Source organism: Kribbella sp. NPDC005582 (assembly GCF_040605415.1).
In the GTDB taxonomy this organism is placed as follows: Bacteria; Actinomycetota; Actinomycetes; order Propionibacteriales; family Kribbellaceae; genus Kribbella.
In genome coordinates, this window is the sequence record NZ_JBEXCU010000002.1 from 1,180,586 (window position 1) to 1,236,759 (window position 56,174).

The 56,174-nt window shown below is 67.8% G+C and carries 54 protein-coding genes and 1 tRNA gene (2 of these 55 running past the window's edge); 22 read left to right on the plus strand and 33 right to left on the minus strand.

The window, feature by feature from the left end; translation table 11 throughout:
* Window positions 1–4,226, plus strand: the 3' portion of a protein-coding gene (locus ABZS29_RS17200; RefSeq protein ID WP_355462884.1) for a glycoside hydrolase family 88 protein. The gene continues 220 nt to the left of window position 1, outside the view; the window shows 4,226 of its 4,446 coding nt (coding positions 221–4,446); its start codon lies off the left edge, out of view; its stop codon occupies window positions 4,224–4,226.
* 60 nt (window positions 4,227–4,286) lie between these two features.
* Window positions 4,287–5,282 carry a chitinase gene (locus ABZS29_RS17205; RefSeq protein ID WP_355462886.1) on the plus strand — a complete coding sequence of 332 codons (996 nt, stop codon included), beginning with the start codon at window positions 4,287–4,289 and terminating at the stop codon, window positions 5,280–5,282.
* 48 nt (window positions 5,283–5,330) lie between these two features.
* Here the strand turns inward: ABZS29_RS17205 and ABZS29_RS17210 are convergent, their stop codons facing one another.
* Genes ABZS29_RS17210 through ABZS29_RS17225 form a run of 4 tightly spaced genes read right to left on the minus strand, consistent with a single transcriptional unit; the run spans window position 5,331 to window position 7,061 of the window.
* Window positions 5,331–5,759, minus strand: coding sequence for an OsmC family protein (locus tag ABZS29_RS17210; RefSeq protein ID WP_355462888.1), 429 nt, complete (start codon window positions 5,757–5,759; stop codon window positions 5,331–5,333).
* Window positions 5,760–5,787: 28 nt separating this feature from the next.
* Entirely contained in the window at window positions 5,788–6,207 is a 420-nt protein-coding gene (locus ABZS29_RS17215; RefSeq protein WP_355462890.1) for a globin, read from the minus strand.
* A gap of 15 nt (window positions 6,208–6,222) precedes the next feature.
* Entirely contained in the window at window positions 6,223–6,639 is a 417-nt protein-coding gene (locus tag ABZS29_RS17220; protein ID WP_355462892.1) for an acyl-CoA thioesterase, read from the minus strand.
* Window positions 6,636–7,061: a thioesterase family protein gene (locus tag ABZS29_RS17225; protein WP_355462893.1), complete on the minus strand. Its 426-nt coding sequence runs from the start codon at window positions 7,059–7,061 to the stop codon at window positions 6,636–6,638. Before ABZS29_RS17225 ends, ABZS29_RS17220 begins: the two co-directional genes overlap by 4 nt.
* 91 nt (window positions 7,062–7,152) lie before the next feature.
* Here ABZS29_RS17225 and ABZS29_RS17230 point away from each other — a divergent pair, with 91 nt between their 5' ends.
* Window positions 7,153–7,908: an SDR family oxidoreductase gene (locus ABZS29_RS17230; RefSeq protein WP_355462895.1), complete on the plus strand. Its 756-nt coding sequence runs from the start codon at window positions 7,153–7,155 to the stop codon at window positions 7,906–7,908.
* 12 nt (window positions 7,909–7,920) lie between these two features.
* Window positions 7,921–8,376, plus strand: coding sequence for a MaoC family dehydratase (locus ABZS29_RS17235; protein WP_355462897.1), 456 nt, complete (start codon window positions 7,921–7,923; stop codon window positions 8,374–8,376).
* On the opposite strand, the gene ABZS29_RS17240 is transcribed toward ABZS29_RS17235, so the two are convergent.
* From ABZS29_RS17240 to ABZS29_RS17250, 3 genes are all read right to left on the minus strand, one after another.
* Window positions 8,373–9,257, minus strand: coding sequence for a GNAT family N-acetyltransferase (locus tag ABZS29_RS17240; RefSeq protein ID WP_355462899.1), 885 nt, complete (start codon window positions 9,255–9,257; stop codon window positions 8,373–8,375). The genes ABZS29_RS17235 and ABZS29_RS17240 overlap by 4 nt on opposite strands.
* Before the next feature lie 103 nt (window positions 9,258–9,360).
* The gene (locus ABZS29_RS17245; RefSeq protein ID WP_355462901.1) at window positions 9,361–10,263 is read right to left on the minus strand and encodes a GNAT family N-acetyltransferase; all 903 of its coding nucleotides are present in this window, start codon (window positions 10,261–10,263) and stop codon (window positions 9,361–9,363) included.
* 124 nt (window positions 10,264–10,387) lie between these two features.
* Window positions 10,388–11,446, minus strand: coding sequence for a WYL domain-containing protein (locus tag ABZS29_RS17250; RefSeq protein WP_355462903.1), 1,059 nt, complete (start codon window positions 11,444–11,446; stop codon window positions 10,388–10,390).
* 53 nt (window positions 11,447–11,499) lie between these two features.
* On the opposite strand from ABZS29_RS17250, the gene ABZS29_RS17255 reads away from it, so the two are divergent.
* Entirely contained in the window at window positions 11,500–12,066 is a 567-nt protein-coding gene (locus ABZS29_RS17255) for a TIGR03086 family metal-binding protein (protein ID WP_355462904.1), read from the plus strand.
* Here the strand turns inward: ABZS29_RS17255 and ABZS29_RS17260 are convergent.
* Genes ABZS29_RS17260 through ABZS29_RS17270 form a run of 3 tightly spaced genes read right to left on the minus strand, consistent with a single transcriptional unit; the run spans window position 12,063 to window position 15,199 of the window.
* Window positions 12,063–12,818, minus strand: a complete 756-nt coding sequence (locus ABZS29_RS17260; protein ID WP_355462906.1) for an SDR family oxidoreductase — start codon at window positions 12,816–12,818, stop codon at window positions 12,063–12,065. The genes ABZS29_RS17255 and ABZS29_RS17260 overlap by 4 nt on opposite strands.
* Window positions 12,818–14,038, minus strand: coding sequence for an acetyl-CoA C-acetyltransferase (locus ABZS29_RS17265; RefSeq protein WP_355462907.1), 1,221 nt, complete (start codon window positions 14,036–14,038; stop codon window positions 12,818–12,820). Before ABZS29_RS17265 ends, ABZS29_RS17260 begins: the two co-directional genes overlap by 1 nt.
* A gap of 15 nt (window positions 14,039–14,053) precedes the next feature.
* A complete protein-coding gene (locus ABZS29_RS17270) occupies window positions 14,054–15,199 on the minus strand; it encodes an acyl-CoA dehydrogenase family protein (RefSeq protein ID WP_355462909.1) in 1,146 nt (381 codons plus the stop codon).
* A 74-nt stretch (window positions 15,200–15,273) separates the two neighbouring features.
* Between ABZS29_RS17270 and ABZS29_RS17275 the strand changes: the two genes are divergently transcribed.
* Window positions 15,274–15,873, plus strand: a complete 600-nt coding sequence (locus ABZS29_RS17275) for a TetR/AcrR family transcriptional regulator (RefSeq protein WP_355462911.1) — start codon at window positions 15,274–15,276, stop codon at window positions 15,871–15,873.
* A 46-nt stretch (window positions 15,874–15,919) separates the two neighbouring features.
* On the opposite strand, the gene ABZS29_RS17280 is transcribed toward ABZS29_RS17275, so the two are convergent.
* Complete coding sequence (locus ABZS29_RS17280) at window positions 15,920–16,486, minus strand: YceI family protein (protein ID WP_355462913.1); 567 nt, start codon at window positions 16,484–16,486, stop codon at window positions 15,920–15,922.
* A gap of 133 nt (window positions 16,487–16,619) precedes the next feature.
* Between ABZS29_RS17280 and ABZS29_RS17285 the strand changes: the two genes are divergently transcribed.
* Complete coding sequence (locus ABZS29_RS17285; RefSeq protein WP_355462914.1) at window positions 16,620–17,084, plus strand: MarR family transcriptional regulator; 465 nt, start codon at window positions 16,620–16,622, stop codon at window positions 17,082–17,084.
* On the opposite strand, the gene ABZS29_RS17290 is transcribed toward ABZS29_RS17285, so the two are convergent.
* The gene (locus ABZS29_RS17290; protein WP_355462916.1) at window positions 17,085–18,431 is read right to left on the minus strand and encodes an NAD(P)/FAD-dependent oxidoreductase; all 1,347 of its coding nucleotides are present in this window, start codon (window positions 18,429–18,431) and stop codon (window positions 17,085–17,087) included. It abuts the gene before it with no gap.
* A gap of 87 nt (window positions 18,432–18,518) precedes the next feature.
* On the opposite strand from ABZS29_RS17290, the gene ABZS29_RS17295 reads away from it, so the two are divergent.
* Both ABZS29_RS17295 and ABZS29_RS17300 read left to right on the plus strand, forming a co-directional pair.
* Window positions 18,519–18,953, plus strand: coding sequence for a MarR family transcriptional regulator (locus tag ABZS29_RS17295; RefSeq protein ID WP_355462918.1), 435 nt, complete (start codon window positions 18,519–18,521; stop codon window positions 18,951–18,953).
* Between the two features lie 41 nt (window positions 18,954–18,994).
* Window positions 18,995–19,867 (plus strand): aminoglycoside phosphotransferase family protein, encoded by an 873-nt coding sequence (locus ABZS29_RS17300; RefSeq protein WP_355462920.1) that lies wholly within the window; start codon window positions 18,995–18,997, stop codon window positions 19,865–19,867.
* Here the strand turns inward: ABZS29_RS17300 and ABZS29_RS17305 are convergent.
* From ABZS29_RS17305 to ABZS29_RS17315, 3 genes are read right to left on the minus strand one after another with little or no spacing between them, the layout of a single operon-like run.
* On the minus strand, window positions 19,851–20,471 hold the full coding sequence (locus tag ABZS29_RS17305; protein WP_355462921.1) for a dihydrofolate reductase family protein: 621 nt from the start codon (window positions 20,469–20,471) through the stop codon (window positions 19,851–19,853). The genes ABZS29_RS17300 and ABZS29_RS17305 overlap by 17 nt on opposite strands.
* Window positions 20,468–20,938, minus strand: a complete 471-nt coding sequence (locus tag ABZS29_RS17310) for an SRPBCC domain-containing protein (protein ID WP_355462923.1) — start codon at window positions 20,936–20,938, stop codon at window positions 20,468–20,470. Before ABZS29_RS17310 ends, ABZS29_RS17305 begins: the two co-directional genes overlap by 4 nt.
* Entirely contained in the window at window positions 20,935–21,273 is a 339-nt protein-coding gene (locus tag ABZS29_RS17315; RefSeq protein WP_355462925.1) for a metalloregulator ArsR/SmtB family transcription factor, read from the minus strand. The genes ABZS29_RS17310 and ABZS29_RS17315 overlap by 4 nt, the downstream gene beginning before the upstream one ends.
* 218 nt (window positions 21,274–21,491) lie before the next feature.
* Between ABZS29_RS17315 and ABZS29_RS17320 the strand changes: the two genes are divergently transcribed.
* Window positions 21,492–22,271: a matrixin family metalloprotease gene (locus ABZS29_RS17320; RefSeq protein WP_355462927.1), complete on the plus strand. Its 780-nt coding sequence runs from the start codon at window positions 21,492–21,494 to the stop codon at window positions 22,269–22,271.
* 56 nt (window positions 22,272–22,327) lie between these two features.
* On the opposite strand, the gene ettA is transcribed toward ABZS29_RS17320, so the two are convergent.
* Window positions 22,328–24,010, minus strand: a complete 1,683-nt coding sequence (gene ettA / locus ABZS29_RS17325) for an energy-dependent translational throttle protein EttA (protein ID WP_355462929.1) — start codon at window positions 24,008–24,010, stop codon at window positions 22,328–22,330.
* Window positions 24,011–24,142: 132 nt separating this feature from the next.
* Between ettA and ABZS29_RS17330 the strand changes: the two genes are divergently transcribed.
* Complete coding sequence (locus ABZS29_RS17330) at window positions 24,143–24,880, plus strand: single-stranded DNA-binding protein (RefSeq protein ID WP_355462931.1); 738 nt, start codon at window positions 24,143–24,145, stop codon at window positions 24,878–24,880.
* 48 nt (window positions 24,881–24,928) lie between these two features.
* Window positions 24,929–25,543, plus strand: a complete 615-nt coding sequence (locus ABZS29_RS17335) for an SRPBCC family protein (RefSeq protein WP_355462933.1) — start codon at window positions 24,929–24,931, stop codon at window positions 25,541–25,543.
* A 32-nt stretch (window positions 25,544–25,575) separates the two neighbouring features.
* Here ABZS29_RS17335 and ABZS29_RS17340 read toward each other — a convergent pair whose 3' ends face one another.
* The gene (locus ABZS29_RS17340) at window positions 25,576–26,013 is read right to left on the minus strand and encodes a MarR family transcriptional regulator (protein ID WP_355462935.1); all 438 of its coding nucleotides are present in this window, start codon (window positions 26,011–26,013) and stop codon (window positions 25,576–25,578) included.
* Window positions 26,014–26,162: 149 nt separating this feature from the next.
* Between ABZS29_RS17340 and ABZS29_RS17345 the strand changes: the two genes are divergently transcribed.
* Window positions 26,163–27,284 carry an epoxide hydrolase family protein gene (locus ABZS29_RS17345; protein ID WP_355462936.1) on the plus strand — a complete coding sequence of 374 codons (1,122 nt, stop codon included), beginning with the start codon at window positions 26,163–26,165 and terminating at the stop codon, window positions 27,282–27,284.
* 10 nt (window positions 27,285–27,294) lie between these two features.
* Here the strand turns inward: ABZS29_RS17345 and ABZS29_RS17350 are convergent, their stop codons facing one another.
* The 3 genes from ABZS29_RS17350 to ABZS29_RS17360 all read right to left on the minus strand — a co-directional run bounded on the left by ABZS29_RS17350 (window position 27,295) and on the right by ABZS29_RS17360 (window position 34,781).
* Window positions 27,295–28,965 carry an ABC transporter gene (locus tag ABZS29_RS17350; protein ID WP_355462938.1) on the minus strand — a complete coding sequence of 557 codons (1,671 nt, stop codon included), beginning with the start codon at window positions 28,963–28,965 and terminating at the stop codon, window positions 27,295–27,297.
* On the minus strand, window positions 28,962–33,011 hold the full coding sequence (locus ABZS29_RS17355; protein ID WP_355462940.1) for an AAA family ATPase: 4,050 nt from the start codon (window positions 33,009–33,011) through the stop codon (window positions 28,962–28,964). The genes ABZS29_RS17350 and ABZS29_RS17355 overlap by 4 nt, the downstream gene beginning before the upstream one ends.
* A 90-nt stretch (window positions 33,012–33,101) precedes the next feature.
* A complete protein-coding gene (locus ABZS29_RS17360; RefSeq protein WP_355462942.1) occupies window positions 33,102–34,781 on the minus strand; it encodes a PrsW family glutamic-type intramembrane protease in 1,680 nt (559 codons plus the stop codon).
* Window positions 34,782–34,927: 146 nt separating this feature from the next.
* On the opposite strand from ABZS29_RS17360, the gene ABZS29_RS17365 reads away from it, so the two are divergent.
* A tRNA-Arg gene (locus tag ABZS29_RS17365) sits at window positions 34,928–35,001 on the plus strand.
* A gap of 221 nt (window positions 35,002–35,222) precedes the next feature.
* On the opposite strand, the gene solA is transcribed toward ABZS29_RS17365, so the two are convergent.
* The 4 genes from solA to ABZS29_RS17385 are packed head-to-tail and all read right to left on the minus strand — an operon-like array spanning window position 35,223 to window position 38,887.
* Window positions 35,223–36,353, minus strand: coding sequence for an N-methyl-L-tryptophan oxidase (gene solA, locus ABZS29_RS17370; RefSeq protein ID WP_355462944.1), 1,131 nt, complete (start codon window positions 36,351–36,353; stop codon window positions 35,223–35,225).
* Between the two features lie 52 nt (window positions 36,354–36,405).
* Window positions 36,406–37,071: a TetR/AcrR family transcriptional regulator gene (locus ABZS29_RS17375; protein ID WP_355462946.1), complete on the minus strand. Its 666-nt coding sequence runs from the start codon at window positions 37,069–37,071 to the stop codon at window positions 36,406–36,408.
* 17 nt (window positions 37,072–37,088) lie between these two features.
* Complete coding sequence (locus ABZS29_RS17380) at window positions 37,089–38,216, minus strand: NAD(P)/FAD-dependent oxidoreductase (protein WP_355462948.1); 1,128 nt, start codon at window positions 38,214–38,216, stop codon at window positions 37,089–37,091.
* A 41-nt stretch (window positions 38,217–38,257) separates the two neighbouring features.
* Window positions 38,258–38,887, minus strand: a complete 630-nt coding sequence (locus tag ABZS29_RS17385; RefSeq protein ID WP_355462949.1) for a class I SAM-dependent methyltransferase family protein — start codon at window positions 38,885–38,887, stop codon at window positions 38,258–38,260.
* Window positions 38,888–39,006: 119 nt separating this feature from the next.
* Between ABZS29_RS17385 and ABZS29_RS17390 the strand changes: the two genes are divergently transcribed.
* From ABZS29_RS17390 to ABZS29_RS17400, 3 genes are all read left to right on the plus strand, one after another.
* Window positions 39,007–39,582, plus strand: a complete 576-nt coding sequence (locus ABZS29_RS17390; RefSeq protein ID WP_355462951.1) for an AAA family ATPase — start codon at window positions 39,007–39,009, stop codon at window positions 39,580–39,582.
* Between the two features lie 63 nt (window positions 39,583–39,645).
* Window positions 39,646–40,779, plus strand: coding sequence for a DNA polymerase III subunit beta (gene dnaN / locus ABZS29_RS17395; protein ID WP_355462952.1), 1,134 nt, complete (start codon window positions 39,646–39,648; stop codon window positions 40,777–40,779).
* A gap of 64 nt (window positions 40,780–40,843) precedes the next feature.
* Window positions 40,844–41,632 carry a maleylpyruvate isomerase family mycothiol-dependent enzyme gene (locus ABZS29_RS17400; protein ID WP_355462954.1) on the plus strand — a complete coding sequence of 263 codons (789 nt, stop codon included), beginning with the start codon at window positions 40,844–40,846 and terminating at the stop codon, window positions 41,630–41,632.
* Here ABZS29_RS17400 and ABZS29_RS17405 read toward each other — a convergent pair.
* Together ABZS29_RS17405 and ABZS29_RS17410 are read right to left on the minus strand one after the other, a co-directional pair.
* Window positions 41,619–42,524: an alpha/beta hydrolase gene (locus ABZS29_RS17405; protein WP_355462955.1), complete on the minus strand. Its 906-nt coding sequence runs from the start codon at window positions 42,522–42,524 to the stop codon at window positions 41,619–41,621. The genes ABZS29_RS17400 and ABZS29_RS17405 overlap by 14 nt on opposite strands.
* A 32-nt stretch (window positions 42,525–42,556) precedes the next feature.
* Complete coding sequence (locus tag ABZS29_RS17410) at window positions 42,557–43,318, minus strand: alpha/beta hydrolase (protein WP_355462957.1); 762 nt, start codon at window positions 43,316–43,318, stop codon at window positions 42,557–42,559.
* 138 nt (window positions 43,319–43,456) lie between these two features.
* Here ABZS29_RS17410 and ABZS29_RS17415 point away from each other — a divergent pair, with 138 nt between their 5' ends.
* The 3 genes from ABZS29_RS17415 to ABZS29_RS17425 all read left to right on the plus strand — a co-directional run bounded on the left by ABZS29_RS17415 (window position 43,457) and on the right by ABZS29_RS17425 (window position 45,499).
* Window positions 43,457–44,401 carry a LysR family transcriptional regulator gene (locus ABZS29_RS17415; RefSeq protein WP_355462958.1) on the plus strand — a complete coding sequence of 315 codons (945 nt, stop codon included), beginning with the start codon at window positions 43,457–43,459 and terminating at the stop codon, window positions 44,399–44,401.
* Window positions 44,402–44,486: 85 nt separating this feature from the next.
* Window positions 44,487–44,648 carry a hypothetical protein gene (locus ABZS29_RS17420; RefSeq protein ID WP_355462960.1) on the plus strand — a complete coding sequence of 54 codons (162 nt, stop codon included), beginning with the start codon at window positions 44,487–44,489 and terminating at the stop codon, window positions 44,646–44,648.
* A gap of 104 nt (window positions 44,649–44,752) precedes the next feature.
* The gene (locus ABZS29_RS17425; RefSeq protein ID WP_355462962.1) at window positions 44,753–45,499 is read left to right on the plus strand and encodes a GntR family transcriptional regulator; all 747 of its coding nucleotides are present in this window, start codon (window positions 44,753–44,755) and stop codon (window positions 45,497–45,499) included.
* Window positions 45,500–45,543: 44 nt separating this feature from the next.
* On the opposite strand, the gene ABZS29_RS17430 is transcribed toward ABZS29_RS17425, so the two are convergent.
* The 5 genes from ABZS29_RS17430 to ABZS29_RS17450 form a co-directional block, all read right to left on the minus strand.
* Entirely contained in the window at window positions 45,544–46,083 is a 540-nt protein-coding gene (locus tag ABZS29_RS17430) for a hypothetical protein (protein ID WP_355462964.1), read from the minus strand.
* A gap of 1 nt (window position 46,084) precedes the next feature.
* Window positions 46,085–47,584: an Nramp family divalent metal transporter gene (locus ABZS29_RS17435; protein WP_355462966.1), complete on the minus strand. Its 1,500-nt coding sequence runs from the start codon at window positions 47,582–47,584 to the stop codon at window positions 46,085–46,087.
* 66 nt (window positions 47,585–47,650) lie between these two features.
* Entirely contained in the window at window positions 47,651–49,795 is a 2,145-nt protein-coding gene (locus ABZS29_RS17440; protein ID WP_355462968.1) for an acetate--CoA ligase family protein, read from the minus strand.
* Between the two features lie 21 nt (window positions 49,796–49,816).
* A complete protein-coding gene (gene frc / locus ABZS29_RS17445) occupies window positions 49,817–51,043 on the minus strand; it encodes a formyl-CoA transferase (protein ID WP_355462970.1) in 1,227 nt (408 codons plus the stop codon).
* Window positions 51,044–51,056: 13 nt separating this feature from the next.
* Window positions 51,057–52,766: a thiamine pyrophosphate-binding protein gene (locus ABZS29_RS17450; RefSeq protein ID WP_355462972.1), complete on the minus strand. Its 1,710-nt coding sequence runs from the start codon at window positions 52,764–52,766 to the stop codon at window positions 51,057–51,059.
* 93 nt (window positions 52,767–52,859) lie between these two features.
* Here ABZS29_RS17450 and ABZS29_RS17455 point away from each other — a divergent pair, with 93 nt between their 5' ends.
* Window positions 52,860–53,144, plus strand: a complete 285-nt coding sequence (locus ABZS29_RS17455) for a hypothetical protein (protein WP_355462974.1) — start codon at window positions 52,860–52,862, stop codon at window positions 53,142–53,144.
* Here ABZS29_RS17455 and ABZS29_RS17460 read toward each other — a convergent pair.
* Both ABZS29_RS17460 and ABZS29_RS17465 read right to left on the minus strand, forming a co-directional pair.
* Complete coding sequence (locus ABZS29_RS17460; RefSeq protein WP_355462976.1) at window positions 53,105–53,623, minus strand: hypothetical protein; 519 nt, start codon at window positions 53,621–53,623, stop codon at window positions 53,105–53,107. The two genes, ABZS29_RS17455 and ABZS29_RS17460, sit on opposite strands and share 40 nt — an antisense overlap.
* Window positions 53,620–54,981, minus strand: a complete 1,362-nt coding sequence (locus ABZS29_RS17465; RefSeq protein WP_355462978.1) for an OFA family MFS transporter — start codon at window positions 54,979–54,981, stop codon at window positions 53,620–53,622. The genes ABZS29_RS17460 and ABZS29_RS17465 overlap by 4 nt, the downstream gene beginning before the upstream one ends.
* A gap of 142 nt (window positions 54,982–55,123) precedes the next feature.
* Here ABZS29_RS17465 and sucC point away from each other — a divergent pair, with 142 nt between their 5' ends.
* A protein-coding gene (gene sucC / locus ABZS29_RS17470; RefSeq protein WP_355462980.1) for an ADP-forming succinate--CoA ligase subunit beta crosses the window boundary here: on the plus strand, window positions 55,124–56,174 show its 5' portion. 104 nt of this gene lie beyond the right edge of the window; only the first 1,051 of its 1,155 coding nucleotides appear in the window; the start codon lies at window positions 55,124–55,126; its stop codon lies off the right edge, out of view.

Consider the following 56,174-nt stretch of genomic DNA (forward strand, 5'->3'; position numbering starts at 1 on the left):
GCGGCTGGGACCCGGCGTACTGGGTCCGGGAGGCCCAGAAGCTGCACACGCAGTACCTCGTGCTGGCCACCTTCCACAGCCGGCTCGGCTACGCCCGGCCGTGGCCGAGCGCGATCCCCGGCAGTTGCCACACCGGCCGCGACCTGGTCCGCGAGACCATCGACGCCGCCTCCGCACAGGGCCTGAAGGTCATCCTCTACATGACCGACGACCCGCAGTGGCATGCCGACGGCCTGCCGGACGGCAAGGACTGGCTCGATTCCGCCGCCTACTCGAAGTACAAGGGACGCTCGGTCGACCTGACCACACGGGACGGATTCGGCGAGTTCAGCTACGACAACTTCGTCGAGGTGATGCAGCGCTACCCCGACCTCGGCGGGTTCTGGATCGACAACGACAACGCCTACTGGGAGCGCAACGGGCTCTACGAGCGGATCCGGCGCGAGCGCCCGTCGTACACGCTGAGCAACAACAACGAGGACACGCCGATCATGGACATGATCAGCAACGAGCAGAAGACCGGCATGTCCCCGGCCTACGACTACCCGCAGGCCGTCTACACCGCGGCGCCGCGGCTGATCGAGGCCGACTTCAAGCTGCCCTCGACCGGCGCCTGGTGGTACGGCGGCTCCGATCCGGCCGTCGATCCGGCCCTGACGATCGGCCGGCTGGTCAGCAACGCGGGCTCGTCGATCAAGGCACTGATGGCCGAGACGGCGATGGTCAACGGCCGCTTCCCGGCCCATCAGGAGAGTTTCAACAACCTTCTTGACAAATTTCTGCGGCCGATCTGGCCGTCGATCGCCGGTACCGAGGGCGGCGGCTACCTGTATGGCGGCCTGCAGCCCGGGTTCTGGAACGACGGCGCCCACGGGGTCACGACGATCAGCCGCAGCAACCCCGACGAGCACTACCTCCACGTGCTGACCCGGCCGTCCACCAGCACCCTGCGGATCCGCGACAACGGCTACCGCGTCGCCCGGGTGACCAACCTGCGCACCGGTGCCGTCATCCCGTACTCACAGGCACGCGGCGTCCTCACCCTGACCGGCATCTCCAGCTGGGACCAGTACGACACTGTCTTCAAGGTCGAGACGGCCGGACGCGAGGGCATCCTGCGAGCCCCCACCAGCGCACCCGCTGCGGCAGACGGCAGCTATCTGACCTTCTGGGACACCAACAAGACCACTCCGGTCTCGCTGCGCTACGACCTCGGCTCGGCCAGGCCGGTCCGCTACCTCGGGATCAACCAGCGCGAGGACTCCGTCGCCTACGCGCGTTCTGCGACCGAACAGTCCGCCCGCATCAAGGACTACCGCGTCTACGCCAGTGCGGACGGTACGAACTGGGGAGCACCGATCAAGACCGGTACGCTGCCCAGCCGCCGCGGTGTCGCCTTCATCGACCTCCCGGCGACCTCCACCCGGTATCTCCGGCTGGAGGTCCTCAACACTCACGCTGCCTCCAGCGACACCACCCGCTACAAGCGGCTGCGCATCGACGAGACCTGGGTCGGTACGTCGTACGCCCGGGCAGTCGGCGCGGCGTACGACGGCTCCCGCGGTACGGCGAGCCCGTACGACGCCGGCTTCCAGACCGTTGCCGGGTACTGCGCGACCGACTCCGCGCAGAACTGCCCTGAACCCTTGCTGGACAACGGTCTGGCGCGGACACCCCCGATGGGCTTCAACAACTGGAACTCGACCAAGTGCTCCAGCGCCTTCAACGAGGCGATGATCAAGAGCATCGCGGACCTGTTCGTGAGCCGCGGCCTCAAGGACGCCGGATACCAGTACGTCAACATCGACGACTGCTGGGCGCTCCCGCAACGCAACGCACAGGGCAACCTGGTTCCCGACCCGGCACGTTTCCCGAACGGCATCAAAAGCCTCGCGGACTACGTGCACGGCAAGGGGCTCAAGTTCGGTATCTACACCAGCGCCGGCACCAAGACCTGCAACACCGCCGGGTTCCCGGGCGGTCTCGGTCACGAGCAGCAGGACGCCAATCTGTTCGCCTCCTGGGGTGTCGACTACCTCAAGTACGACAACTGCAACAACCAGGGTGTGGATGCCCAGCAGCGCTACAAAGCCATGCGGGACGCCCTGCTGAACACCGGGCGCCCGATCACGTACTCGATCTGCGAGTGGGGCCGTACCGGTCCGCCGCCGGTGTGGGTGTGGGGCAAGGACGTCGGCAACCTGTGGCGCACCACCGGTGACATCAGCGACAACTGGACCAGCATGATCGGCAAGGCGCAGGCCAACCGTGTCCTCGCCCAGTACGCCGGGCCCGGGCACTGGAACGATCCGGACATGCTCGAGGTCGGCAATGGCGGGATGACTGCGACCGAGTACCGCACGCACCTGAGCCTGTGGGCGATGATGTCGGCGCCCCTGCTGATCGGCACCGACCTGCGCAAGGCATCGGCCGAGACCTTCGACCTGCTGACCAATCACGACGTGATCGCGGTCGACCAGGACAAGCTCGGCCGCCAGGGCACTGTGGTCAGCTCCTCGGGCGGACTGGTTGTCTACGGCAAGACTCTGGCCAACGGGGACCGCGCTGTCGCCCTGTCCAACGAGACGGGGTCGACAGCCACCATCTCGACGACGACCGCGGCTCTGGGGCTGGGCGGCTCCAGCTCCTACACGCTGAAAGACCTGTGGAGCAAGGCGATTCGGAACACCACAGGTTCGATCAGCGCCTCGGTCCCGGCGCACGCCACGGTCCTGTACCGCGTCTCCCGCGCCGGAAGCACCACGCGGTACGAGGCCGAGGCGGCGGCGTACTCAGGTGGCAGCACGGTCGACACCGACCACTCCGGCTTCTCAGGCAACGGCTTCGTCAACACGCCCAACACGATCGGCAGCTACGTGCAGTGGACGGTCAACAGCTCGCAGCCCGGCCCGGCCACGCTCACCTTCGACCACGCCAATGGCACCACCGCCAACCGGGCCGTGGACATCGCGGTCAACGGGATGGTGGTCGCCAGAAACGTCGCGGTTCCCACTACTGGCGCCTGGACGCTCTGGCGCACGCTCGTCGTCAACGCGAACCTCACTGCGGGTTCCAACACCGTCCGCGTGACAGCAACGACAGCCGACGGCGCTCCGAACCTGGACTATCTCGACGTCACCTCTCCCCCCAGCGCCTTCGCCCCGGACTGGTCGGTGGCGATGGTCGACTCGACGATGGCGCGCTACCAGCCGGCCACGATCGGCGGCTGGTCCTATCCGGTCGGCCTCTATCTCTACGGGCAGTACCTGGTCTACGAGCGGACGAAGAACCCCAAATACCTCACCTACCTCAAGTCGTGGGTGGACAGGTTCGTGGATTCGTCCGGGAACATCACCAACAGCTTCAACAACCTCGACAGCATGCTCTCCGGCCGGCTCCTCGTCCTGCTGCACCATGAGACCGGCGACAACCGCTACAAGATCGCTGCGACCAAGATCCGCACCAGACTCGACAGCTATCCGCGAACCGCCGACGGCGGCTTCTGGCACGCCACCAGCCGGCAACACCAGCTCTGGGGTGACGGGGTGTTCATGGTCGACCCGTTCCTCGCGGAGTACGGTCGCGAGTTCGGCGACTCGACCTATACCAGCAAGGAGACCGTCAGCCAGCTGCTGACGTACGCGAGTCACCTGCAGCAACCCAACGGCCTCCTACGCCACGCGTACGACGAGGCTCGCACCCAGAGCTGGGCGGATCCGAAGACGGGGCTGTCGCCGGAGGTGTGGTGCCGGGCCGAGGGCTGGTACGGGATGGCGGTGATCGACGTCCTGGAGGCGGCACCCGCCGACCAGCCGCGCCGGGCCGAGCTGATCGACGTACTGCGGCGACTGGTGGCGGCATACGCGCACTACCAGGACCCGAAGACCGGTCGGTGGTTCCAGGTCGTCGACAAGGGCGGCCGAAGCGACAACTGGACCGAGACGTCGTGCTCGTCGATGTACACGTTCGTCATCTCGCGCGCGGTGCAGCGTGGGTACGTCGCGGCGTCGTACCAGACCGTGGCCGACCGCGGGTACCAAGGAGTGCTCGCGAAGATCTCGCTCGGCAGCGACGGGCGGACCAACCTGAAGGACATCAGCGTCGGCACCAACGTCGGCGACTACGCGTACTACGCCGGGCGGACGCGCGCGACCAACGACTTCCACGGTCTCGGCGCCTTCCTGATCATGAACGAACAGTTCCACCGAACTGTTGACAATCATTAGGAAACCTTCCTAACTTTGGCCCCGGCTCACTCTTGCCCGCCCCCAGGATTGGAGTTCGAGATGCGCTTGCGCACGCTCACCATCGCCGCCTCCGCGGTCGCCACCGGTGCCCTGGTGCTCGGTGCCGCCACGACAGTCCAGGCCGCCCCGACCGCGATCCAGGCCGATCCCGCCTCGATCGGCGCCGCGCCGTACCTGTATCTCGGCTGGGGCAACCCGCAGAAGCCGACCGACGTGATGAAGGCGGCCGGGAACCAGTGGTTCACGATGGCCTTCGTGCTGTCCGACGGCGGCTGCAACCCGAAGTGGGACGGCGACCGCAGCCTGACCGGCGGCTCCGACCAGTCCGCGATCAACAGCATCCGCGCGGCCGGCGGCGACGTGATCCCCTCGTTCGGCGGCTGGGACGGCAACAAGCTCGGTATCAAGTGCACCTCGGCCTCCGCCCTGGCCGGCGCCTACCAGAAGGTGATCAACGCCTTCGGGCTGAAGGCGATCGACATCGACATCGAGAACACCGAGTTCCAGAACAACACCGTCCAGCAGCGGGTCGTGGACGCGCTGAAGACGATCCGGAACAACAACGCCGGGCTGAAGATCTACCTCACGATGGGCACCGAGCAGACCGGCCCGGACTCGTGGGGCAGCAGCCTGATCACCAAGGCGAAGAACTCCGGCTTCACCCCGGACGGCTGGGTGCTGATGCCGTTCGACTTCGGGGCCGGCTCGGGCAACATGGCCACGCTGACCCAGCAGGCCTCCGAGGGCCTCAAGGCCAAGCTGAAGAGCGCCTACGGCTGGAGCGACGACACGGCGTACCGGCACATGGGCATCTCGTCGATGAACGGCAAGACCGACGACAACGAGACCGTCCGGCTGACCGACTTCCAGCAGATGCTCGGCTACGCCCAGCAGCACCACCTGGCCCGGTTCACCTTCTGGGCCGTCAACCGGGACCGGCAGTGCGGCAGCGGCGGTGACGCCGGCTCGGACTGCAGCGGGATCTCACAGACGGCATACGCCTTCACGAAGGTCGTCGCGCAGTTCCACGGCTGACAAACACAGAGCGCCCCAGTCCACCTGGACTGGGGCGCTCTCGCATGTTCAGGCGGTGAAGGTGACGTCCAGCGTGATCGTCGTACCGGCCAGCGCCTGGGAGACCGGGCAGTTCTTCTTCGCGTCCTCGGCGAACTCGGCGAACTCGTCGGCGGTCAGGCCCGGCACCTTGCCGTTGACCGACAGCACGATCCCGGTGATGCCCTCACCCGGCTGGAAGGTGACGTCGGCGGAGGTGTCCAGGGACTCCGGTGCGTTGCCGCCCTGGGCCAGCGCGTGCGACAGCGCCATCGAGAAGCACGCCGAGTGCGCGGCCGCGATCAGCTCTTCCGGGCTGGTCTTGCCGTTCGCGTCGTTGGCGCGTGACGCCCACGAGACGTCGAAGGTGCCGACCCCGGAGGACTCCAGGGCGACCTGCCCGGCGCCCTCGATCAGCGAGCCTTCCCAGTGCGTCTTGGCCGTACGAGTGGTTGCCATGCTCGAGTTCTCTCCTCGGGGAGTAGGTCTACTTGCCGGACACGTCGATCGCGCCCGGGTACTGCGGTTCGTCGGTGTTCACCATGCTGTGCGCGGCCATCACCATGTACCGCCAGATCTCCTCGTCCCGATCGGGCGGCAGGGCGATCTCGTCCAGTGCGGCGCGCATGTGGCCCAGCCAGCGGTCCCGCGAGCTCGGCGTGACCGCGAACGGCGCGTGCCGCATCCGCAGCCGCGGATGTCCGCGCTCGTCGGAGTAGGTCTTCGGTCCGCCCCAGTACTGCTCCAGAAACATCCGGAACCGCACCTCGGCCGGACCGAGGTCCTCCTCGGGGTACATCGGGCGTAGCTCGGGGTCGGCGGCGACGCCACGGTAGAAGGCCGCCACCAGCCGGTGGAAGGTGTCCGCCCCACCGACGGCGTCGTAGAAGCTCTCTGCGTCACTCATGTCGGTTCCAGTGTCTCAAGTCGACCTAACGGCGCTGAGGAGGGCTGCCCGCTCGGGCTCGAACAGCTCGCGTTTGGCGTGCGTGACGCCGTCCACGGCGACGATCACCGAGACCGCCTTCGCGTACACGTCCTCCGCGCCGCCGCTGCGGTCGACGATCCGCGAGCCCATCGTGTACGACGTCGTACCGACGGACTCGATCCACACGTCCACGTCGTACGGCGGGTGCCGGAGCAGGATCGGGCGCAGGTAGTCGACGGTCTGACTGACCAGGACGCACGGATAGTCGGCGAAGTAGTCCTGGGTCTCGGCCAGCTGACTCAGGAACGCGATCCGGGCTTCCTGCAGATAGTCGAAGTACCGGACGTTGTTCACGTGGTCGTAGGAGTCGATGTCCGACCAGCGAACCAGCACGGGGTGCGTGAAGGTCATTTGCCCACCAGCTTCGACAGCACTTCGCGCTCTTCCGGGGTGATCCGGCGCAGGCGGTTGGCCTTGAAGTCGAACGGGACCAGTTTGGTCCGGGCCTCGACGTACGTCGTCCTGGTCGGCTCGACGTCGAGGATCTCGTAGTCGACGGTGAACTGGGCCGCCTTGATCTCGCTGATCCACAGCTCGATCCGGACCGGCTCGGGACGGAACCGCAACGGCGCGCGGTACTGGACTTCGTGCCGGGCGACCAGCAGCCCGGTATCCAGGGTGTCCGCGCCGAGGTCGGCGGCGGTCCGGAACAGGAAGTCCACGCGGGCGTCCTGGAGGTAGTCGACGTACTTGCCGTTGTTCACGTGACCCAGCGCGTCCATGTCGCCCCATCGCAGCGGACAGAAGTAAACGTGCCGGTTGTGATGATCCACACGGCGATCATCGCATCCTGAGCACTCCCGGGCTCACACAGCGTGGGTAATGTCATCCCCAGCAACGAGTACCTACCGGTAGGGAGCGGCGATGACGCAGCAGCGAGTGGCGATCGTGACCGGGGCAGCCCGGGGAATCGGCGCGGCCGTCGCGCTCCGGCTGGCCAAGGACGGGAACGCGGTCGCGGTCCTCGACCTGGACGAAGGCGCCTGTGAAGGCACCGTCAAGGCGATCACCGAGGCCGGCGGCAAGGCCGTCGCGATCGGTGCCGACGTGAGCAAGGCCGACCAGGTCGCCGCCGCGGTCGAGCGGGTGGTGGCCGAGCTCGGCGCCCCGACGATCCTGGTGAACAACGCCGGCGTGCTGCGCGACAACCTGCTCTTCAAGATGTCCGAGGACGACTGGGACACCGTGATGTCGGTGCACCTCAAGGGCAGCTTCCTGATGTCGAAGGCCGTCCAGGCGCACATGGTCGAGGCCGGTTACGGCCGGATGGTGTTCCTGTCGTCGACCTCCGCACTGGGCAACCGCGGCCAGGCGAACTACGCCTCCGCGAAGGCCGGCCTGCAGGGCCTGGCCAAGACGCTCGCCTTCGAGCTGGGCAAGTTCGGCGTCACCGCGAACGCGATCGCGCCGGGCTTCATCGAGACCGACATGACCGCGGCGACCGCGGCCCGGGTCGGCGTGGACTTCGAGGAGTTCAAGAAGGCCACCGCGGCCTCGATCCCGGTGCAGCGCACCGGTAAGCCCGAGGACATCGCCGCCGCCGCGTCGTTCTTCTGCAGCGAGGAGTCCGGCTTCGTCTCCGGCCAGGTTTTGTACGTCGCCGGTGGACCCCGGAACTGAGGGGTTTCGACCATGGCGAAGTCGTTCAACGGTGTCGACGAAGTAGCGAACGCGGTCGGCACCTCGCTCGGCGAGACCGAGTGGCTCGAGATCACCCAGGAGCAGGTGAACCAGTTCGCCGAGGCCACCGGGGACCACCAGTGGATCCACGTCGATGTCGAACGCGCAACCAAGGGCCCGTACGGCGGCACGATCGCCCACGGGTACCTGACGCTGAGCCTGATCGCGCGCTTCGGCGAGGAGCTGTTCTCCGTCTCCGGCGTCACCGCGAAGCTCAACTACGGCGTGAACAAGGTCCGGTTCCCGACGCCGGTCCCGGTCGGCTCGCGAGTCCGTGCCGGCGCCTCGATCGCCAACGCCGCCGAGACCCCGGCCGGCGTCCAGGTCTCGCTCAACTGGGTCATCGAGCTGGAGAACTCCGCCAAGCCGGCCTGCGTCGCGGAGACCGTCGTACTGCTCGTTCCTTAAAGGGGACAGACCATCACCGAGTGAGTGGCGACGCGGTAGTAGCCGAGCCACTCGTTCACGGCGAGCATCGGCGCATTGCCGTCGTAGTTGGCGGTGTAGCAGTTCTGCACCCCGGCTGCGGCGGCCCGATGCAGGGCGGCGGCCTTGACCAGCTTGGCCAGCCCGCGGCCCCGGAACTCCGGCATCGTCGCGGTCATCTGTGACCACACCTTCGTGTGATCGCCGTTGCCCAACGTGAACGCGGCGATCTCACCGGCGTACAGGGCCGCCACGCTGAGGTCGAGAACCATCACCGGCGACTCCCAGATCGCCCACAACCATTCGCCGTACGGCCGGGCAACGATCTTGGCATCGCCCGGTTTGGTGCGTTGGGCAATCACATCGGCCGCGTAGAGCTGGTGCGGATCGGCTTCGTTCAGCGGGATCAGGTCGACCCCGGACGGCAGCTCTGGAAGGTCCGGCGCCTTCCGCGGATCGATCCCGGCATAGTGCACCTGCCGCGTCTGGCGATAGCCCCAACGGCCGGCCCACTCCCCTGCCGACGGTTCCGCGAACACGCGTGCGGTGGTCGCTCCCGCGGCACGTAGTACGTCGTGAGCCGCGTCGACCAGCCGGGTTCCGATCCCCTGTCCGCGGTACTCCGGGCGAACGAGCACCCGCAACTGTCCGTCGAGCGGATCGGAGCCGGCGATCAACCCGGTCGTCGCCGTCCCCACGACGTGGTCACCGTCCACTGCGGTGAACGTCCCCTGCCCGGGCGCCGGCGGCGTCGTCAGCCGGTCCCGCAGTCCGACCTCGGTGACCACGAGGTAGGGCGCGAGCTGGTCGTGCAGAGCGAGTAAGCCGGCGAGATCGCCCTCTTCAGCAGCCCTGATCTCCATGAGAACTCCTTCACCGAAGTTCCCCGGAAGATAACCTGTGCCGTGGTGGATATTGCAGACATTGTCACGTTACAGGTCGATATCACCACGGCACGTAGCCGAATCAGAAGGCGCGCAGCAAGGCCAGCTCGGTCTGGACCCGGCGGTAGCCGAGCCAGTTGTTGACGGCAAGCATCGCGCCGTTCTCGTCGTCGTTGGACGTGTAGGCGGCGGTGATACCGGCCGCGGCGCAGCGCCGCAGGGCGACCGACTTGACCAGCTTGGCCAGCCCGCGCCCCCGGTACGCCGGGATCGTGCCGGTCATCCCCGACCAGGCCCGATCGCCGTCGGTCTCGACCGCGGTGTAGCAGACCACCTCGGACCCGACCATCGCGGCAACGCTGAGCGACTTGTCGAGACCAGGCGCCGTCCAGATCTCTTCCAGCCATTCGTCGTAGTCGGCCGTGTCCATCGGGTAGTCGCTCGGCTCGTCGAGCGAAGCGACCGTGTCGGCCAGGAACACCTGCCGCGGTTCGAGCTGGTCCACAGTCACCAGCGTGATGTCCTCCGGAGTCGGCGGCTGCGGCGGCAGCACGGCCGTCTGCACCCCGGAGTAGTGCACCTGGCGGGTGCCGTCGTAGCCCCGGTTGCGGGCGAACTCCAGACCGTCCGGTGGCGCGAACGTGCGCGCCCGCACCGCACCGATCTCGGTCAGGTGCTGGTGCAACCGGTCCGCGAGCGTGCTGCCGATTCCCTGCTTGCGCAGGTCAGGGTGCACGTAGATCGAGATGTTGCTCTGGCCCGCTTCGCTGGTCCAGACGTTCAGTCCCGCCGAACCCCAGCCGACCACCTGACCATCGGTCTCGGCGACCAGGGCGAGGAACCGCTCGGCCGGCGACGAGACGGTGATCATGTGCCGGGCCGCGTCCACCGACATGATCTTGTACTCGTAGACAGCCCGGCGCAGCGCCGCGACCGCCTCGGCGTCGGCACTGGTCACCGGCCGGATCTGTACCCCTGTCGTCATGGTCGGACGATAGACAGCGACACTCGCGCCACGCCACGGATTTACGGTCCGAACCGAACAGCAACGTGATCGCAACCGCCGCGCGCGGTCTGTGATTCGGTCGTGCGCCTCCGGGGGATTAGAGTTACCCGGTGCTGTTGGACTGAACGCCCCGACCGCCGGAAGCGCCATCGTGCTGGGACACGACGTGGTCACCGGCGGCGGGGAGTCCGCCGTAGAGCGCAACGGCTCCGCGAGCCAGCTCCAGCAACCGCTCCCGCAGGTCGGCCGGGCCGAGCACTTCGACCTCAGGCCCGAAGGCGATCAGAATCCCGCACGCGGCCTCGCGAACGCGAAAGTCCAGCTCCAGCCCGGTCCACTCGTCGTCACTGGGAACCTCACGCGGGATGGCGCCCTTCGACAGGAACGGCGTGACCACGCGCCGCAGAATGTCGACCCGATCGGGACGCACCCGCACAATCGCCTGAACACCGGTCGGTCCAGAGCCCTGCTCCAGGTTGGCCCGTAGCCGCTCCCACTCGGCTCTGACGTCCAGACCGGCTGGTCGGTCCGCCGCCTCTTCCAGGACGTCGACCTGCTCGATCCGCGACACCCGGTACATCCGTGCGGAGCCCCGGTGTGCGGCCACCAGATACCAGCGCCCGGCTTGCTCAACCAGCCCCCACGGATCGACGGTACGGCGTTGCAGCCCGCTGCTCGCTGATGCGTAACGCAGTCGCACGCGACGCTCGGCCACCACGGCCTGCCGCAGTACCGGCAAAGCGCCGTGGTCCTCGGCCTCGGCGAACCAGCGCCGGCGGTCCACCACGATCGCACTGGAGAGCGCAGCGGCGTCATCCTGCAGTTCTGCCGGCAGAGTCGCGGAGAGCTTGCCCATGGCCGACTTGAGGCTCGTCCGCAGCCCTAACTCGTCCGACAGCTCGGACCGGCCGGACCACGCGAACAGTGCCTGCGCCTCGCGCGGCGTCAGCCCACTGACGTCAGCGCGGTACCCCGGGAGCAGCACGCAACCGCCGTTGCGCCCGCGTTCGGCGTACACGGGAACGCCGGCGGCTGACAGCGCCTCCATGTCCCGCATCACCGTGCGCTTGGACACTTCCAGCCGCTCGGCCAGCTCCCGCGTGCTCAGCCGCGCATGGCGCTGCAGCAACAGGATGATCTGCAACAACCGGTCGGCTCGCACTTGGTCAGAATAGGCGACAGAAGATGTCACCTATCAAGCCCGAAGGTAGGGACATGACGAATGCTGACCCACGCCCCCTGTTCATCCGTGCACTCGACCAGACCCAGAACCTCATCGACCGTGTCAGTCCTGACCAGCTGACGCTGTCGACCCCGTGCCCGGAGTACGACGTCCGCACGCTGCTCGGTCACCTGCTCTCGGTCGTGCACCGCATCGACCTCGCACTGTCGGGCGGCGACCCACTGACGATTCCGTCGGTGACCGACAGCCCGGACATTCCCGGCACCTGGAAGCAACACCGGACTGCGCTCGACGAGACCCTGACCGACGACGGCATCCTCGAGCGGATCTGCAAGCTGCCGTTCGGCACGTTCCCGGGCGCAGCAGCACTCGCCGCCTACACCGGCGAGCTCACCACGCACTCGTGGGACCTGGGGAAAGCGACCGGCCGACTCGACCAGCTCGACGACGCACTAGCCAACCAGGTACTGCCGATGCTCGTCCGGTTCCTTCCGGCTGAGCCGCGTGGCGGACACATCCCGTTCGGTCCGGTCGTACCGGTCGCCGACGACGCATCACCGTACGACCGGTTGGCGGCCTGGCAGGGCCGGCAGCCCTAGCCGGCGATACCGCCGTTGAGGGTGAGGCCACCGTCGATCGTGATGGTCTGACCGGTGATCCAGGACGCCTCGTCGGAGAGCAGGAACCACACCAGCGAGGCGACATCCTCGGGGCGGCCGAGCCGGGCCAGCGGGTACGTCCCGGCCACCTCGTCCTCACGCCCTTCGTAGAGAGCTCCGGCGAACTTGGTCTTCACGACCGCCGGAGCCACTGCGTTGATCCGGATCTCGGGTGCGAGCTCGAGGGCCAACTCCGCCGTGACGCGGGACAGCATCGCCTTGGTCGCGCCGTACCAGCCGATTCCGGGCGACGGCGAGAGTCCCGCCAGCGACGACACGTTGACCACCGCGCCGCCGTGGTTGCCCATCCAAGCGTCCCGGCAGGCCTTCACCCAGGAGATCGTGGCCAGCACGTTGGTGTCGACCATCTTCGCGGCGACACCGGCCTCGATGTCGAGCAGGTCGCCGTAGATCGGGTTGATCCCGGTGTTGTTGACCAGCAGATCCAACGACCCGTACGTCGCGACCGCGGCCGCGACCGTGGCGCCGCGATGAGCGCCGTCCGCGGTGTTGCCCGCGATCCCGAGGGCATGCGGGCGGCCGCCCAACGACTCGACGGCCGCGTCGAGAGCCTCTTGGTTGCGACCGGTGATGACGACGCGAGCGCCGTCCGCGACCAGCCGGTGGGCGATCGCCAGCCCGATTCCGCGAGAGGCTCCGGTGACGATCGCCGTACGGTTCTCGAGGCTCATCAGCTGAGGCGCTCCAGGACGATGGCCATGCCCTGACCGCCGCCGACGCACATCGTCTCGAGGCCGAACTGCTTGTCCTCGAACTGCAGACCGTTCACCAGGGTCGTCATGATCCGGGCACCGGTCGAGCCGAACGGGTGACCGAGCGCGATCGCGCCGCCGTGCACGTTCAGCCGATCCTCTTCGATGCCGAGTTCGCGCGCCGAGCCGATCACCTGGACCGCGAAGGCCTCGTTGATCTCGACCAGGTCGATGTCGCCGATGCTCATCCCGGCGCGGGCCAGCGCCTGCTTCGACGCCTCGACCGGACCGAGGCCCATGATCTCGGGCGACAGACCACTCACGCCGGTGGACACGATCCGGGCCAGCGGGGTCAGGCCGAGCTCACGCGCCTTGGTGTCGCTCATGATCACGACCGCGGCCGCGCCGTCGTTCAGCGGGCAGCAGTTGCCGGCGGTCACGGTGCCGTCGGGACGGAACACCGGCTTCAGGCCGCTGACGCCCTCGAGCGTCGTACCGGCCCGGGGGCCGTCGTCCTTGCTGACGACCGTGCCGTCGGGCAGCGTCACGGGTGAGATCTCGCGCTCGAAGAAGCCGTTGTTGATCGCCTTCTCAGCCAGGTTCTGCGAGCGGACGCCGAACGCGTCCTGGTCCGCGCGGCTGATCCCCTTGAGGGTCGCGACGTTCTCCGCGGTCTGCCCCATCGAGATGTAGATGTCCGGCAGGTAGCCGTCCTCGCGCGGGTCGTGCCAGGTCTCGTTGGTCTCCGCGTACTTCGCCGTCCGCGCGACCGCGTCGGTGAACTGCTCGTTGAACGAGCTCGGGTCGCCGACGCCGGCGGAGCCGAAGTTCTTGTACCGCGAGACGCACTCGACGCCGGCGCTGACGAAGATGTCACCCTCACCGGCCTTGATCGCGTGGAAGGCCATCCGCGCGGTCTGGGTCGAGGACGCGCAGAACCGGTTGACCGTGGTGGCGGGCACGGTGTCCCAGCCCAGCTGCACCGCGACCCGGCGGGCCATGTTGCCGCCGTGCTCGTCGTGCGGCTCCGCGCACCCGAGCATCAGGTCCTCGATCTGGTCGCCGGTCAGACCGATCTTGTCGGTCGCCGCCTTGATCATCTGGACCGCGAGATCGTCGGGCCGGATGGTGGTCAGCGACCCCTTGTTCGCACGGCCGATCGGCGAGCGGGCGGTCGAGACGATGACTGCTTCAGGCATTTCGCGAGTCTCCTTCTACAGGCCGAGGTCGCGGCCGATGAGTTCCTTCATGATCTCGTTCGAACCGGCCCAGATCTTGGTGACGCGCGCGTCCCGCCAAGCGCGGGCGACGCGGTACTCGTTCATGTAGCCGTAGCCGCCGTGCAGCTGGACACAGGCGTCGAGCACCTCGTTCTGCACGTGGGCGCTCCACCACTTGGTCTTGGCCGCGTCCACGGCGGTCAGCCGGTTCTCGTCGTGCGCGACCACGCCGTTGTCGACGTACGCCTGGGTGACCTCGACCTTGGTGACGAGCTCGGCGATCAGGAACTTGTTGTACTGGAACGAGCCGACCGGCTGGCCGAAGGCCTTGCGCTGCTTCACGTACTCGATGGTCTCGTCGAGGATCTGGGCGGCGTGCGCGATGTTCGACACCGCGGCGCCGATCCGCTCCTGGGCGAGGCGCTCCATCATGTGGATGAAGCCGCGGTCGAGCTCGCCGAGAACGTTGTCATCGGCAACGAAGAGGTCCTCGAAGAACAGTTCCGAGGTGCCCGACTCGGTCTGCCCGACCTTGTCCAGCTTGCGCCCGCGGGCGAAGCCCTCCATCCCTTCCTCGACGACGAACAGCGTGATGCCCTTCGCGCCCTTCTCCGGGGTGGTCCGGGCGGCCACGATCACCAGGTCGGCCATGTCGCCGTTGGTGATGAAGGTCTTGGACCCGTTCAGCACCCAGCCGCCGTCGGCCTTCTTCGCGGTCGTCTTCAGCGCGGCCAGGTCGGAGCCGCCGGACGGCTCGGTCATGCCGATCGCGGCGACGTACTCACCGGAGCAGAACTTCGGCAGCCAGCGCTGCTTCTGCTCCTCGGTGCCGAGGTCGACGAAGTACGGCGCGGCGCAGTCGTAGTGGATGCCGAAGCAGCTCGACAGCGAGGCGGAGACCTTCGAGACCTCCTCGGCGAACACCTGGTTGAACCGGTAGTCGCCGACGCTGGAGCCGCCGTACTCCTCGGGGACGTCGAGACCGAGGAAGCCCTGCTTGCCGGCTTCGAGCCAGGCGGCCCGGTCGATCGTCTTCTCCTCGAGGAACTGCTCCATCCGCGGTACCAGCGACCGGTCGCAGTACTCCTTGGCACTGGCCCGGAAGGCGTGGTGATCCTCGTTGAAGATGACGCGGTCCATCGGGTGCCTCCGAGCTCGTGTGATCTGTGGCTAAGCGCTTGCTTAGCTTCACCCGTTTGGTGCAGGGTGTCAACGTGTCCGCAGTCACCGATCCCCTCGATTGGGCCCACGTCGAGCCCGCCGCCGCGCGCCGGCTGCTGACGGGCGCCATCGACGCGTTCGCCGAGCGCGGCTTCCAGGCGACGACGACCCGCGACATCGCGTCCCGCGCCGGCATGAGCCCGGCCGCGCTCTACGTGCACTACCCGTCCAAGGAGCGTCTGCTCTTCGACATCAGCCTCTACGGCCACAACGCGGCACTCGCGATCCTGCGATCGGCCAACGTCGGCGAGACTCCCGCGGATCGCCTCCGCTCGCTGGTCGCCGCCTTCACCGCGTGGCATGCGCGGCACCACACCATCGCGCACGTGGTGCAGTACGAGCTGAACGCCCTGTCGCCCGAACACCTGGCCGAGGTCGCGACGATCCGCCGGGCCATCTCCACGGAGATCGAGCAGGTGCTGGCGGACGGCGTACGGGACGGATCGTTCGCCGTACCGGACCTGCCTGGTACGACGCTCGCCGTACTGTCACTGTCGATCGACGTGGCGCGGTGGTACACGCCGCATCGGGGCGACCCGGACGCCTTGGGCAAGCTCTACGGAGACCTCGCCCACCGCATGGTCCAGGCATGACGAAGCCCCGCACCCACCCGGGATGCGGGGCTTTCGGGTCTTACCTTCAGGCCTGCAGTGCGGCCTGGATGTCGAGGTGGATGTCCACCTTGTCGCCGATCAGGAGCTTGCCACCCTCGAGCGGGACGTTGAAGTCGATGCCGAACTCCTTGCGGCTGATCGAGGTGGAGGCCTCGAAGCCGAGGATGGTCTGGCCGTAGGCGTTCTGCTCGACGCCGAGGAACTCGAAGGCGAGCTCGACCGGCTTGGTGACGTTCTTGATGGTCAGGTCGCCGGCCAGGATGTAGTCGTCACCCTCGGCCTTGAGCGCGGTGCTCACGAACGTCATCTTCGGGGAGTTCTCGGCGTCGAAGAAGTCGCCGGAGCGCAGGTGGCCGTCGCGCTGCTCGTTGCGGGTGTGCACCGAGGCCAGCTCGATGCTCACGTTGGCGGTCGAGTCCTCGAGCGAGTCCTTGACGACGATCTCGCCGCTGAACTCCTGGAAGGTGCCGCGCACCTTGGTCATCAGGTGCCGAACGGTGAAGCCGATCTCGGTGTGCGCCGCGTCGAGGGCGTACGTGCCCGAAACCAGGCCGGGGATGGTGGTGGTGGGGGTGCTGACGGTCTCGGTCATGAGGTCCTCTCAGGAAGTACAGGCTATGTCGGGGGCGACGTGGTCAGTGTCGGGTTGTTGTGTCAACCTGTTGATCACGACACTACGGATCAACGGTTTAAAAGTCAACTACATTCCCGGTACACTGGTCCACGTGACGACGACGACTGAGACCCGGTGGCTGAACGCCGAGCAGCAGGTGGCCTGGCGCGCCTACCTGCTGGGCACCGCACGCCTGATGGCCAAGCTGGACGACGACCTGCGCCGCTTCGGCATCGGTATCAACGACTACGAGATCCTGGTCCGCCTCTCGGAGTCGCCCGATCGGCGGCTGCGGATGGCCGACCTGGCCGACCGCCTGCACCAGAGCCGGTCGCGACTGACCCACACGATCGGACGGCTGGAAGCGGCCGAGCTGGTCCGCCGCACGTCGTGCACGAGCGACAAGCGCGGCGTCTGGGCGGAGCTGACCGACGCGGGCCACAACCTGCTGGTCGAGGCCGCACCGACCCATGTCGAGGGCGTCCGGGAGAACCTGGTCGACCTGGCGAGCCCCGAGGACTTCGCCGCGGTCGGTCGTGTCTTCGACGCCGTCTCCGAGCACATCGGCCAGCACTGATCAGAGCTTGAGTTCCAGTTCGTCGCGGTCGGCGCCGCGGTAGGCCAGCATCGAGTCACGCATGCGACGCTTCAACGACGGCACGTTGTTGACGGTGCGCATCGCGGTGCGCAGGCCGGCCAGCGCCACCCGGCCGATCACGGGCTTGTGGACGGGATCGGCCGAGGTCATCTGCGCGCGGGACTTGAGGACCGCGTCGAAGCCGTAGTCGATCATCTTCGCCTCGTACTCGCGGACCGCCGGAATCAGCTCGCTGCGGCCGTCCCGGACCTCGATCAACTGGCGACAGAGGTTCACGGCGTCGCGCAGCGCGGTGTTCGCCCCGACGCCGCGACCTGGCGTCATGGTGTGGATCGCATCCCCGAGCAGGGTCACATTCGTCGTCTCCCAGGGCTTGAGCGGCACCGAGGTCCGGATGTTCACCGGGAAGCAGGTGCCCGGATCGGTCAGCTCGAACAGTCGGCGCAGATTCGGGTGCCAGCCGGGCGTGAGCTCGAGCGCGGCATCGACCAGATCTTTTCCGGCGAGCTCCATGATGTTCGCCGGGAGCTTGTCCTTCGTCGCTGACAGCCCCCAGTTGATGTAGTCGCGGGTGTTGTCGAACTGCAGGCCCGGCCAACGCCGGATCAGCTCCTCGGTGTTGCCGCCGATACCGTCCTTGACGTTGCCGTCGCGGTCCCACTGGAACTCCATCACATGCAGGATGCAGGCCAGTCCGCGCGGGGCGTTGACCAGGGTGATCCCTTCGAAGACCTTCGCCGGAACCAGCGCTGCGCTCTCCGGCGTGATCGGCAACTTGCCGGCGATCGCGACGATCCCGGTCTCTTCCGTTTTCGCGTGCGGGAGATATTGCCGCCGTACGCGGGAGCCGGCTCCGTCCGCGGCGACCAGCAGGTCGCCGGTGGCCGCCGTACCGTCGGTGAAGTGGGCCGTCACCTGGTCACCGTGCTGCTCGAAGCGGGTGAACTCCTTGCCGTACTCGACCACGTCATCCAGGCCGGTCAGCAGAACCTGCCGCATCGTCATCCGGCTGATCGACTTCTCACTCTCGACCGGATCGGTGACCGGCGGCAGCTCCAGCGAGAGCACCTCCTTGAGGTCCTCGGTGAGCATGTTGAAGTACTTCGGATCGCGGGCTCTGGTCGCCACGAACGTGTCGTACAGCTCGGGCGGTAGCAGCGCGTGCAGCGCTCGGCTGCCGTCCGGGTCGATGCCGACCCGATAGCCGTGCAGGCCGTCGGTGCGCAGCGCGTCGCGCTCGAACACCGCCACCTCGATGCCGGCCCGCAGTAGCCCGTGAGCCAACGCCAGCCCGCCGGTTCCGGCACCGATCACCAACACCTTCATGGTCTTCTCCTCGGATCTTCAAGTATCTTGGAGTTTCGAGTATCTTGGAAATCCGAGAGAATTACAAGCTCTATGCTGAGGCAGACCATGACGAAAGCCAGACAAGAGCTCACCGCCGAGATCCAGCAGCAGGTGATTCGGTTCATCGCGGACGTGATCCTGTTCAACCACTCGGTCTCGGCCAAGCTCGGGCTGGGCGCCAGCGACTCGCAGTTCATGACGCTGCTGCAGACCCACGGCCCGCTCACGCCGCGCCAGCTCGCGGAGTTCAGCGGCCTCACCTCCGGCACGGTCACCGGAGTCATCGACCGGCTGGAGTCGCACGGCTTCGTCAGTCGCAAGGCGGATCCTTCCGACCGCCGCAAGGTCCTGGTGACGCCGTCACTGGAGGCGATCCAGCAGACCTTCCTGCCGCTGTACGCCGAGCAGGGCGCCCGCATGCAGTCGGTCCTCGCGAACCGGACCGACGACGAACTGCGGACCATCCTCGCGTTCTTCGCCGACTCTGTAGCCGCCGACTAAAGCGTTGGCCCGGCACTCGCATCTCCCGACAGACTCGAGCTGTGACAGACCACCATCAGGACGGCCGCGCCGGCATCTCCGCAGAGCTGGTACGGCGCTTGCTCGTCGACCAGTTCCCGAAGTGGGCCGAACTACCGATCGCTCCGGTCAAGGTCGACGGCTGGGACAACCGCACGTACCGGCTCGGCGCCGAACTGACCGCGCGCCTGCCCACCGCCGCGGCGTACGCGGCCGCCGTCGACAAGGAACACCAGTGGCTGCCGATCCTGGCGCCGGCGCTTCCCGTCCCCATTCCTGAGGCCGTCGCCAAAGGCGAGCCAGGGCAAGGCTATCCGCACCGCTGGGCGATCCGCCGGTGGATAGACGGCTCCACGGCGTCTCTCGAAACCGTTGCCGATCTGGACGAGTTCGCCCGGGCTGTGGCGTCGTTCATCCTGGCTCTGCAGCAGTGTGATGCGTCCGGCGGACCATTGGCCGGCGCGCACAGCTTCTACCGAGGCGGCCCGCCGGCGCACTACCACTCGGAGACCGTCGAAGCGCTCGCGTCACTGAAGGAACGGATCAACGCCGACCTCGCCCGCGAGGTGTGGGAGGCCGCACTGGCGACTTCCTGGGACCGGCCGCCGGTCTGGTTCCACGGAGACATTGCCCATGGCAACTTGTTGGTCCAGGACGGCCGGCTCTCGGCCGTCATCGACTTCGGCACCTCGGGCGTCGGCGATCCGGCCTGCGATCTCGTGATCGCCTATACCTTCTTCTCCGGCTCGTCGCGTTCCGTCTTTCGCGATGCCGTTCAGCAGGACGCGGGCACCTGGGCGCGCGCCCGCGGCTGGGCGCTTTGGAAGGCACTCATCACCGAGGACCTGCCGGTCGTCGAGCGCGTCCTCGACGACCACCTCACACAAACGCAGTAACGCCTTCGTACGACGCGGTCGGCGCGGCGCCTTGGTTCTCATACTCGAGGAGCATCAGACCGCTCGGCGTTGCCTCGTGCTTGGTCAGCTTCAGTCCGGCCGTGCCGTCCGAATGCTCGAACAACCGTCGACCTGCCCCGATGACCGTCGGCGCCACGACCAGCCGCACCAGGTCGACCAGGCCGGCCTTCACCAGGGCATCGCCGAGACGCGCGCTGCCGTGGATCTGGAGTTCGTTACCTGTTGCTTTCTTCAACTCTGCAACGTCTTCCAGGCTGCTGACGACGGTCGTGGGGTTCCACGAGCCTTCGGTGAGGGTCCGAGTCACGACGTACTTCGGCAGGGCGTTCATCCGCTCGGTGAACGGGTCGTCGGGGTCTGTGATCTGCGGCCAGTCGCGCGCGAACGCGTCGTACGTGCGGCGTCCGAGCAGTAGGCCGTCGGCCAACGCCAGCCACTCGGCAGTACGCCGTACGAAGGTTTCGTCGATGAACGGGACGAGCCAGCCGCCACGCGTGAAGCCGTCGGTCGTGTCCTCGGTCGGGGAACCCGGGCCCTGGCTGACGCCGTCCAGGGTGACGAACTCGGTCAGGACGAGCTTCACCGGACCGCCTCGACCAGCTCGGCGAGCTGTCTGGTGACAGTCCCCCACCCATCGGCGAATCCCAGCTCCGCATGGCGTTTCCGCGACGCCGGATCGCCATGCCGTACGACGATCCGGTAGTCGGTGCCGTCGGCGTGATCGGCCAGGACGATCTCGGCCACCATCGTGACCGGCTCCGGATTGGCCGGCCGCCAGGCGCTGTCGATCGCGTTCGTGAACACGATCCGCTCCAGCTCCTCGACCACCAGGAAGGTTGCATCCATCTGCGGAACGAAGTCCACGCCGTCGTCGCTCATCTGAGTCACCAGAGCACCACCAGCCCGCGCCTCGAGACGCTCGACCCGGCAAACCGTCGGCGCCGGAACCCACCACTTCGCGAAACTCACCGGGTCGGTCCAGGCCTTCCACACCACTGCTCGCGGTGCGCGAATGACTCGCTCCACGGTCAGATCCAGGTCGGGGTTCATGACTGCTCCTCCATCGATTCGGTGACGAACTGCTCCAGGCGATCAGTGCGGTCCGTCCAGATCCGCCGCTGCTCGGCGAGCCAGTCGTCCACCAGCTCCAGCCGTTCGCGATCGAGCACACAGGTCCGCACCCGGCCGGTCTTGACCGTCCGGATCAACCCGTTCGACTCCAGCGTCCGGACATGCTTCATGAACGACGGCAACGTCATCGGGAACTCGGCGGCCAGCTCCCCCACGCTCGTCGGTCCGCGCCCGAGCCGCCGGATCACCTCCCGCCGGGTCGGATCCGCCAGCGCAACGAACACTCCGTCGACCTCGCGCGAATACTGTGCCATGAAGCTAAGTATTAACCTCCTCTAACACTTAGCGCAAGGGCTAACTATCAAGCGACTGACGGTGAACGATCGAACACCGGCAGTTCCGGAGCTGCCGGTTCCGAAGCCTGGCCGGTTCGAGATTTTCTGCGTTCTCATGGGGATTCCTCGCCGGTCCCCGGACCGGCGTCCGCCCCGAGAGAGGACCATCCGTGAGGCATGTCAGACGAAGGATTGTGGTGACGGCAGCGGCTTCGCTGTTCGCCGTCGCCGTCGCGATCTCGCCGTGGGGAGTCGCCGCCGGCGCCGCCCCCGTGGCCGGCAAGGCACCCGCAGCCGCGCCGACCGTTGCCGACGACGAGGTCGTCGTGGTCGAGCGGAACGCGTTGGGCGCAGTCACCAGCGTGACCCGGTACGAGCCCGCCGGGCCGGCCGAGAAGCTCCGCGCCGAACTCCGCGCCAAGGGCGTCCAGGGCGTCGTACCGGCTGGGCAGACGATGGGCCCAGCGCAGATCCTGGCCTGTTCGCCCTTCGTCGGTACGGCGGCCGCATGGTGCAGCCACGCCTGGGCGTACAACCAGTTCAACGACCCGCAGATCTACTTCCTGGACCACACCCCGGCCGGCTACCCGGTCACTGCCGCGGTGAACGACTGGTACCAGTCACCGGGGATCGACTCGTACTACCGGTGGTACACCCAAGGTTGCCCCGGTAACGGCACGCACTGCGTGCACGTCTACGCGGTCAGCAGCGCGGACTCCTGGTACGGCCTGACGACGTGGGCGCCGAACGCTCCGTCCGGCCCGGCCAAGGTCGAACTCAACACGCGGCTGCTCACCAACACCACGCAGCGCGCCAAGAGCACCTGCCATGAGCTGGGGCACGCCCTCGGCCTCGACCACAACTCGTCCACCAACAGTTGCTTGAAGAGCGGGACGGTCGCCGCGGGCTGGAGCACCCACCCGTCGAACGACGACTTCCAGGTACTCAACCAGCTCTACCCGAAGCCCGGCACGTAAAAAATGACGAACCCCGGGTGGCCGATGGGCCGCCCGGGGTTCTGCCGTTCCATGGCTCAGTCGCGCGTGAGCTTGCGGTGCGTCACGCGGTGCGGGCGGGCCGCCTCCGGGCCGAGGCGCTCGATCTTGTTCGCCTCGTACGACGCGAAGTTGCCCTCGAACCAGAACCACTTGGCCGGGTCCTCGTCGGTGCCTTCCCAGGCCAGGATGTGGGTCGCGACGCGGTCCAGGAACCACCGGTCGTGGGAGACGACCACAGCACAACCGGGGAACTCCAGCAAGGCGTCCTCGAGCGACTGCAGTGTCTCGACGTCCAGGTCGTTGGTCGGCTCGTCGAGGAGCAGCAGGTTGCCGCCCATCTTCAGCGTCAGCGCCAGGTTCAGCCGGTTCCGCTCACCGCCGGACAGGACGCCGGTCGGCTTCTGCTGGTCCGGGCCCTTGAAGCCGAACGAGGCGACGTACGCCCGGCTCGGCATCTCGAAGTTCGCGACCTTGATGTAGTCGAGCTCGTCGGAGACCTGCTGCCAGACCGTCTTCTTCGGGTCCAGGCCGCCGCGCGACTGGTCGACGTACGAGATCTTGACGGTCTCGCCGAGCTTCAGGGTGCCCGCGTCCGGCGTCTCCTCGCCGACGATCATCCGGAACAGGGTCGACTTGCCGACGCCGTTCGGACCGACGATGCCGACGATGCCGGCCCGCGGGAGCGAGAAGCTCAGGTTGTCGATCAGCTTGCGGTCGCCGAAGCCCTTGTCCAGCTTGCTGACCTCGAGCACCGTGCTGCCCAGCCGCGGACCGGCCGGGATGTTGATCTCGTCGATGTCCAGCTTCTTGGACCGCTCGGCCTCGGCCGCGAGCTCCTCGTAGCGGGCCAGCCGGGACTTGCTCTTGGTCTGCCGGGCCTTCGCGTTCGACCGGACCCACTCGAGCTCGCGCTCCAGGATCTTCTGCCGCTTCGCGTCCTTCTGGCCCTCGACCACGAGGCGCTGCTGCTTGGTCTCCAGGTACTTCGAGTAGTTGCCCTCATACCCATACGTCTTGCCGCGGTCCATTTCCAGGATCCACTCGGCGACGTTGTCCAGGAAGTACCGGTCGTGGGTGATCGCCAGGACGGCGCCCGGGTACTTCTGCAGGTGCTGCTCCAGCCACAGCACGGACTCCGCGTCCAGGTGGTTGGTGGGCTCGTCGAGCAGCAGCAGATCGGGCTGCTGCAGCAGCAGCTTGCAGAGCGCGACCCGGCGCCGCTCACCACCGGACAGGTTGTCCACCAGTACGTCGGCCGGCGGGCACCGCAGTGCGTCCATCGCCTGCTCGAGCTGCGCGTCGACGTCCCACGCGTTGCGGTGGTCGAGCTCGGTCTGCAGGTCACCCATCTCGGCCAGCAGCGTGTCGTAGTCCGCGTCCGGATCGGCCAGCTCGGCGGAGATCTCGTTGAAGCGGTCGAGCTTCTGCTTGGTGTCGCCGACCCCCTCCTCGACGTTCTCCAGCACGGTCTTGCCCTCGGTCAGCGGCGGCTCCTGCAGCAGGATCCCCACCGTGGCGTCCTCCGCCAGCCGCCCCTCCCCGTTGGAGGGCTGGTCGAGCCCGGCCATGATCTTGAACAGGGAGGACTTGCCGGTGCCGTTCGGCCCGACCACGCCGATCTTCGCCCCGGTCAGGAAGTTCAGCGTGACATTGTCGAGGACGACCTTGTCGCCGAACGCCTTCCGGACGTTGCGAAGGGTATAGATGAATTCCGCCATACCCCAGAGCCTATGCGCTCGGCACCACCCGAGCCCAACCGGTTGTCCACAGGCCTGAACTCGGGCCTGAATTCCGGGCCGATCGCGTGCATCTTCTCCGATGACACCGCGATCGAAAGGACAGTGGCCACGATGAGCGAGACCTACGTGACAGTGCAGGGCTGGGTCGGCAGCGAGCCCCAGTTCAAGGAGGTCGGCGGCCGGACACCGACGGCGACCTTCCGGGTCGGTTCCACCCCACGATGGCAACAGCCCGACGGCGCCTGGACCGATCGTCCCACCACCTGGTTCAACGTCGAATGCTGGCGCACCCTCGCCCAGAACACCTTCGAGTCCATCCACGTCGGCCAGCCGGTCATCGTCACCGGCCGCCTCCGCACCCGCGAGTGGACCACCGACGCCGGCGAACTGCGTTCCCGAGTAGTCCTGGACGCCGTCTCCGTAGGCCACGACCTCTCCCGAGGCACCACCGTCTTCACCAAGTCAGCCCCCCGCGCCGAAGCACCCTGGCCCGACCAACTCCGCCACGACACCTCCGACTCCGCCCCCAGCGACGCCAACAAGGTCGCAGCGTCCACCGGCGCACGGTTCACCGGCGAAGCATCCACTGACGCGACGTCCACTGGCGGACCCGACACACTCGCAGCGTCCGCCGGCGGAGCCAACACAGTCGCTGCATTCCCTGGCGCGCCGTCCACCGGCGCAGCCGACACAGTCGCAGCGCTGCCCGGCGCAGCGTCCGCCGGCGCAGCCGCCGCCGGCGCCGCGTCCACCTCGGAGCCCGGCCTCGGCGCGCCTTACCCGCCCGACGAGTTCACCACGACCACCCTCCCCCTCACCCCGACCACCCGGGAGGCCGAGGCCGCATGACTATGTCAGGCTTGACTTATATAAGCGCCGACCGGCATTCTGGGCGCCATGATCGACATCCTCGAGCACATCAACGCCGTCCAGCGGGAAGTCAGCCGGACGGGCGAGACCGTCAGCCTGCGCATGCGTCGCGAGTACCGCGCCACACCCGACGAGCTGTGGGACGCACTGACCGACCCAGCCCGGCTGGCCCGCTGGTTCTGGCCGACAACCGGCGACTTCCAGGTGGGCGGCAGCTTCCAGCTGCAGGACATGGCCGGTGGCGACATCCTCGAGTGCGAGCCACCCAAACGATTCAAGGTGACCTACGGCGGCCCGAACAGCTTCCTGGAGATCAGGCTGCACCCGGCAGCCGGCAACTCGACCAACCTCGCACTGGAGCACGTCGTGACGGAGATCCCGGCCCCTGGCGCCGGCGGCGCGCTCTACGTCGGCCCGGGCTGGGACGGCGGCCTGCTCGGCCTCGCCCTCTACGTCACCGGCCTGCCGGACGACTTCAACCCCGTCACCTTCGCCAACTCGCCGGAGATGCTCAAGTTCAACGAGCAGTCCGTCCGAACCTGGCTGCAGGTCGTCCGCGACTCCGGCACGACCACCGAGGAGGACGCACTGGAGGCCGCCAAGGTCTCCATGGCCCAGTTCGCTCCGGGCGTCGAGCTCTAAGCCAGCTCAACCACCACCGAGCGGGCTCCCGGTCAGCGCCAGCGCTCCTCCGGGATGCCGGCTCGCTGGTTGTGGTGGTCGAGCAGTGTCGCCAGGAGGTTCGTCAAACTCGCTCGCTCCTCGGCCGACAGCGGTGCGAGCAGTTCGTCCTGGCTGGCCGCGAGTCGACTCTCCAGACGCCGCAGGTGCCGCTTGCCCGCGGTGGTCAGCGAGATGACATTGCGGCGACGATCCGAGGGATCGGGCGCCCGCTCGACAAACCCGAGCTCGGCCAACTCGTTCACCGTCGCGACCATGTCACTCAGATGAATGCCGCTCCGGCGCCCCAGCGACGCCTGGCTGGCCGGGCCGAAGTCGTCCAGCGTCGCCAGCACGCGGTAGTGGTAGCCGCGCGCACCGACGGACGAGAAGCCGTCGACCACCAAGCGACCGGCGTGCTGAGCGGTTTGGCCGAGCAGCCAGGTAGGCATTCCCGCCCATCTGGGCGCCGCGTTCCCGGAGTCCTCCATCCAAGGAGCATAGCGAATCGTTCGGACGCCGAACGATCATGCTATCGTTCGGAGCACTAACGTTAGTCACCCGAACGTTAGTCCCGCACCCTGCAGATGGAGTGACACCCATGATCGAGCCGTTCCGCATCGACATCCCTCAACCCGACCTCGACGACCTGGCCGACCGGCTGGCGCGCACCCGCTGGCCGAACGAAGTAGCCGTCGCCGGGTCCGACTACGGCTTCCCTTTGGCGCGCCTCAAGGAGCTGGCCGACCACTGGCGTGACGACTACGACTGGCGCAAGCACGAGGCCGCCCTGAACGAGCTGCCGCACTTCCGGACCGAGATCGACGGTCAGAACATCCACTTCCTCCATGTCAGATCTCCGCGACCCGATGCGCTCGCGGTGATCCTGACCCACGGCTGGCCCGGTTCGTTCCTGGAGTTTCTCGACGTGATCGAGCCACTGTCCCGCGACTTCCACCTGGTGATTCCGTCGATCCCGGGTTACGGCTTCTCCGGGCCGACCCACGAGCGCGGCTGGGACATCAACCGGATCGCGCGGGCCTGGGCCGAGCTGATGCAGCGCCTCGGATACGAGCGCTACGGCGCACAAGGCGGTGACTTCGGTTCCGGGATCTCGATGGCGCTCGGAGCGGTCGACCCCGAGCACGTGGTCGGCGTCCACGTGAACTACCTCCCGACGCGTCCGAACCCAAACGCCGGGCTCGACCTGTCCGACGTCGACGAGGCTCGCCTGGACAAGATTCGGCACCTGATGACGAATCGGCCGCCGTACCAGGCGTTGCAGGCGCTCACACCGCAGACCATCGGGTACGCGTTGACAGATTCGCCGGTCGGTCAGCTGGTCTGGATCGCCGAGCGCTTCGCTCAGTGGACGGATCCGCGCTCGACCATCACCGACGAGCAACTGCTCACCAACGTCGCGCTGTACTGGTTGACCGCCACCGCGGCTTCGTCGGCACGACTGCACCACGACACACCACGAGGGGCGCAGCCGTGTCCGGTCCCGGTGGGAGTCGCAGTGCTCCCGCACGACATCACCCAGTCGGTGCGACCGCTGGCCGAGCGGCTGTACGACATCCGGCACTGGTCCGAGTTCGAGCGCGGCGGCCACTTCGCCGCGATGGAGGTGCCGGAGCTGCTCGCTGAGGACATCCGCAGCTTCTTCGTCGGCCTTGGCCCCGTTGAGCTAGGAGACCAACGGTATGAGCCGCTGGTCTCCTAGTGCAGGACAACTAGCCGCGGGCGACCGCGAGGGTGTCGCGGCAGGTGGTGTAGGCCTCGAGCTCGGCCCGGGCCGGCGCCACAACGTGGCTGTCGGCAACCTTCTCGAGCTCGCCGCGCAGCGCCTGCTCGGCTGCACGGGCCCGCCGCGCGGCGCCGCTGACGGCAGCCAGCCGGCAGAGCACCGCGAGGCCGAAGCCAAGAGCTGCACCACCGACCAGCATGATCCATGCGTAGGCGATTCCACCCGCACCTGGCAGCGGCACGTCGCCGCCGGCGATCCGTGCCACCAGCGCGGCGAGCAACCAGGCCGCACCACCCAACGCCACCAGGAACAGCAGCCACTGAACGAACTTCGCGGCATTCCACCATCCCGGGTTGGTGGTGTTGCCGAGGTCCGTCCGGGCTACCGCTTGGTCGAGCTCGTCGCCGAGCGACTCCTCACGACGTCGGATCGCGGTCCGGACCGAGTCGGCCCAAGGCCGCGACAGACCGGCGGAGGCGCGATCGGTGATCGTGCGCACCGCGCTGTCCATCCGGGCCCGCTGCACCGGAGTTGCCGCAGGCAACGAGATGCGCGCGCTGGCGACCTCGCTGGTTGCCGACTTGCGCAACGCCTTGCCCTGCTGGCGGGAGACCTCGTCCAGCTGCAGCCCACGGAGCGGGTCCGGCCTCATCCGCCCGATCCACTTGGTCAGCGGCCAACCGGTCGCGGCCTGCGCGCGCTGCAGGTAGGACCGGCGTACGGCGTCGACCACCACCGGCAGGCCGCTCGCATCCGAGAGCGCCTCGACCAGTTCCGTGACGTCGGCGTCGGCGATCTCCGGAGTCTTGGCCGTGCCGCACTGCTTCGCCATCCGCTCCGCGACGCGATCCACGTCGGCAGCGATCCGCTCCTTGGCGGAGCGCTTGTTGCTGACCCGCTTGACCAGCAGGCCGCGCACCTCGTCCAGTCCGTCACCGCTGACCGCCGAGGTCGCCACGACGGTCGGCGACTTGAGACCGTCCTTCTTCAGCAGGCGCTCGAGGTCCTCCAGGCAGCTCTTCCGCTGATCCGGCGTGAGCTTGTCGACGTGGTTCAGCGCGAAGACCATCACCCCGGAGTGCGAGGCGTAGGGCTTGATGTAGCGATCGTGCAGCGCCGCGTCGGCGTACTTCTGCGGGTCGACCACCCAGACCAGCATGTCGACCAGTTCGACCAGCCGGTCGACGATCAGCCGGTGCTCCACCTCGATCGAGTCGTGGTCGGGCAGGTCGAGCAGGATCAGGCCGTCGAGGTCCTCCGACTGCGCTTCCTCCAGCGAGCTACGGTGCTGCACCTGGTGCCGGCGCGGGATACCCAGCCAGTTCAGCACCTCGCCGGCCGGCTCCTCGCCCCAGACACAGGCCAGCGGCATCGAGCTGGTCGGGCGCCGGGTACCGATCGCAGCCAGGTCCAGGCCGGTCATCGCGTTGAACAGCGACGACTTCCCGGACCCGGTGGCGCCGGCCAGCGCGACCACGGTCAGCTCGCCCGACATCCGGAACCGCTGTCCGGCCCGGTCGACGATCTGGGTGGCCTCGCTCAGCACCACTGGGTCGAGCCGGCCCTGGCCCGCGGCCTTCGCGAGAGCGTCGATCTTGGTCAGGACGTCGGTCGCACCCCGAACCGGGCCACTGACCGTCTCCGTCGTTTCCGTCACGTGCAGTCCTCCACCGCGCGCGCGGCCTCGGTCAGTTGCCTGGCAGCCTCGGGATCGACCGGATGCTGGTCGAGGACAGCCAGATACCGGGCGAATTCGGCATCCATCAAGGCATGAACCTTACCGTCAAGATCCTCGCGCGACTTCGATACCAGGGTCTGTACGGCCGCGTCGCCGAAGACCGCGGTCAGCAGCTTCTGCCCGACGACCGCGCTGCCGACCCCGATGCTCATCTCGGCGCCGGTCGGAATCCCGGCGTTCTCGGCGAAGAGGACCACCATGACCGACAACGACAGACCGTTCACGCCGGCATCCAGGATGCGCGCCGCGAGGCGCTTCTCGGTTCCGACCGTGCGCACCAGGTCGAGCACCCCGGCCTGCCATTCCCGGACCGCCCGCTCCGCATTCGCCTTGAACTGGGGAGACATCGAACCCAGGTCGATCTCGGCATCCGCATCGGCTTCAGCTGTCGGGTCGGCCGGGGTCCCGGCCGCAGCGAGCAACTGGCGTCCGGCGGGCGTCGCCTGCCAGATCTTCTCCGCGCGCTCCGCAGCCGCCTCGGCCTGCTCGACCAGCAACGACGACAGTCCGGACTCGATCGCGTCGTTCAGATCGCGCGTCGGCATCGCGGGCGTGCCGATCGACTTCTTCACCTTGTCGCGCATCTTGCCCGAGTTGCCCTGCAGGCCCTTCAGCAGCTCGCCCGTCCCGACGAACTCCTGCCAGCGCGCCAGCACCTCACCGCGCAACAGCGTCGCGTCCTGCGTCGCCGTCTTGAGGTCCTTGACCGCCTGCTCGTACGCCGCTTCGACACTCGTCCGGAGCTCGATCGCCGTATCACCCTGCGCACGCACCGCCGCAGCGAACGGCGGCGTCGTCTTCACCATCGACGTGACCGCGCCATGCAGCGTCCGGCGGACAACCGCCGCCCGCCCCTCGGCATCCGCGGCCAGGTCCACCAGCCAGTCCTTGATCGAGGCAACCGTCTCGGCCGGCAGCATCCCGTTGCCATCGACAACGGTCTCCTTGATCGAGAACAACGGCGAATCGCCGAGTCCCCGCTCCAGCAGCATCTGCGCCAGGTGCCCGGTGATGTCGTCGATCGTCTCCGCCGGCGCCCGGTCCAGTACGACGGCAACCGCCGTACTGCGATCCGACGCGCTCTGCAGGAACTCCCACGGCACCGCATCCGAGTACCGCGCGGCCGTCGTCACGAACAACCACAGGTCAGCAGCCGCGAGCAGCTGCGTCGCGAGATCACGGTTCGCCTCGACGACCGAGTCGATGTCCGGCGCGTCCAGAACAGCAAGCCCACGCGGCACGGTGTCGGAAGCAACCAACCGCAACTGCCCCGGATCCTCCATACCGCCAGGGCTCTCCGCGGTAGTCCGCGCCATCCCCGGCAGTACCCGATCACCGATGAACCAGTCCGCATCAGCCGGGTGATGAATCAGCACCGGCGACCGCGTCGTAGGCCGCAGCACCCCCGGCTCACTGACAACCTTCCCGATCACCGAGTTCACCAACGTCGACTTCCCAGCCCCGGTGGACCCACCCACCACCGCCAGAATCGGCGCCTCGAGCTGCACCAACCGCGGCAAGATGTAGTCATCCAGCTGGTCCAGCATCGCCTTCTGCTGCTGCCGAGCCTCATCAGCCCCCACAACATCCAAAGGCAGCCGGCTCCCCGCCAACGCGCCCCGCAACTTCATCAACGAGGTAATAAGCGCCATAGCAGCCTGCTCAGCCGCCAACCGCTCCGCCAGCTCCTCCGCACTAACCTCAACCTCAGCCGACTCCTCGGAGTCACCCTCAGCATCCTGCGCTACATCCGACGCCTGCGGCTCTTCATCGGACGCCGCATCAGCACCGCCGTCGGCCACCACAGCCTGAGCCTCAGCAGCATCCGCCGCAGCGTCGTCGGAGTCACCCTCAGCTTCCTGCCCAGCAGCCCCCGACTCCTCGCCCGACGCTGCCTCAGCATCAACCGACTCTTGAGCGCCGCCCGCAACCGCCTCTACCTCGACAGACTCCGCGGCCTCACCCGTGTCCTCGGCGGACTCCGTACCAGCGTCCTCCGGTACCTGCTCGCCATCGGCCACCGCGTCTACCTCGGGTGCGTCCGCGGTCGCCGAGCCGTCGGAGCTGCCCTCGGCATCCTCGTTCACAACCACCGGTTCCCCGGCAGACGCGACGGCACCCGGCACCTGCTCACCGTCGCCGGCAGCATCCTCCGCAGACTCTCCGACCTCGCGCTTGGGCTTCTGCTTGGCACGCTTGTTCGCGGCCTTGGGCGCCGGCTCCCCAGCGACGGGCGACTGCTCGCCCGCAGCTACCTCGGCCTCCACCGTCGTCTCGTCGGCAACCGGCTCCGCAGCGTCAGCAGGCTCGACCGTCTCGGCAGCTGCACCGGACGTCTCCGCGTCCTCCGTCGACTGCTCGGCCTCCGCAGCGACGTCCTCGGCAGCAGGCTCTACAACCTCCGCCGCAGACTCATCACCCGCAGAAGCCTCCCCGACAACCGCCGTACCGACCCCCGCCTCATCGGCAGCAGACTCCTCAGCAGTGCCTGCAGGACCCTGCTCATCGACCTCGCCGGACACCGCGTCCTCCGAGGCCTCTACCTGCTTGTCAGCCTCAGCCGGCACAGCCTCGTCCAAGACCTCAGCCTGTACGTCGCCCTCAGCGGGCGCCGCCTCGTCCAAGACCTCCGCCTGTACGTCGGCCTCAGCGGGCGCCGCCTCGTCCGAGACCTCCGCAGGCTGTTCAGCATCCGCGGCTGCCGTGTCCTCTGTACCGTCGGCTCCGGCCTGCCCTGCCTCACCCGAAGCCTCCGCAGGCTCGTCGGCCACGGCAGGCGCCGCCTCGCCCGAGTCCTCCGTCGGCTCGTCGGCCTCGGCGGGTGCTTCCTCGTCCGGAGCCTCCGCCGACTTGTCGGCCACGGCAGGTGCTTCCTCGTCCGGAGCCTCCGCCGACTTGTCGGCCACGGCAGGTACTTCCTCGTCCGGAGCCTCCGCCGACTTGTCGGCCACGGCAGGTACTTCCTCGTCCGGGACCTCCGCCTGAGGCTCGACCTCGTCCTCGATCGGCTCAAGTCCTGCGGACTGGACGGCAGCCAGCTCCTCGGCGTACGCACGAGCCTCGTCGAGCTCTATCGCCGAGCCATCAGCCACCTTGGGCAGCCCGACGATGATGTTCCCGTATTCGAGCGGGAACCCGTCCGGCGACTCATCCGGCTCGTACACCACACCAACAGTCGGCCGCGGCCGCTCGTCCTCGACCTCCGCGACCGTGCCCTGGTCCTGAGCGGTCGCGTCTTCGCCCCCAGCTGCCGTGTCTTCGCCCTTGGCGGCTCCGCTTTCGCCCTTGGCGGCCGTGTCTACGTCCTTCGCGGCCGTGTCTACGTCGTTGGCGGCTTCCTCAGGCTTGGCTCCCGCGTCCTTGGCATCAGTCGCGTCCTCGGCCCCAGCAGCCGCATCCTCGGCAGCCGCATCGCCCGCGTCAGCGGTTACGTCAGCGCTCGCCGCGTCGGCCGAACCGTCAGCCGCGTCAGCGTCCTCGACGGAGCTCTCCCCTGCATCCTTCGAGCCGCCACCAGCGGGCTCGTCGCCATCAGCAGAGCTCGCCTCGGCGTCATCCGCCGTCACACCGCCATCGGCCTCAGACTCGTCGGCACCGCCACCCGCGTCCTCGGCCGACGCATCAGCCGCCTTCACGGCACCGCTAGCACCGGTCTCGTCAGCCTTCGCGTCCACGCCACTCTTATCGCGAGCACTCGGCACCGTCTCAACAGCCGCAGACTCACCCGACTCCGTCGACGCAGCAACGTTCGACGGCTCACTCGGCTCAGGCTCAGCGGGCTCCGCTACCGGCGCAGGCGTGGCCGGCTCGGGGGCCGTCTTGCGCCGGCGACGGCGCCAGAAGCCCTTGCCCTTGGCACCGGCCTCGGACTGCGCGATCAAGTTGGCCAGCTCCTGGGCAGGCTGGTCCTGGCCCGGAACCTGTGGCTCCGGACCTTCACCAGCTGCTGACTTGATGTCAGCCACGGCGTCCGTCCACGAGCACAGAGTGCCCGGTCGGACAGCACAGAAGCAAAGTCATCGTCATCCCCGTTTGGCGGCGTGGACGGGTGGCAGTCACTGCGATGGTGGATACGGACCGTATCCTCCCGGCGATCCTTGCGGACCAGCGGGTCCCGATGGGTAACCGGGCTGGCCCGCTGGGTAACCGGGTTGCCCCGAGGGATACCCCGACGGAGGCGCTCCGTAACCACCTGCTCCAGGCGCTCCCGCGCCAGGCCCACCAGCTCCCGGTACGCCGGCCCCCGGCCACTCGCCCTGGCCACCCGGCCCCGGCTGCGGCGCTCCCTGACCACCGGCACCATAACCACCAGCACCGGGCTGCGGCGCGTAGTCACCAGCTCCCGGCTGAGGCGCTCCGTAACCGCCAGCTCCGGGCTGCGGTGCACCGTAGCCCGGAGCACCGGGCTGTGGCCCGTAGCCGCCGGGCCCCGGTTGAGGCGCTCCGTAACCACTAGGCCCCGGCGCGCCCGGCCCGCCCGGAGGCATCGCCTGCGGGAACGCCGGCATCGGCGGGAACGGAACACTGGCCCGGCGGGACCGCAGTTCGTCGAGCAACCGCTTCTCCTCCTGCAGCGCCTCCGGCCCGATCACCTGGCGGACGATCTTGTCCCGCAGGTAGGCCAGGTCGGTCGCGTTCGCCTGGAACGCCTTCGCGGCTGCTTCCGCCTGCCCGCCGTACCGGCGAGCGTTCTGACGGAGCGCCTTGCGCCCGCGCATCGTCGCGATCAGCGGTACTTCCGGAGCGACCAGCCAGCCGAACCGCACGTAGTCGTAGAGCCGCGAGGCGATCATCTTGCCTTCGCGCGACCGCAGTACCAGCGCGAACGCCACCATGCCGAGGAAGATCGGCACCATCAGCAGGAAGTAGGCGACCAGGAAGCCGGTGCCCTCGGCCCAGCTCGCGGACGCATTCCAGGCGGCGTGCGCCAGGACAGCGGCCAGGTAGCCGACCACCGGCGCCAGGTACCGCACCGCCGTACTGCGATGGCGGACGGCGATCCCGATGCCGATCGCAGTGAAGGAGGTGAAGAGTGGATGCGCGAACGGCGACATCACGCCGCGCAGGACGAACAGCACCAGGACACCGCGCAGACCCGCGTCGCTACCGGCCTCGTGCGACAGCTCACTGAAGATGCGGCCGTAGTACAGGATGTTCTCGGTGAAGGCGAAGCCGACACCGACCATGCCCGCGTACACCAGGCCGTCGATGATCCCGTCGAACTCCTTGCGGCGCACCAGCGCCAGCAGCAGGATGACGGACCCCTTGGCGAACTCCTCCACCGGCGGCGCCACGAAGATCGCCGACCGGTCGCCGCCGGCGCCGGTCTCGGCCAACTGCTTCGCAACCTCGGTGTTGATGAAGATCGCGACCAGCGTCGCGATGAACGCACCCCAGCAGAGCGCGAACAGAATGTACTTCGTCGGCTCCGGTTCGTAACGGTCCAGCCAGAGATAGAGCCCGATGACCGGGATCACCGGCACCATCGCGAACGCCATCCCCCACGTGAACCCGCCCGCACCGGTCGAGTCGGCCACGATCGCGAAGATCGCCAGCCCCGCGATCGCCATCAGCACCGCGATCACGATGCCGATCAGAACCCGGCGGTTCCGCCGCTGCCCGGGCACCGGATGATTCCCGAGCACGTTCGGCTGTGGATACTGTCCGCCGGGCGGGTACGCCGACGCCGCCGCGGGCTGCGGCGACCCGGCCGGGCCTGGTGAGGGGTAACTCATGCCCGCAGCCTAGTTGGATCCCCGACCCGACGGCAGAACCGCCCACGCGGCGTTACCGTGATGGAACGACAACCCTGTACTTCGACGCCACGCCCAGTAACCCGGCAGCGCGATCACCCGCCCATCTGACAGACTCTTCCTGGCATGCGCCAGTAGCTCAGCTGGATAGAGCGTCGGACTTCTAATCCGTTGGTCGCAGGTTCGAGTCCTGCCTGGCGCGCAAACTACCCTCTGACCTGCTGGAACGCCCGCAAGTCACCCTCGCGAGCTCCTGCGTCGCACTGGACGAAGCCACGAGCCGGAAGTACTGACAGCTCCCGAGCGGGTCCGTCCCGGCTCGGGCCCCTCGTCGTTCTGAACGCATCGCTCAACGGAGCGTAGTCCCAGCCGGCACCAGGTAGTTCCTCGTACGACGATACGAAACGGAGTGGCGACTCGACTTCAGAAGCGACGAGGGTCGATGAAGGCTGCGTCCGCGTACGGCGTTTCGCCGGTGGCCTGTTGGGCGAGGAGTTCGCCGAGGCCGGCGGAGTGCTTGAAGCCGTGGCCGCTGTCGCCGCCGGCTACCACGACGCGGTCGCCGTAGCGGCCGACCAGGAACTGGCCGTCGGGTGAGTCGGTCACCATGCACGGGAGCACCTGGACGGGCGCCGGGTCGAGGCCGGGGAAGGCTTGGCTGACGGCGGACGCCAGTACGGCGATGTCCTCGATGGGGCGGATGGAGCGGTCGAGGTCGTCGGCGGCGAAGCCGGTGATGTGCGAGTGGGCGCCTTCCAGGCCGACCTTCACGGCGAAGCCGTTGTCGGAGCCGTGGCCCCACAGGCCGCGGCCGTCGGCCAGCTCCCAGATGAACGACGGGAAGTTCGCGAGCCGGAACGCCTCTGAGTCCGGGTCCTTCGGCGCGAACCAGAACATCGGCGTACGGCGGGGTGTCAGCGGCAGTTCGGGGAAGAGCGTTCCCAGCCAGGCGCCGGCGCAGACGACCACCTGGTCGGCGTGGAACTCGGTGGTCGGCGTGCGCACGATCACCTCGTCGGCCCGCGGCTCGATCGCGGTCACCATCGTGTGCGGATAGACCTCGGCACCGAGTCGGCGCGCCTCGGCGACATGGGCGCGGACAGTCGGCTCGGCGAAGCAGATGCCCGCACCGGGGTCCCATACGGCGACGTCGCCGGGCAACAGGCCGCCGTACTGCGGGAAGCGCGATTGCAGCTCGTGGTGCGACAAGGACGTGGTGGCCGCTCCCGCTTCAGTTGCGGCCCGCAGTGCTCCGCTGACCGGTCTGCTGCCTGCAGCGCCGACGTTGAGCGAACCGGTCTGCCGGACGTACGTCTCACCGGTGCGCTCCCCCAGCTCGGTCCACAGCTCCAGAGACTTCTGTGCGATCGCAGTCAGCCCCGGGTGCTCCATGCAGGCAACCCGGAACAGCCGAGTCGTCCCGTGCGACGAACCGAGCGGGTGACCGATCGCCTGCCGCTCGATCCCCACCACCTTCACCCCGCGAGCAGCAAGCCGCCACAGAGCCGCCGACCCGAACGCACCGAGACCGATCACGATCACATCTGTCCGCATGCGGACCAATATCGTCGCTCCCGCGGCACCAGACAATCGCTGTGGGCTGAAGCTACTCGGGGCGAGGCGTGGCGATGATTCCGTTGATCAGCATGTCGACGGCCCAGCGACGGCGCTGGGCCGGTGTGCCGGAGAGCAGGTCGGTGCCGTGTTGGTGGAGGTGCGGGAACTCGTCGGCAGAAGCGCTGGTGAGTGTTTCGGTGAGGCGTTGCCAGTCGGCCTCGGCGTTGGTGTCGACGGCGTGCTCCGCGGCGGTCGCGGTGGCTGTCTGCAGGAGGTAGTCCAGACCCCAGGCCGCCTGGCCGGCAGCCACACCACCAGCGGCGAGCAGTCCGAGCAGGGTCTCGATCAATGCGAGGTAGTTAGGCCCGTCCGGGCGAGTGTTGAGCGCGGATTGCGCGAGGCTGGGATGTGCGAGCAGCAGATCGGTATAGCTCGCCAGGACCTGCTGCAGCGCCTCACGCCAGTCATCCACGTCCTGCGCCGGAGTCAGATCAACCTGCGCCAGCAGGCGATCGAGAATCGCCGCGTGCAGCTCATAGGTGTTGGCGACGTAGACATACAGCGAAGCCGGTCCCGTATCGAGCTCCTGCGCGAGGCGACGCATCGTGACTCGCCGCAGACCTTCACTCTCCATCAGGCGCACTGCTGCGTCGACAATGCCCTCGCGGGTGAGTGCAGGTTTGGCGGGACGCTCCCGGCGGCTCAGCGCTGGCATGTCGCCAAATTACTGCACTACTCGCTGAAGAACTTGGTCAGCCGCTCCAAACCATCCGGAGCGAACATGGTCTCCAGACTCTCCGCCGAGGCAGCCGCACTGGCCTCACTGCGCGAGAACAACTCCCCCTCGTACGCCGCCAGCCCAGCCCCGACATCACCCGGGTGAGCGGCGAGCGCCCGGCCGAGCTCGGCGCCGTCGTACATGGCCAAGTTCGCGCCCTCACCAGCGAACGGCGACATCAGATGAGCAGCATCGCCCAGCAGCGTCACACCAGGGGTGGGCTCCCACCGGTGTCCGACCGGCAGCGCGTGAATGCGGCGCGGCACCAACGCACCATCAGCTTCGGCGATCAACCCGCGCAGCCCCTCGTCCCAGCCCTCGAAGTAGCCGAGGACTGTCGCCTTCGCGGCCACTGGGTCGCTGAAGTCGACGGTGTCGAGCCAGCCCTTGTCCACCTTCAGTCCGGTGTAGACGTGCAGGCTGCCGTCGGTCTCGCGGTGCCCCAGGATCCCGCGCTCCTCGCCGAGGCAAATGAAGAAGCCGTCCCCGATGACCGCCGCGCTGTGCGGATGCCGACTGTCAGCATCCAGCAGGTCCAACTCGACGAAGGAGATGCCGGTGTAGCTGGGCTGGGCATCCGACAGCAGCGGCCGAATGCGTGACCAGGCACCATCGGCTCCGATCAGCAGGTCGGTGGTGATCGCCGAACCGTCGGCGAAGCTGGCCTCGTGCCGTCCGTCGCCAAGTGCCCGCGCACCGACGACCTTCTTGCCCCAGTGGATCGCACCGTCGCGAAGCGAGTCCAGCAACAGCTTGCGCAGGTCACCGCGATCGACCTCCGGCCGCCCACCGTCGCCGTCATCGGCCCGCGAGACCTGAACAGTCCCATCGGACCCCACCAGCCGCATCGCCTCCCCGCCGACATGGATGATCTTGCGGAACTCGTCGTACAGACCCGCGGCGCGGAGCGCCTGCTGGCCGTTCTCCTCGTGGATGTCGAGCATGCCGCCCTGCACCCGCGTCTCCGCCGACGGCTCCAGCTCGAAGAGCGCGGCGTCGATTCCGTTGACCTGCAGGACCCGCGCGGCCGTCAGACCGCCGAGCCCCGCGCCGATGATCGCAATGGGGTGATGTGTGCTCATGTCGTCGACTGTAACGAACATGTTCGTTACGAACAAGTTCGTCAGCGCGCCGAGCCGAAGGTGAAGAGGCGGTGGCCGACCTCCAGCGGCTGCTCGGGACCGACGTACCGGTGGACGCCGACGCCGTACCCGGCATCGGGCGCAGACAGGTACAGCCGCTCGAACCTCGCAGCCTCGAACCACGAGCAGATCGTCGGCGCGAGATCCGGAGCCTCCCGGTGCCGAGTCCAGATCAGCACGGCACCCGGCTTGCAGAACTGCGGACAGAACGCGATCGTCCGCTCGATATCCGCATCCGAGATGTTGCCGAAAATGCCGCAGGCGAGCACCAGATCGGCAGGCACGAGACCGACGTACTGGTCGGTGAGCGACGCATCACCCGTCACCACCTCGACCTGGTCAAGCCCAAGCTCCCGTACGGCGTCGCCCGCGACCGCGGTGTTGCGAGGATCAAGCTCGACAAGCCGAGCCCGTACGTCGGTCCGCCGCGGATGCTCAGCCAGCACCTCAATGAGGTCCCGCCCTTGCCCGGCACACAAACTGACCGCTGTGAGCGGCCCAGCCGGAGCATCGGACAGAGCAGTCCGGATGTGACCTTGTACGTCGGCCAGTCGCCGAGCCAGCGGCGTACCGGGGTTGTCGTAGTCGTTGTGCCACGCGGACCAGTCCACTTGCACGTCCTCTCTCAGGGAACTCCTAGGGAGTTCTTAGTGCACGCACGGGGCTAGGCGGGGAACCCGCTCGTCTAACGAGTATTGGCAGGCGAGGGAAGGGCAGTGGCGTGGTAGCGATGAACTTGGCGGTCGTAGGCGCCGAGGAACAGATCCGGTACTCCGGAGACTCCGTGGTCGTGCTGGCTGGGATTCCTGGCGCCGGCAAGAGCACACTGCTGCGCCGGCTCTACCCCGAGGGCGAAGACCACGGCGGCGTCCGGGTCTTCGACTCCGAGCGTCTACGCACGCGGTGGATGCGAGTGCTCGGCGCTGTCCCGTATTCCTACTGGCGCCCGCTGCTACACCTGACCTACTACGCGCAGGTGCTCAGTGCGATGCACAGCGGTCCCATGGTGATCCATGACTGCGCTACGCGCCCCTGGGTACGGCGCCTGCTGGGCTGGCGCGCGCGGCGTGCCGGACTGCCACTGCACCTGATTCTGATCGACGTACCGGGTGAGGTGGCGCGGGACGGGCAGTGGGCGCGCGGACGCGTCGTACGTACCGCGAGCATGGAGACGCACTGCCGCCGCTGGCCGCAGCTACTCGCCAAAGCGACCGAGAACCCGGGCCAGGTGATCCCGGGTGCGCGGTCTGCGATCGTCCTGAGCCGACGTCAGGCGGGTCGGCTGCAGGCGATCACCTTCCGCTGACGACACCCGAAAACTGTCGGTGGCGCCTGATTGGCTTGAACCAAGCGATCGGGAGGGGTGACCGTGAAGGTTCGAGTCGGGCGTGAGGCGCTCGCTGAGGCGGTCGGTTGGGTGGCCAAAGGGCTGCCGAGCCGGCCGAGTGTGCCGATTCTTGCCGGGATGTCCGTCGAGGCAGCCGACGGGATGCTGACGGTGTCCGGGTTCGACTACGAGAGCTCGGCACAGGTCGGCCTGCCGGCCGATGTCGGCGACGACGGCCGGGTCCTGGTGTCGGGCCGGTTGCTGGCCGGCATCTGCCGGGCCATGCCTGCGGACACCGTTGATCTGCAGGCGGAGGGCGCGCGGGTCATAGTGTCCAGCGGCAATGCCCGGTTCGCGCTCCAGACGCTGCCGCTGAGTGAGTATCCGCCGTTGCCGGAGCTGCCCGCGGCCGGCGGCGTGGTGAGCGGTGAGGTCTTCGCGCGGTCGGTCGCTCAGGTGGTGAGCGCCGCGGGGCGGGACGACACAGTGCCGGTCTTCACCGGCGTTCGGGTCGAGATCCGCGGCCCGGTGATCACGTTGCTGGCCACGGATCGCTACCGGTTGGCGGTTCGCAGCTTCGCCTGGGAGCCGACCGATCCGGAGATCGAGGCGGACGCGCTCGTCCCGGCGAAGGTGCTGGCCGACCTGGCCAAGACGATGGCCGGTCACGAAGTCACCCTCGCGCTCGGTTCAACTCGTACAGGGGACGGGTTGATCGGGTTCGAGGGTGCCGGCCGCCGAGCCACCAGCCGGTTGATCGACGCCGAGTTTCCCAAGGTGCGCAAGCTGATTCCGGCACCGGCCGCGATCACGAGGACTGTCACCGTGGGCACGGCCGCACTGATCGAGGCGGTGAAGCGCGTCTCCCTGGTCGCTGAGCGGACCTCGCCCGTGCGCATCACCTTCGTCGACGGGACCGCAACGCTCAGCGCGGGCAACGGTGAGGAGGCCGAAGCCACCGAACCGATCGAGGCCACCCTCACCGGTGACCCCCTGGCGACCGGCTTCAACACCAGCTATCTCCTGGATGCGCTCAGCTCACTCGGCACTCCCATCGCACACTTCGCCTTCACTGAGCCGACCAAACCGGTCAACGTGACCGGACTCCAAACTTCCGACGAAACGCCGAGCGACGACTCGGCGTACATCGTCGTCCCGCTCCGAGCGGCGGGCTGATGTCAAGATGACCCGAGTGCCTCCGACCGGCAGGTGACAGCCCACTGAGCCAGGGAGCATCGCGATGGAGTTCGAGCGCCACTGCCAGTTGATCGTCGAACAGGCGGAGCTGCTGGCCGGTCACCTGAACACGAAGCCACAGCTGGGTGCGGCGGTGCCGTCGTGCCCGGGGTGGAACGTCGGCCAGCTGACCCGGCACGTCGGTGGCGCCCATCGCGAGGCGACCGTGGTGGCGCGCACCGGCGAAGCGCCGCCGAACGATCAGTTCCGCGACCCGACGCATTGGTACGGCACTCCGGCCGAGTGTGCCGCGGCCGATGTCGCCGGGCTCGGTCTGTGGCTGACCGACGGTGCGCACGAGTTGTCCAAGGCACTACTCGAGTTCGGTCCGGACGTTCCGATCGCGATGCCGATCCAGAACCCGACGACTCGCTTCACCGCGCGCCGGATGTGCCACGAGACTGTGATGCACCGCGCCGATGCGGCACTCGCGCTCGCCGTCCCGTACGTCCTGGATCCCGAGCTGGCCGTCGACGGCATCGACGAGTGGATGGAGCTCTGCGCCCTCCCCCTGCACTTCGAGGTCCATCCCTGGATGCGCGAACTGCTCGGCGCCGGCCGCACCCTCACGTTCGAGGCCACCGACCTGCCCGCACGCTGGTACGTCGACCTGACCGGCGAGGCGATTCGCTGGCACCACAACGACGAGCCGGCCGCCGTCACCATCCACGGCCCGGTCACCGAACTCCTGCTGCTGCTCTACAAACGCCGCCCCGCCCACGGCGCAGACCTCGAGATCCACGGCGACACCGAACTGCTCTCCTACTACCTCGACCGAGTCAGCTTCGGCTGACCACCGGTTGGCCGCCACCGACGAGGGCTGCAATCGCGTCGGCGATCTCGGCCGAGCGTTCTTCCGGAAGGAAGTGGCCGCAGGACAGGACTTGGGTTCGGAGATCAGGCGCCCACGACGACCAGATCTGTTGTGGGTCAAAGGGAAGCTCGACATCGCCGGGATCCTGCCAGCAGGCCAGCACCGGCATCGCGAGAGTCCGCGCGGCAGACTGATCCCGCTGATCCTGGACGAGGTCGATGAACGCACTGGCCCGGTAGTCGTCGCAGATCGCATGGATGGCCTCGGGACGCCGTACCGCAGTGAGGTAGTGCTCTCGCACATCAGCCGCGATTGCATCCGGCACTTTGGTCCACACGTCGAGGAAGTGACCGAAGAACGTGTCCGGATCCGCGGCGATCAGCCGCTCCGGCAAGTCACTCGGCTGGGCAAGCAAGTACAGATGAAACGCGAACACACCGGCCGGCCCCTGCAAGGCCGCCCAGTTGTCCACCGTGGGAAGGATGTCCAGCACACCAAGCCGAGTAACAACACCGGGATGGTCAAGCGCCGCCCGGAACGCGACCAACCCACCACGGTCGTGCCCGGCCACCGCGAACTGCTCATGCCCGAGCTCGCGCATCAACGCCACCAGGTGCGCAGCCAGAACCGACTTGCCAAAGGCCTCAGGACCGGGTCCCAGCCGATCGCTCTCTCCATATCCAGGCAGGTCCGGACAGATCACCCGGAACCTGTCGGCCAGCCGCGGAGCCACCGCCCGCCAGGTCCGTCTGGTCTGCGGAAAGCCGTGCAGCAGCAGGATCGGCAGGCCGTCACCACCGATGTCACAAGCGATGTCATGCCCATCGATGGTCACCATGCGAGTCTCGAACGATGCGCTCAAGGTCGTCATACCGCCAACCCTGGCAGGCAGCACCGACAAAATTAGACAAGGTAGCCGGCGAGCACCTGGGTGAGAGTCTCCGGAGACAGCGTGTGGAAGGTGCCCTCGTGCCCTTCGGCGGTTCCCTGCGGAAGCGCAGCGGCAGTCTGCCGCACAGACTCCTGGAACCACGCCGGGCTCGCATTGCTGTAGAGCGCCAGCGTCGGCGTGTGGATCGACTCGAGCAGTGCAGTCGGTACGGCGCTGTCACGCATCTGCAGTGCGTCGTAGACGAGCGTCGGCGCCATCGCTTCCAGCCCCGCCCACATCGGCGTCTCGCGGATCTGATCCACAGCCTCCTTCGGCTGGCCGACCGCCTCAACAATGAAGAGTTCGACCGCCCCACCTGGGTTCCCAGCCGCGATGAACTCCTGTAGCCGCTCGAGATACCGCTCCGGCGCCGGCGGCGCGCCCTCGGTCCGGAACGGCGGCTCGACCACAGCAAGCCGCTCGAACGGCACGCCGGACTGCAGCAACACCATCACCCCGGACGAAAACGCACAGGCGAACTTCGCATCGGTAGCCGCCTGCACAGCGGCCAGGTCTTCCCACTCCCGCTCAACGGCGTACGGCGTCGTGTCGCCGGAGTCACCACGGCCGCGCCGGTCGTAGTTCACGACCGTGAAGGCGGTCGACAGCGCCTCGACGTACGGCGTGGCAGCGGATCGTGCGCTGAACGCACCACCGATCAGTACCAGTCCCGGCCCGCTGCCGACCACGTCGTACGCGATCTCGGTGCCGTCCTGCGAAGTGACCTTGTGCATCGAAAACACCCTCTCGAAGTTCTGCCCTTGCCTCACCGTCGATCGGCGCGCGCCAAAGCAGACAGCCGCGCACTGTGAGCTGGGTCACAGACCATGTCCGTACAGTTGGATTATGTATACAGACAGCTGGTATGCGTAATGCTGCTGCGGCAACTCGAGTACCTTGTCGCCCTCGCCCGGGAGAAGCACTTCGCCCGGGCCGCAGACGCCTGTTACGTGTCCCAGCCGTCACTCTCCGCCGGAATCCGCAAGCTCGAGCAGGAGCTCGACGTACCGATCGTGCGGCGGGGACGCCGCTTCGAAGGCCTCACTCCGGAAGGAGAGCGGGTACTGCTGTGGGCCCAGCGAATCCTCGCCGAGCAAGACGCGCTGCGGCATGAGTTGTCGGTCATGCGCGGCGGCCTGACGGGCACGCTGCGGCTCGGCGCGATTCCGACCGCGATGCCGGTGATCTCCTTGCTGACAACGCCGTTCTGCGAGCGGCACGGGAGCGCCCGGGTGACGATCGAGTCACTCTCGTCGCGCGACATCACCCACAAGCTGGCCGAGTTCGAGCTGGACGTCGCGATGACCTACCTCGACGACGACACGCTCGGCCAGGTTCGTAAGACACCGCTGTACGAGGAGCGCTATCTCCTCCTGACCCCACGGCACTCGCCGCTCGCGGAACTGCCGACGGCAACCTGGGCGCAGGTCGCCGAACTCCCCCTCTGCCTGCTGTCGCCGGACATGCGCAACCGGCGGATCATGAACGGCTACTTCACCGACGACGGCGTCATCGCCACACCGGCCATCGAGAGCGACACGGTCTCGGGCCTCTACAGCCATCTGCACGGCAATCACTGGTCGACGGTCATCTCGCATGCCTGGCTGCACATGTTCGGGGTACCGGAGGGCATGCGCGTCGTACCGCTGAAGGGGCCGGCCGACGGACCACGGGTCGGCCTGGTGATCGCCGCCCGGAGTCCGGAGCCAGTGCTGGCGCGGGCCCTGCTCGACGTCGCACGGCAAGCCGGTGTGCACAAGGCGCTGGACGATCTCCTCGACGTTCATCTGATGGGTTCGTATTCAGCCCGTATGTAAGGCGCATCACGTGAGATGCGGGCATAACCGGTGAGCACACCTGGTTGAATGTATACAGAAGCCAGAATTCACAGAGAGGAACGCAATGATCTTCACCCGTAGGTTCGGCGCTCTGGCGGCTCGCCCGCAGTTCCCGGATGCCCCGGAGCTGCAGCACGAGCTGAACATCACCGCAGACCTGGACTCCGAGCTGGCCGAGCTGACCAGCACGGACGAGCACCAGCGCGCCGGCGAGTCGGCCGCCTGACCGCCTGACCCCAAGGCTGCGAAATCCTTATGTACGGTCATGGCACTTGGTAGACTGTCTACCAAGTGCCATGCTGTTGCTTCAGGCAAACGGGAGGACCCTCGATGACGACGACCAGCACAGGTGCGGAACCGGCCGGAGTGCGGCACGTGAAGCGGCCGCAGCCGTTGCGGGAGTCGGTCTACGAGGCGCTCACCGAGATGATCATCGACGGCACGCTGGAGCGCGGCCGGCATCTGGTCGAGGTCGAGCTGGCCGGCCTGCTCGGCGTTTCCCGGCAGCCGGTGCGTGAAGCGCTGCAGCGGCTCAACAACGAGGGCTGGGTGGATCTGCGGCCCGGCTTCGGCGCCATGGTTCACGTGCCGGCCGAGGACGAGGTCGACCAACTGCTCGCCGCCCGCGCGGCGCTGGAGTCCGAGTCCGCCCGGCTGGCCGCGCGCCACGCCACCAAGGAGGACCTGGCCAAGCTCAAAGAGCTCTGCAAGGTCGGTACGGCGTTCCACGAGTCCGGCGACACCGACGGCGCAGTCCGCACGAACGGCGAGCTGCACGCGTTCATCACGCGGATGTCCGGCAACCGGTTCCTGATCGACTTCGCCGCCCAGGTCGACCGCCGTGTCCGCTGGTACTACACCCCGCTCGCCCCCGTCCGCGGTGCCGCCTCCTGGCGCGAGCACAGCCGCCTGGTCAAGGCGATCAGCGACGGCGACGAGGACAAGGCCGCGCAGACCATGCGCGAGCACACCGAGCACACCCGCAAGGCCTACCACGACCTCCGCGCCACCGAAGCCCCCGCCGAACAACCGGCGGAGCCCGAGGCTCCCCGGCGACGCCGCCGCAGCCTCACCTGAGGTCAACGCCCGCCCGCAAGAATCTGCGGGCGGGCGGAAGACTTTCAAGCGACGCGTTTAGGTGTACGACGACCGCGCCCGGTGGCGGCCTTGCGAGCCTCCAGGGATTGAGCCAGGTGCGCGTACTGCTCGACGGTACGGCGGGCGTACCGATTATGCGGGAGGATGTGCGGCCACCAGTGGCGGCCGATCTGTTCGTGCATCCAGAGGAACCCGATCGCGAACCCCATACTGAGCAGCGCACGGAACGCGAGGAACTTCCACGGTTCGGCGGGCAGACCCGGTGAGCCGGCGACCACCCATTCGGTGGCGACCGCGTGTACCAGCAAAGCGAGGGGAAACGCGATCACCCAGTAGACCGCGGCCGGGGCGAACACCCCGGCCGGGACCTTGCCCAAAGCAACCAGTACGGCGTACCCGACGCCGAACACCATCAGCGGCACGCCGAGGCCCAGCCCGGTGACCAAGGCCCAGCCCAGGGACTGGCCGGCGATCGAGCCGAGGATGCCGGCGACCAGCCCGGCCGCGGCACCCACCGCCGCGGCCGGCAGCGTGAACTCGGCCAGTTCTTTGCGTGACGTCATGTCAGCCCACTGCCACGCCGAAGCGGAACAGGCAGTAGAAGAGCATGCCCAGGTAGAACACCGCGCCGAAGCCGATGATCAGGTTCCGCACCGGGCCGGGTCTGATCGGTTTGGGCAGCAGCTTGTTGTTCACCAGGAGCAACACGATGCAGTAGGCGCCCATCGCGAACGTGGACAGGAACGCGAGCGTGTCCAGGATCCCCGCGGGACCGTCGGCCGGACCGAACAGCAGGATCAGGATGCCGAAGGTGATCACGCCCCACAGGAACCCGGCGTACAGCCGCGACATCGAGAACCGCTTGGCGCCCGGGACGAAGTAGTACGTCATGTCGGCCTGGCCGCGGGAGAACGAGTCGAACAGGCCCAGGGTCGCGTTCAGCCCGATCAGCGCGATGAAGGCGAAGAACAACGTGCCCAGGATCGGCGAACCGGCCGATGCGAACGCGTCCGACATCGCACTCAGCGCCGCTTCCCGGTCACCGCCCTCGATCAGCGCGGCCACGTTCGGGTTCGTCCGCGCCGCAGACATCGCCAGCACCGTGAACGAGACCGTCACCAGCATCGTGATACCCCAGAAGAGCAGCAGCGCGTCGAAGGTGACCCACTTGCGCCAGCCCTTCCACTTCGCCATCTCGGCCGGGTCCTCGGTGTCGAACATGAAGCCGCGCGACGGCATCGCCTCGGCCTCGCCGGCGGCCCGCAACCCGCGCACCTTCGGAATGTGCGCCCCCATACCGGCTCCGCTGTCGCGCAGCTGCAGCGTGTACCACATCTGCTGCATCCCGGACGGGCCGGCGAACGCGATCGACCCGACCACGATCGGGAACCAGGCCGCGGACATCGCCTTGTCCGGGAAGAACCCGAACGCGAACATGCCCTGCACGGTCTGCGCCAGGTCGTCCCAGTTGCCGACGATGGCCGCGATCACCGACGTACCGACGACGAGGAAGCCGATCAGCAACCCGAGGAGTTTCTCGAGGAAGTTGTAGATCACCGAGAGCAGGCTGAACAGGACACCGACGAACACCAGAGCCACGCACGCGGTGACCTGCCAGGGGATGCCGCTCACTTCCTCGAACGCCGCGGCGCCGGCCGACAGGTGACCGGGCCACATGTAGATCAGGATCGCCGCGACGTAGAAGAACCACATCAGCGGTTTGAAGATCCGCGCCGCGCCGAAGAAGATGCTCTCCCCGGTCGCCATCGCGTACCGGGCCATCTCCAGCAGGACGAACGCCTGCAGCGTGACGCCGACCATGAACAGCCACCGGATGTCCGGCCCGAACACCAGGACGAGCCGGGGCCACATGTACGACTCCCCCATCCCCACGCCCAGCGCGACCAGGAACACGGTCGGGCCGAGGATGTGGATGGACGGCGGTGCGTCCGGAAGCTTCCGGATCGGCATCGGTTCGAGCCGGCCCGCTTTCCAGACCCGTTCGGTGACGGCCGCCGCGGCGGGCTCGTCGGGTACTTCTGAGGTCTTGCTTGTGACGTCCAAGGCGGACTCCTTAGATCGACGCCAGGCAACTATCGGCAACCCCCGCTGAGCAACCCTCCCTAAGACTTACGAACCGAGTGGACCCGCGTTCCGGGCCCAGCGGTACTTGGCGCCGAGCACCTGGACCGGTGTCTCGGTGGTGTACGGATAGGCGACCACGCCGTGCTCGAACAGGTACCGGCTGGCTTCTTCGACCTCGACGTCGCCCGACAGCGAGGCGACCACCGGCTTGTCGATGCCCTTGGCCCGGTACTCCTCGACCACCTCGGCGACCAGCTGCGCGAACACCATCGGCGGTGTCACGATCGTGTGCCAGTAACCGAGGATCAGCGCATGGATCCGCTCGTCTTCCAGCCCGAGCGCGATCGTGTTCCGGTACGTCGCCGGCGGCTCGCCACCGGTGATGTCGATCGGGTTGCCGGCGGCACCGAACGGCGGGATGAACTTCTTGAACGCCGCGTCCAGATCGTCCGGAATCGTCATCAGCTGCAGGCCGTTGTCGACACAGGCGTCCGACAGCAGCACCCCGGAGCCGCCCGCGCCGGTGATGATGACGACGTTCTCACCCTTCGGAGTCGGCAGCAGCGGGATACCCCGGGCGTACTGGAGCATCTCGTTCAGCCCCGGCGCCCGGACCACGCCGCTCTGGCGCAGGATGTCGTCGTACACCTTGTCGTTGCCGGCCAGCGCGCCGGTGTGCGAGCTCGCCGCCTTCGCGCCCATGGCGGTACGTCCGGCCTTCAGCACGACGACCGGCTTCTTCCTCGACACCCGGGCCGCCGTCTCGGCGAACGCCCGGCCGTCCTTCAGATCCTCTAGATGCATGGCGATCAGGTTGGTGTTGTCGTCGTTCTCGAAGAACGTCAGGAGGTCATCCTCGTCGATGTCGGCCTTGTTGCCTACCCCAACGATCGCGGAGACGCCCATCCGGCTGGACCGGCTGAAGCCGAGGATCGCCATCCCGATGCCGCCGCTCTGCGAGGACAGCGCCACACTGCCGCGCACGTCGTACGGCGTGCAGAAGGTCGCGCACAGGCTCTCCGGCAGGTAGTAGTAGCCGTAGATGTTCGGTCCGAGGATCCGGACGTTGTGCTTGCGGGCGATCGCGACGACCTCGTCCTGGAGCTCCTGCTCACCGGTCTCGGCGAATCCGGACGGGATCAGGATCGCCCCGGCGACACCCTTCTCGCCGCACTGCTCGAGCGCTCCCCCGACGAACTTGGCCGGTACGGCGAACACCGCCACATCCACGTCACCCGGTACGTCCAGGATGCTCGGGAAGGCCTTGAGCCCGAGCACCTCGCCACCCTTCGGGTTGATCGGGTAGATGTCCCCGGCGTACCCGCCGTTGACGAGGTTCTTCATCACCGAGTTGCCGATCTTGCCGTCCTCGTTGGACGCCCCGATCACGGCGACCGCGCGCGGCTTCATGATCCGCGTCATCGCGGTCAGGATCTCGTCCTGGCTGTACCGCTCGACCGGCTTGCCGGCCTCGGCGTCGACGATGATCCGGAAGTCGACCGCGGTGGCGCCGTCCGGCCCGGCCAGCACCGGGTTCAGGTCCACCTCGGCGAACTGCGGGAAGTCGGTGACCAGGTCGGACAGCCGCTTCACCAGCTCGCCGAGCGCGTCCTTGTCCACCGGCTTGGCGCCACGGACACCTTCGAGCATCTCGTGCGCGTTGATCCCGTCGATCATCTCGCGCGCCTCGGCGTCGTTCAGCGGCGCGAGCCGGAAGGTGACGTCCTTCAGCACCTCGACCAGGACCCCACCGAGGCCGAAGGCGACGATCTTCCCGAAGGTCTGATCCGTCACCGCCCCGACGATCACCTCCTGCACGTCACCGCCGGTGACCAGCATCTTCTGCACCTGAACACCGCTGATCTCCGCGTCCGCCTTGTAGGCCTTGGCGTTCGCGACGATCGTCTCGTACGCCGCCCTGGCCGCCTCAGGACTGTCGACGCCGACTACGACGCCACCGGCGTCGGTCTTGTGCAGGATGTCCGGCGAACTGATCTTGCAGACCACCGGGAACCCGATCTCGGATGCGAGACCGGCGGCCTCCTCGGCAGTCGTGGCCAGCCCCTCATCCGGGGTCGGGATCCCGTACGCGTCCGCGACCCGCTTGGCCTCGGGCGCGCTCAGCGAGGTGCGGCCGCCCGCCAGAGCCTGGTCGAGGATGGTCTGGACCGCTGCCTTGTCATACGTCATGCCACGTACTCCTTCGAAGAGTCAGATCACGCCGGCGGCTTTGAGTTCCTGCAGCTCGGCGGTATCGATCCCGAGCGATCCGTAGACAGTGGAGTTGTGCTCACCGAGGCCCGGCGAGGTCTCGATCTCGACCGGGGAGTCGGACAGGCGGATCGGGCAGCCGACGGTCTTGAAGCTGCCGCGCTGCGGGTGCTCGACCTCGACGACGGCGCCGAGCTCGGCCAGCGTCTCGTCCTCGATCAGCTCGCGGGTGGACATGATCGGCCCGCACGGCACGTTCAGCGCGTTGAGCTTGTCCATCACCTCGAACTTGGTGTGCTGCTCGGTCCACTGCTCGATCAGCGCGAACATCTTGTCGAGCTTGTCGAGGCGAGAGGCAGGCGTGGCCCAGTCCGGGTCCTCGGCCAGTTCGGGCTTGCCGATCAGATTCGCGATCGGCGCCCAGCCCGGTGGCTGGACGATCACGTAGATGTAGTCGTTCGGCCCGCCAGGCGCCGTACGGACTGCCCAGCCGGGCTGGCCGCCGCCGGAGGCGTTCCCCGACCGGGGCACCTCGGTGCCGAAGTTGTCGTTCGGGTACTCCTTCAGCGGACCGTGCGTCAGCCGCTGCTGGTCGCGCAACTTGACCCGGGTCAGGTTCAGCACCGCTTCCTGCATCGCGACCGACACCCGCTGGCCCTTGCCGGTGTGGGTGCGCTGGTAGAGCGCGGCGAGGATGCCGGCGACCAGGTGGATCCCGGTTCCGGAGTCGCCGATCTGGGCGCCGGTCGCGGTCGGCGGTCCGTCCTCGAAACCCGTCGTACTCATCGCGCCGCCCATCGCCTGGGCGACCACCTCGTAGGCCTTGAAGTTCTCGTAGCGGCCGGGGCCGAAGCCCTTGATCGAGGCGAAGACGAGCTCCGGGTTGATCTCCTGCAGCCGCTCCCAGGTGAAGCCCATCCGGTCGATCGCGCCGGGCGCGAAGTTCTCCACCAGGACGTCGGAGTTCTTCACCAGATCGACAAAGATCTCCTTGCCCCGCTCGGATTTCATGTTCAGCGTGATGCTGCGCTTGTTGCAGTTCAGCATCGTGAAGTAGAGGCTGTCGACCTCCGGTACGTCGCGCAGCTGCTGGCGGGTGATGTCACCGGTCGGCGCCTCGAGCTTGATCACGTCCGCGCCGAGCCAGGCGAGGATCTGCGTGCAGGAAGGTCCGGACTGTACGTGCGTCATGTCGAGAACGCGGACACCGTCGAGGGCCTTGGACATAAGAGGGTCCTCTCTACTTGTACATCGTCTGGTTCATGGTTCCGGGGGCGTACGCGTCCGGGTCGACCCAGACGTTGATCAGTGACGGCAGCCCGGACTCGCGAGCGCGCTGCATCGCCGGCCCGATGTCCTTGGGGTCGCGGACCTCCTCGCCGTAGCCGCCGAGGTTGCGCGCGAACTCGTCGTACTTGACGTCGCCGAGGGTGTTGCCGACCCGGCCGCGGTCGTGGCCGTACTTGGCCTCCTGGCCGTAGCGGATCTGGTTCATCGACGAGTTGTTGCCGATGACACCGACGAACGGAAGCTTGAAGCGGACCAGCGTCTCGAAGTCCCAGCCGGTCATCGAGAACGCGCCGTCGCCGAACAGCGCGACGACCTCCTTGTCCGGCCGCGCGTACTTCGCCGCGAGCACGAACGGGATGCCGACGCCGAGGGTTCCGAGCGGGCCCGGGTCCATCCAGTGGCCCGGCGACTTCGGCTGCACGACGCCACCGGAGAAGGTGACGATGTCGCCGCCGTCACCGATGTAGATCGAGTCCTCGGTGAGGAACTCGTTGATCTCGTGCGCGAGCCGCAGCGGGTGGATCGGGTTCGCGTCGGACAGCTGGCGCGGCAACCGCTTCTGGTACGCCGCCTCCTCCTCCGCCCGCAGTTCCTTGAACCAGGCCTTGCGATCGGTCTTCCGCACCCGGCCCGTCGAAGCCTGCGTGACGGCCGCCAGGATCGCCCCCGGGTCACCGACCAGACCGAGGTCGACATCGCGGTTCTTGCCGACCGTGCGGTAGTCCATGTCGATCTGTACGACGGTCGCCGACTTCGGCAGCCGCCGGCCGTAGCCCATCCGGAAGTCGAACGGCGTCCCGACGATGATGATCAGGTCGGCGTTGTTGAACCCGTATCGCCGGGACAGGTGGAAGTGGTGCGGGTCGCCGGGAGCGAGCGTGCCGCGCGCGGCGCCGTTCATGAACGCCGGTACGTCGAGCGCCCGGACGAACTCGGTCGCGGCGTCACTGCCGCGTGAGGTCCAGACCTGACCACCGAGCAGTACGACGGGCTTCTCGGCGTGCGCGATCAGATCCGCGAGCGCCTCGACGGCCGCCGGGTCGCCGATGCTCTTGGTCGAGGCCCGGTAGTGACCGGCCTCGGGGACCGTGGCGGACTCGACCGGGACCGAGTTGTCCAGGATGTCGCGCGGGATCTCCAGGAACGACGGGCCGAGCGCGCCGTTGTAGCACTCGCGGAACGCCATCGAGACCATGTCGGCGGCGCGTGCGGTGTGCGGCACGGTCGCGGCGAACTTGGTGATCGGGGTCATCATGTCGACGTGCGGCAGGTCCTGCAGGGACCCCATCTTGTGCTGGTTCAGCGCGCCCTGGCCGCCGATCAGCAGCATCGGGCTCTCCGCGCGGAACGCGTTCGCGACCCCGGTCACGGCGTTCGTCGTACCGGGGCCGGCGGTGACGACCGCGCAGCCCGGCTTGCCGGTGATCCGGGCGTAGCCGTCGGCCGCGTGCGCGGCGACCTGCTCGTGCCGGACGTCGACCACCGCGATGCCTTCGTCGACGCAGCCGTCGTAGATATCGATGATGTGGCCGCCGCAGAGCGTGAAGATCACGTCGACGCCTTCGGCCTTCAGGGCCTTGGCGACCAGGTGGCCGCCCGAGATCGTCTCCGGCTCCTTCACCTCGGCGACGGGCTGGGTCTCCGACACTGTCTGCGCCATTGGCGGTCTCCTCGGCTGAATGTAGATTGCATACCGTATGTGGTAGTCGTAGTCTTATCCCAGGCCACAGTGCTTGTCCAGAGGGAGACTTCAATGACAATTCACGAAGAGCTTCAGAGAACTCGCACGGCACTGCTGGCGCTGGAGAAATCCCTTGTGTCGTTGAGGAATCACCTGGGCGAACATCTCGACGTGCTGCGGCTGCTGGACGATCTGGAGCGCTGCACGTCCGACCTGCGACGCCTTGAAGGCCAGGTCCAGGTGCCGACCCGTACCGAGCTGATGGTGATCCCCGACGACGACCGCGACCACGGCTTATGGGGCGCCGGGGACGTCGATCACGAAGGAGTGGGCGCTCCGGGCCGTAGGGCTCCATGAGCCGCTAGGCACTGCTTGAGCAAGGTACGGAGTTCGCGGTCGTTGACCCGGTGGGCGGCGACCGCTATTGATTCGGCGACCTGTTCGGGCGCGACGAAGGTGCGGTAGAACGACTCGCTCCAGCGGTGTCGCAACCACCAGCGCCCTTCACCCTCCCCTGTCAACAGATGCAGCGCCGTCTCGTGCGCCTTGCGCAGCCTCACACTCTCTTCACCCGTGGCCAACGCCGTCGAGACGCAGAGCGCGACCACGCGAGCCGACACCTGCACGCCGGGCCGGGCGGTGTCGATGAACCGCGGCGCCAGCGGCAGCAGGGCCCGCCGCCCGGCCGGACTGGAGTGGTCATGCACCGCCCGAGCCGCCGCGCTCAGCGTCGGATGCACGCACGATGGCCGATCCGTCCACGGTTCCCGGGCCAGCTTGGAGACCAGCTCCATCACGCAAGGCTCCGGCCGCGCGATGCGCCCGTACTCACTCACTCGTTCGACCCGGCGACCGGCGTACCGAGCTGGGGGCGAACCGGTAGTGCAGGGCGTCCAGGCTGTTTCAGCAGCCGCACACTCAGTGCAGCCAGTAGACCGAGCAGCCCCGCGCCGAGGAACAACGGCCGGTAGCCGACCACCGCGATCACCGAAGCCGCGACTCCGACTCCCACCAGCCCGCCGACCGCCTTGGCGGAGTACAGGATCGCTTGGTTCTGCACCAGGCTGTTCTCGCCGAAGAACTCCAGCACGAGGTTGGCCATGATCGCGTAGAACGCGCCACCGCCCAGCCCCGCGAACATCGCACAGACGACGAACGCCCAGCCGACGCCGGCCTCACCTGCAACGACGAGGCCGATATGGGTGAAGCTCTCCACCATCAGTACGGCGGCCAGCACGCGCCGTCGGCCGAACCGGTCGGAGAGGGTTCCGGCCAGCGAGCGCCCGAGACCGTTGACTGCGGCAAGCAATCCGGCCGCGAAGCCGGCCACCGCCACACCGAGCCCGGTCGAGACCGCGAAGCTCACCACGAACGCGATGCCGAACAACGACAGCGCTGCGCTGATCGCGAGCATGAGCCACATCAAGGGCAGCGCGCCGGTTCGCATCGCCTCGGCCGGGCGGTAGTGCCGCACGGCGGGCGCGTTGTGCGGAATGCTCCGGTTGAGCTTGCGATCGATCGCCCACGCCTGCGCATCGATGGCCGCGGGCCACCAGTGCCGCGGCGGATCCTTCAGCAACCCGCCACCGATCGCCGTGGCCAGCACAGCGATCACGGCGGTCAGGTCGAAGACCAGCCGTCGACCACCCGCACTGTCGGTGAGCGTCAGCAACGCGATACTCGGTACGGCGCCGATCGCGAACCCGCCGGTGACGAAGCCGATCGTGGCAGTCCGCCGGTCGGGGAACCAGCGCGCCGACGTGCTGATGCATGCGGCGTACACGATGCCGGCGCCGATCCCGCCAAGGAGCGCATAGCCGATCACCACGACCGCATAGCTGTCCGCGTGCGCGAGCGTCGCGAGGCCGACGGCGGACAACACGCCGCCGAGCACCACGAGCTGTGTCGCGGAGGCACGCCGTACGCGCTGAAGCCAGGCGGCCGGAACCGCGACCAGGGCCTGGCAGGCGACGAAGATCGCCAGCAGCCACAGGGTTTGCACAGCACCCCAGCCGCGGTCGGACTCCAGGCCGAGCGCCGCCGTACCGAAGGAGTACTGCAACGGGCTGATCGCCACCATGCAGGCCCAGGCGGCCCACAGTTGCCAGCGGCGCGAGTGCCCGGTCAGTTCCTCAGGATCCTCGCCGACCCGATAGCGCCGGCCGTACACGTCCCTGGCGATTACGTGATCCATGGCGCCTCCTGACTACTGCATACCGTATGAGATCTGTGGTACCTCTCGCCGCCGTCGGTTGTCCAGACCTCGCACCTCTTGTGACCAGATTGCATACCGCATACAGTCGGCACACGACCGCTCGGATCGGAAGGACTGCCCTGTGGACCTGATGGAGCACCAAGCCAAAGAGCTGTTCGCGCGGCACGGCGTCCCGGTGACGCTCGGCCGGGTGATCGAGGATCCGGCCGACGCGGCCGCGGCCGCCGCCGACCTCGGCGGACGTGTCGTGGTGAAGGCCCAAGTCAAGACCGGTGGCCGTGGCAAGGCCGGCGGCGTGAAGCTCGCGGCCTCCCCCGACGAGGCCACGGCCCGGGCCGGCGAGATTCTCGGCATGGACATCAAGGGGCACACCGTGCGCCGGGTCCTGCTCGCGCCGGCCGCCGCGATCGCCGAGGAGTACTACCTGTCCTTCCTGGTCGACCGGGCGAACCGCTCGTATCTCTGTATCGCCAGCACCGAAGGCGGTGTCGAGATCGAGGAGGTCGCGCACACCAATCCGGATGCGATCGCTCAGGTTCCGGTCGATCCGGCAGTTGGCGTCGACGAAGCCAAGGCGGCGGAGATCGTGGCCGCGGCCGGGTTCCCGGCCGGCGCGGAGGACGTCGTACGGCGGCTGTGGGAGGTGTTCATCGCCGAGGACGCGACGCTGGTCGAGGTGAACCCGCTGGTGAAGCTGGCCGACGGTTCGCTGGAGGCGCTGGACGGGAAGGTGACGCTCGACGACAGCGCGGCGTACCGGCATCCCGATCACGCCGCCTTCGAGGACCGCGCCTCGGCCGATCCGCTCGAGGCGGCTGCGCACGACAAGGGCTTGAACTACGTGAAGCTCGACGGCTCGGTCGGCATCATCGGGAACGGCGCCGGGCTGGTCATGTCGACGCTCGACGTGGTCGCGTACGCCGGTTCGCCGTACGGCGTGAAGCCGGCGAACTTCCTCGACATCGGCGGCGGCGCCTCGGCCGAGGTGATGGCGAACGGGCTCGGGATCATTCTGAGCGACCCGCAGGTGCGCAGTGTGTTCGTGAACGTCTTCGGCGGGATCACCGCCTGCGACGCGGTGTCGAACGGAATCGTTCAGGCGCTCGAACTGCTCGGCGCGACCGCCGACAAGCCGCTGGTCGTGCGACTGGACGGGAACAACGTGGCGGAGG

Coding starts and splice junctions, on each gene's coding strand:
- ABZS29_RS17205 (WP_355462886.1), top strand. CDS start 4,287: ATGCGCTTGCGCACGCTCACCATCGCCGCCTCCGCGGTCGCCACCGGT.
- ABZS29_RS17210 (WP_355462888.1), bottom strand. CDS start 5,759: ATGGCAACCACTCGTACGGCCAAGACGCACTGGGAAGGCTCGCTGATC.
- ABZS29_RS17215 (WP_355462890.1), bottom strand. CDS start 6,207: ATGAGTGACGCAGAGAGCTTCTACGACGCCGTCGGTGGGGCGGACACC.
- ABZS29_RS17220 (WP_355462892.1), bottom strand. CDS start 6,639: ATGACCTTCACGCACCCCGTGCTGGTTCGCTGGTCGGACATCGACTCC.
- ABZS29_RS17230 (WP_355462895.1), top strand. CDS start 7,153: ATGACGCAGCAGCGAGTGGCGATCGTGACCGGGGCAGCCCGGGGAATC.
- ABZS29_RS17235 (WP_355462897.1), top strand. CDS start 7,921: ATGGCGAAGTCGTTCAACGGTGTCGACGAAGTAGCGAACGCGGTCGGC.
- ABZS29_RS17240 (WP_355462899.1), bottom strand. CDS start 9,257: ATGGAGATCAGGGCTGCTGAAGAGGGCGATCTCGCCGGCTTACTCGCT.
- ABZS29_RS17245 (WP_355462901.1), bottom strand. CDS start 10,263: ATGACGACAGGGGTACAGATCCGGCCGGTGACCAGTGCCGACGCCGAG.
- ABZS29_RS17255 (WP_355462904.1), top strand. CDS start 11,500: ATGACGAATGCTGACCCACGCCCCCTGTTCATCCGTGCACTCGACCAG.
- ABZS29_RS17260 (WP_355462906.1), bottom strand. CDS start 12,818: ATGAGCCTCGAGAACCGTACGGCGATCGTCACCGGAGCCTCTCGCGGA.
- ABZS29_RS17265 (WP_355462907.1), bottom strand. CDS start 14,038: ATGCCTGAAGCAGTCATCGTCTCGACCGCCCGCTCGCCGATCGGCCGT.
- ABZS29_RS17270 (WP_355462909.1), bottom strand. CDS start 15,199: ATGGACCGCGTCATCTTCAACGAGGATCACCACGCCTTCCGGGCCAGT.
- ABZS29_RS17280 (WP_355462913.1), bottom strand. CDS start 16,486: ATGACCGAGACCGTCAGCACCCCCACCACCACCATCCCCGGCCTGGTT.
- ABZS29_RS17290 (WP_355462916.1), bottom strand. CDS start 18,431: ATGAAGGTGTTGGTGATCGGTGCCGGAACCGGCGGGCTGGCGTTGGCT.
- ABZS29_RS17295 (WP_355462918.1), top strand. CDS start 18,519: ATGACGAAAGCCAGACAAGAGCTCACCGCCGAGATCCAGCAGCAGGTG.
- ABZS29_RS17310 (WP_355462923.1), bottom strand. CDS start 20,938: ATGAACCCCGACCTGGATCTGACCGTGGAGCGAGTCATTCGCGCACCG.
- ABZS29_RS17315 (WP_355462925.1), bottom strand. CDS start 21,273: ATGGCACAGTATTCGCGCGAGGTCGACGGAGTGTTCGTTGCGCTGGCG.
- ettA (WP_355462929.1), bottom strand. CDS start 24,010: ATGGCGGAATTCATCTATACCCTTCGCAACGTCCGGAAGGCGTTCGGC.
- ABZS29_RS17330 (WP_355462931.1), top strand. CDS start 24,143: ATGAGCGAGACCTACGTGACAGTGCAGGGCTGGGTCGGCAGCGAGCCC.
- ABZS29_RS17335 (WP_355462933.1), top strand. CDS start 24,929: ATGATCGACATCCTCGAGCACATCAACGCCGTCCAGCGGGAAGTCAGC.
- ABZS29_RS17340 (WP_355462935.1), bottom strand. CDS start 26,013: ATGCCTACCTGGCTGCTCGGCCAAACCGCTCAGCACGCCGGTCGCTTG.
- ABZS29_RS17345 (WP_355462936.1), top strand. CDS start 26,163: ATGATCGAGCCGTTCCGCATCGACATCCCTCAACCCGACCTCGACGAC.
- ABZS29_RS17360 (WP_355462942.1), bottom strand. CDS start 34,781: ATGAGTTACCCCTCACCAGGCCCGGCCGGGTCGCCGCAGCCCGCGGCG.
- solA (WP_355462944.1), bottom strand. CDS start 36,353: ATGCGGACAGATGTGATCGTGATCGGTCTCGGTGCGTTCGGGTCGGCG.
- ABZS29_RS17375 (WP_355462946.1), bottom strand. CDS start 37,071: ATGCCAGCGCTGAGCCGCCGGGAGCGTCCCGCCAAACCTGCACTCACC.
- ABZS29_RS17380 (WP_355462948.1), bottom strand. CDS start 38,216: ATGAGCACACATCACCCCATTGCGATCATCGGCGCGGGGCTCGGCGGT.
- ABZS29_RS17390 (WP_355462951.1), top strand. CDS start 39,007: ATGAACTTGGCGGTCGTAGGCGCCGAGGAACAGATCCGGTACTCCGGA.
- ABZS29_RS17400 (WP_355462954.1), top strand. CDS start 40,844: ATGGAGTTCGAGCGCCACTGCCAGTTGATCGTCGAACAGGCGGAGCTG.
- ABZS29_RS17405 (WP_355462955.1), bottom strand. CDS start 42,524: ATGACGACCTTGAGCGCATCGTTCGAGACTCGCATGGTGACCATCGAT.
- ABZS29_RS17410 (WP_355462957.1), bottom strand. CDS start 43,318: ATGCACAAGGTCACTTCGCAGGACGGCACCGAGATCGCGTACGACGTG.
- ABZS29_RS17415 (WP_355462958.1), top strand. CDS start 43,457: ATGCTGCTGCGGCAACTCGAGTACCTTGTCGCCCTCGCCCGGGAGAAG.
- ABZS29_RS17420 (WP_355462960.1), top strand. CDS start 44,487: ATGATCTTCACCCGTAGGTTCGGCGCTCTGGCGGCTCGCCCGCAGTTC.
- ABZS29_RS17425 (WP_355462962.1), top strand. CDS start 44,753: ATGACGACGACCAGCACAGGTGCGGAACCGGCCGGAGTGCGGCACGTG.
- ABZS29_RS17430 (WP_355462964.1), bottom strand. CDS start 46,083: ATGACGTCACGCAAAGAACTGGCCGAGTTCACGCTGCCGGCCGCGGCG.
- ABZS29_RS17440 (WP_355462968.1), bottom strand. CDS start 49,795: ATGACGTATGACAAGGCAGCGGTCCAGACCATCCTCGACCAGGCTCTG.
- frc (WP_355462970.1), bottom strand. CDS start 51,043: ATGTCCAAGGCCCTCGACGGTGTCCGCGTTCTCGACATGACGCACGTA.
- ABZS29_RS17450 (WP_355462972.1), bottom strand. CDS start 52,766: ATGGCGCAGACAGTGTCGGAGACCCAGCCCGTCGCCGAGGTGAAGGAG.
- ABZS29_RS17455 (WP_355462974.1), top strand. CDS start 52,860: ATGACAATTCACGAAGAGCTTCAGAGAACTCGCACGGCACTGCTGGCG.
- ABZS29_RS17465 (WP_355462978.1), bottom strand. CDS start 54,981: ATGGATCACGTAATCGCCAGGGACGTGTACGGCCGGCGCTATCGGGTC.